The organism is Dactylosporangium sp. NPDC000244, from assembly GCF_040300725.1.
Classification (GTDB): domain Bacteria; phylum Actinomycetota; class Actinomycetes; order Mycobacteriales; family Micromonosporaceae; genus Dactylosporangium.
Genome location: NZ_JBEPEH010000002.1, coordinates 113,785 through 171,455 on the forward strand (window position 1 = coordinate 113,785; position 57,671 = coordinate 171,455).

The window sequence follows — 57,671 nt, forward strand, 5'->3', positions numbered from 1 at the left end:
CAGGTCTCGGTGACCTCGCGCAGGGCGGGCTCGCGCAGGGCGGCGAGATACAGCTCATAGGCGACCGCCCAGTCCGACGCGTCCGCGCCGGCGTCGCCTTCGATGAGGTCGGTGACCGCTTCGACCAGGGCTTCACGGGTGTGTACGGCCCGGAAGTGCGCCTCGTAGATGACCGACATGCGCTCGGCGTGGCGCCGGAACGCCTGGCAGCGCAGGTCCTCGAGGCTCGTGAAGTGGTACGTCAGCGACCCCAGCGGCACGTCGGCCGCCTTGGCGATGAGCCGGTGGGTCGTGCCCGCGACCCCGTGCTCGGCGATGACCGCGATGGCCGCGTCGATGATGCGGTCCTTGCGGTCGGGGTCGTGGCGCCGGACGGACATCTCAGATCTCGCGGATGACCCGGGCCGGGTTGCCGACGGCGACGACGTTGGCGGGCAGGTCCTTGACCACGACCGCACCCGCGCCGACGACGGTGTTCGCGCCGATGGTGACCCCCGGGCAGACGATGACCCCGCCGCCGAGCCAGACGTTGTCGCCGATGGTGATCGGCGAGGCGGCCTCCCACTTGGCGCGCCGCGCCTCGGGCTCCACCGGGTGCCAGGCGGTGAGCAGCTGCACGTTCGAGGCGATCTGCACGTCGTCGCCGATCGTGACCCGGGCCACGTCGAGGCAGACGAGGCCGAAGTTGACGAAGGTCCGCGCGCCGAAGAAGGTCTGGAAGCCGTAGTCGAACCGCACCGGCGTGCGGAGATCGGTGTCCTCGCCGAGCGCACCGAGGAGCTCGGTGAGCAGCTCGCGCCTGGTCGCGCCCTCGGCGGCGGGCAGCGCGTTGATGCGGTGGGTCAGGTCCTGCGCGCGCAGGTAGTCCCGCGCGATCTCCCCGTCCGATATGTACAGCTCCCCGTCCAGCATGCGCTGGCGCATGGACTTCTCGGTCATGTGTACAAACGTACGCGAGTTGTGTACGTCTGTACACAAGCCTCGGTCCGACCGGACATGCCGCCCGACGGGGTATAAATCCGAAAAGTCGTGGCGCGGAGCGCCCGACTTTTCGATCAAGCGTCCGTGAACGTCTCGGTGCCGAGGACTCGCAGCAGTTCCAGGCGCTCCCGGGCGTCGGCGTTCGCCGGGGTCAGGACCAGCAGCTGCTGCCCCAGGTCCGGGGTCACCAGCGTCTCGCAGTCCAGCGTGATCGGGCCCACCCGCGGGTTGACCAGCGTCTTGCGGTCGGCCCGGCGCACCGCCACCGCGTGCTCCTCCCACAGCGCGCGGAAGTCCTCGCTCTCGGACCGCAGCCGCTCCACGAGCTCGGTCACGTCCGCGTCGCCCGCCCGGCGGCCGGCCACGGCGCGCAGGTCGGCGACGTGCTGGCGGGACTGGCGGTCCGCGTCGTCCTCCAGGTGGACGGCCCGGGCCTCGGGATCGGTGAACCAGCGGTAGACGGTGTAGCGGCGCAGGCCGGTGAAGCGGGTCAGGTCGCCGGAGAGCAGCAGCGCGGCCCGGTTCTGGGCCAGGATCTCCCCCAGGTCGGACATGACCAGCGCGGGGGTGTCGGCCAGCAGGTCCAGCATGCGCAGGAGGCCGGCCCGGGCCAGCCTCGCCACGCCCTCGGCCGGCGGCGGGCGGTGACCGGCGAGGTGGAAGAGGTGGGTGCGCTCGTCGTCGGTGAGGCGCAGGGCCCGCGCGAGGGCGGCCAGCAGCTGCGTCGAGGGCTGGCTGGAGCGGGCCTGCTCGAGGCGCACCACGTAGTCGACGGACATGCCGGCGAGCATCGCGACCTCCTCGCGGCGCAGGCCGGCGGTGCGGCGGCGGGGGCCGTCGGCCAGGCCCACGTCGGCCGGGTGGATGGCCTCGCGGCGCCGGCGCAGGAAGTCGGCGAGCTGCTCACGCTGCATGTGCTCCATGGTGCTCCTCCTCGCGGGCGAAGCCAGGGAGCGTCGCTCCCACGATGCACGCTCCGCTGCCGAGCGGGCGGGATCGGGGGCATCGTCGGGACCATGCAGACACGACAGTTGGGAACGGCCGGGCCGGTGGTCTCGGCGCTCGGGCTCGGGGCGATGGGGCTGTCCGGCGAGGCGTACGGGGCCAGCGATCGCGGCGAGAGCATCGCCACGGTGCACGCGGCGCTCGACGCCGGCATCACGCTCGTCGACACCGGGGACTTCTACGGGATGGGCGCCAACGAGCTGCTGCTCGCCGAGGCGCTGCGCGGGCGGCCGCGGGACAGCTATGTGCTCAGCGTGAAGTTCGGGCAGCTGCGCGGGCCCGGGCCGGTGTTCGGGCCGCAGGACAACCGGCCCGAGGCGGTGAAGAACTTCCTCGCGTACTCCCTCAACCGCCTCGGCGTCGAGTACGTCGACGTATACCGCCCCGCGCGGCTCGATCCCGCGGTGCCGATCGAGGACACCGTGGGCGCGATCAAGGAGATGGTCGAGGCCGGGTACGTGCGGCACCTCGGGCTCTCCGAGGTCGGGGCCGAGACCATCCGCCGCGCGCACGCGGTGCACCCCGTCGCCGACCTGCAGATCGAGTACTCCCTGCTGTCCCGCGCGGTCGAGGCCGAGGTGCTGCCGGTCCTGCGCGAGCTCGGGATCGGGATGACGGCGTACGGCGTGCTGGCCCGCGGGCTCATCTCCGGCCACTGGAGCGCGCAGCGCCCCGCGGAGCCCGGGGACTTCCGCGTCCACACCCCGCGCTTCGCGCCCGGCAACGTCGAGCACAACCTCGGGCTCGTCGAGGCGCTGCGCCGGGTCGCCGCGGCCAAGGGGTGCACGGTCGCCCAGCTCGCCATCGCCTGGGTCGCCGCGCAGGGGCCGGACATCGTGCCGCTGGTCGGCGCCCGCACCCGCGAGCGCCTGTCGGAGGCGCTGGCCGACGTGTCGTTGTCCGACGCCGACCTCGCCGAGATCGAAGAGGCCGTCCCGGCCGGCTCGGCCCGCGGCGACCGGTATCCGACGGCGTTCATGGACAGCCTGGGAGTCGGCAACTGATCCTGCCACCCCGCGGGGGCCAGGATTTCTGGCGGGAGCGACGGTCAGATACTGACGCGGCCCGAGCCATGAGGCTCTTCGGCTTGTGTCTCATGTGGACGGTTCTTGAGTGCCCACTCGACCGTCGGGGGCATGGCCGCACCGGCGAGCGCGAAGGCGACGGCGAGCAGGAGCCAGCCCGGGTCGCCCCAGCCGAGGGCGAGCGTCGTGACGACGAACGGGGCCAGCATCTGGCCGAGCTGCATGCCGATGGCGTACGCACCCTGGTACTGCCCGTGCTTGTCCGACGGCGACAGCCCGAACGAGATGCCCCAGCCCGACGCCGAGTGCCACAGCTCGCCCACCACGTGGACCAGCGCGCCCGCCACCAGCAGGGCGATCGTGACCGCGTGGTGGGCGTGGCCCGACAGGGCGTAGAGGCCACACGCGACCAGCAGGGTCAGCCCGGCTCGGCGGGCGGCCCGGGCGGCGCCCCGCGGCTCGTCGGTGCCGCGGGCGGCCCGCACCTGCAGGAGCACGACCGCCGTGGTGTTGGTCAGGTACACCACCGCGACCAGCCACTCCGGGGCGTCCGTGCGATGCGCGATCCACAGCGGCAGCCCGACCTCGAACAGCCCGAAGTGCGTCGACAGCAGGCCGTCGAGCAGGACGAACACGAGGAACGGCCGGTCGCGCAGGGCGACCAGGCGCGGGGCGCCGGGGGTGTGGACCTGGCGCGGGATGTGCTCGAGGCGGCTCGCCAGGGCCGCGGCGACCAGGTAGGTGAGCGCGTCGCCGAGGATGAGCACGACGTAGGCCGCGCGGGTGTCCATCGCCAGGGCTACGCCGGCCAGGGCCGAGCCGAGCGCGATGCCTACGTTGGTGACGGAGCGCAGGTACGCACGGGTGCGTACGCGCTGCTCGGGCGGGACCGCGCCGCCGATCACGGCCCCCTTGGCGGCGCGCTGGGCGGCGTCGGCGACCGCGAGCGGGACGCCGATCAGCAGGTACACCCACACGCTGTGCACCAGCGCGAACGCGGCGGTGCCGAGCGCCTGGGCGAGCAGGCCGGCGACGAAGACCTCCCGCGCGCCGAGCCGGTCGGCGATGTAGCCCATCGGGGCGCTCGCCACCATGCACACCAGGCCGGTCGCGGTCAGGGCCAGGCCCGTCTGCGCGATCGACAGGCCGGCGAACCGGGTCAGGTACAGCGCGCTCGACACCATCCACAGGCCGCTGCCGGTGGTGTTGACGAGCGAGATGAGCGAGAGCAACCGCAGCGGTGGCATGGCGACACTCTAACAAGACGTACGTACGGTTTGCTATACCCGTCAATCTCAACACGTCCTTAACAGATCGTTGGGTCTTGTTGGTGTCCGTTGACACGCGTTCGCGCTGCCCCGGAAGCTGAGAGCGCTCTCACGATCCAACCTAGGAGTTCCCGTGCGATTGAGGACGAAGCTGCTCGGCGCCGCGGCCGTGGTCGCCGCCGCGATACCCGTGGCCATCGCCGCCCTGCCCTCGGCCCAGGCGGCCGGACCATCGCTCCTGCCGTTCACCGTCACGAACTCGACCGGGCGCGGGGACGCGGTCTACCTGTACGTGCTCGGCACCAACCTCAGCACCGGCAAGCTCGGGTACGTCTCCGCCAACGGGACGTTCACCCAGTGGTCCTCCGGCACCAACCCGCCCATGCCCGCCCCGGACGTGTCGATCCCCGGCCCGGCCAACGGCGGCAGCAAGACCATCCAGCTGCCGAAGAACCTCTCCGGCCGCGTCTACATGTCGCTGGGCGAGCGGCTCAAGTTCTTCCTGACCCCCGACGGGCTGGTCCAGCCGGCGCCGTGGGCCTCGGGCGACCCGAACCACAACATCCTGTTCGACTGGAGCGAGTTCACGTACAACGACGCCGGGCTGTGGCTCAACAGCTCGCAGGTCGACATGTTCGCGGTGCCGCACGCGGTCAGCGTCACCGGCGCGAACGGCGCGAAGTCGACGACCGGCGCGCTCAAGGCCGACGGGCGCCAGAACGTCATCAACCAGATCAAGGCCCAGGCCGGCTGGGGCAACACCGTGGTGACCCGCTCGGACGGCACGGTGCTGCGGGTGCTCTCGCCCGGCAAGGCGGCCGACGCCGGGCTGTTCAGCGCGACGTACCTCGACCCGTACATCGCCAACGCCTGGAACGCGTACACCACCAAGACGCTCACCGTGGTGCCCTTCACCGACCAGCCGAACGTCAAGTACTTCGGCCGCACCAGCGGCACCGTGATGACGTTCACGAACGCCTCCGGCCAGAAGGTCGCCACGTTCAACCGGCCCTCCACCGCCAACGTGTGGGGCTGCGACGGGGCCCTCGGCGCACCCAACGACCAGGTCGTCGGGCCGATCGCGCGCACCCTCTGCGCGGCGCTGCACCGCAGCACGCTCGGCACCATCGACACCCAGCCGGGCGGGACCGCGGCCGACTTCTACAAGAGCGCGCTCACGAACCACTACTCGCGGATCGTGCACGCGAACATGGCCGACGGCCGGGCGTACGGCTTCGCCTTCGACGACGTGCAGAACCAGGAGTCGCTCGTGCACGACGGCGACCCGCGCGCGGCCGGCATCACGCTCTCACCCTTCACCGGCGGTGGCAACACCGGCGGCGGGAACACCGGCGGTGGCGGTGGCACCACCACCCCGCCGCCCACCGGCGGGGGCAACAGCTCGGTGAAGTCGATCGCCAGCAACTGGAACAACAAGTGCATCGACGTGCCGAACTGGAACTTCTCGGACGGGCAGCGCCTGATCGTGTGGAACTGCACGGGCGGCACCAACCAGAAGTGGAACTTCGTCGACGGCACGCTGCGCACCGAGAACGGCAAGTGCATGGACGTCGCCTGGGGCGCCTCGGCCAACGGCACCGCGATCCAGATCGCGAACTGCTCCGGCAACGCGGCCCAGAAGTTCGTGCTCAGCGCCGCCGGCGACCTGGTGAACCCGCAGGCGAACAAGTGCGTCGACATCAAGGACTGGAACCCGAACAACGACGCGCTGCTGCAGCTGTGGGACTGTGCCGGCTCGGCGAACCAGAAGTGGCACACGGTCTAATACCCATGTGACCCACGTCGAGATTTACACGGACGGCGCCTGCAGCGGAAACCCGGGACCGGGGGGCTGGGGCGCCGTCCTGCGCTACGGCACCGTCGAGAAGGAGCTGTGCGGCGGGGAGGCGACGGCGACCACGAACAACCGCATGGAGCTCACCGCGCCGATCCGCGCGCTGGAGAGCCTGACCCGGCCCGTGGTCGTGCACCTCTACACCGACAGCTCCTACGTGCGCAACGGCATCACCGCCTGGGTGGCCCGCTGGAAGCGCAACGGCTGGCAGACGAGCGACAAGCAGCCGGTCAAGAACGTCGACCTGTGGCAGGAGCTCGACGCGCTCGCCGCCAAGCACCAGGTCGAGTGGCACTGGGTCAAGGGCCACAACGGGCACCCGGAGAACGAGCGGGCCGACCGCCTGGCCGCCAAGGGTCTGCGTCTGGCCACCGGTCGTCCTGCTCAGTAGCGCCGCGTTCACGCTCGGTGCGATTGCCCGCATCTGGGTGGCCTGGCAACAGGTTGCACCGCTGCGACGGATTCCGCCCGGAAGCGCGGCACGGTACGGTCTACGGGTGAAGGTCGAGCGGCACTGGTGGAACGGCGTCCACGGTCCGCGTGGTCGCCGCGACGTGTATCTGAGCACCGACGGGACCCAGTGGGAGGTCCTGGCGCAGACCGGCGGCGCCTCCGGCCCGTCGAAGACCCACCACTGCCCGAGCCGGGCGGCGGCGGAGATCCTCGCCAACGCCTGGATGGGCGGCCGCCCGGAGTGGCGCGAGCTCGCGGCCTGAGCGGTCCGTCGAGCCCGAGCGGCTACAGGGAGTCCACGAACCGGCCCATGCGTTTGACGGCCTCCTCCAGCAGCGGGAGCGCCGTCGCGTAGCTGCACCGCACGTGGCCCTCGCCGCCCGGGCCGAAGACGCTACCCGGGACCACCGCCACCCGTTCCGCCTGCAGCAGGCGCTCCGCGAACGTCTCCGAGTCCAGGCCCGTCGAGCGGATGGACGGGAAGGCGTAGAAGGCGCCCTGCGGCTCGTGGCACGTCAGGCCGATCGAGTTCAGGCCCTTCACGAACAGGCGGCGCCGGCGGTCGTAGTCGGACACCATCTCCGCCACCTGGGCGTCGCCCGAGCGCAGGCCCTCCAGGGCCGCGGCCTGGGAGACGTGCGGGGCGCACAGCATCGTGTACTGGTGGATGCGTCCCGCCAGGTCCAGGATGAACGCCGGGGCGCACACGAAACCGACCCGCCAGCCCGTCATCGCGTGGGCCTTGGAGAAGCCGCCCAGGACGATCGACCGGGACGGGGCCAGGGACGCCATGCACGTGTGCGGCGCGTCATAGCTCAGGCGCTCGTAGATCTCGTCCGAGACCAGGTACAGGTCGTGGCGCTCCGCCAGGTCGGCCAGGGCCTCCAGGACCGCGCGCGGCTGGATCGCGCCCGTCGGGTTGGACGGCGACGAGACCAGGATCGCCTTCGTGCGCGGCGTGATCGCCCGCTCGATCTCGTCGATCAGGATCTCGAAGGCCGGGGACGACGGGACGTACACGGGCGTGCCGCCGGCGAAGGTCACGCACGGGCCGTACGCCACGTAGCACGGCTCGGGGATGATCACCTCGTCGCCGACGTCGAGCAGGGTGCGCATCACCAGGTCCAGGCCCTGCGACACTCCGGACGTGATCAAGCACTCGGAGACGGCGTCGAAGGTCACGGAGTATCGGCGGGAGAGATCGTCGACGATGGCCGAGCGCAGCTCCAGCAGGCCCGCGTTCGAGGTGTACGTCGTGAAGCCCTGCTCCAGCGCGTAGATCCCGGCCTCGCGCACGTGCCAGGGCGTCACGTAGTCAGGCTCGCCCACGCCCAGGGAGATGACGTTGTCCATGGTCGCCGCGATGTCGAAGAACCGCCGGATCCCCGACGGCGGGCACGCGGCGACGATCGGGTTGAGCGGCTTCACGGCGTGACCGGGAGGCGTCGGTCGACCTCGGCGGTCGCGTAGAGCTCGTCGTCTTCCTTGTAGGTCTTCATCACGAAGTGCGTGGCCGTGGCCGTCACCCGCTCGATCGTCGAGAGCTTCTGGGCCACGAAGTCGGCGATGTCGTGCATGCTGCGGCCCGTGACCACGCAGCGCAGGTCCTGGGCGCCGGACACGAGGTACACCGACCGCACCTCGGGGAAGCGGGAGATCCGCAGCGCGACGTCGTCGAAGCCCAGGCCGCGGGCGGGCATCACGGCGACGTCGATGAACGCGGTGATCACCTGCTCGCCGCTGAGCTCGCGCAGCCGGTCGGCGTCGACGACGGCCTTGTACCGCCGGATCACGCCCTGCTGCTCCCAGGCCGTGATCTGCGCCCGGACGCGCTCGACGTCGATTCCGGTCAAATCCGAGATGCGCTCCGGGGTCGCGTGGGCATCCTTCCGGAGGATCTCCATGATCTCCAACACCGGGCAATCTTACTGTCCGTGCAGCGGCGCACTCCAGACTACTATTCGCCGAATGGACCCAGTCTCGGTCGCCGAGGTGGCGTCGATCGTCGGCGGAACGGTGCACTTCCCCGGGGAAGAGCGCGCGGTCGGCAGCGTCGCCATTCACTCGGACCGGTTGCAGGCCGACAGTCTCTTCTTCGCTCTCCAGGGTGTCACGGACGGTCACCGGTTCGTGGCGCGGGCGCTCGCCAACGGGGCCATCGCCGCGGTCGTGGACCGGCGCCGGCTGGCCGAGTTCCCCGGGCAGACTGTGATCGCCGTCGAGGATCCGCTCGCCGCGCTGCAGGAGATGGCGGTGTGGTGGCGGCGCCAGCTCGGCTCGACGACGTTCGTGGCGGTCGTCGGCAGCAACGGCAAGACGCTCACCAAGGACGCGCTCGTCGGGCTGCTGGCGGGGCATCGCACGACGTACGGCAGCCCGGGCAGCTACAACAGCCAGCTCGGCGTGGCCCTGTCGGTGCTGCAGTGCCCGGCCGACGTGCCGGTCGCCGTGATCGAGGCGGCCGCGACCGAGCCCGGCGAGATGGCCCGCCTCGCACGGATGGTCGACCCGCGCGCGGTCGTGTTCACCAACCTCGGCCGCAGCGGGCAGAGCTTCGGCAGCCGCGAGGAGCACGCCCGCGAGCTGCTGAGCATGGCGGCCGGGTTGCCCGAGGACGGGTGGCTGCTCATGGGCGAGGAAGACGCTTCGGTACACCAGATGGCCCGGCAGATCTCGAAGGCGCGACTGCTGCTGGCCGGAGACCCCGCGCTGCCCCGGCTGACCAGGCTGCGACACGTCGAGCGCTCCTCGCTGGTCCGCGCCGCGCTGCCCGGCGGCACGGAGGAGGACCTGCTGGTCGCGACCCCGTCGCCGGAGGTGCTCAGCGACCTCGAGCTCGCGATGGGCGCCGCGACCCTGCTCGGGATCGGGCCGGCCGACCTGCTCACGGCGGTCGCCGACTACACGCCGCCGTCCACGCGCATGCAGATGTGGCGGCGCCCCGACGGCGCGACGGTCGTCGGTGAGCTGGCCAACACCGACCCGCTCGCGCTGAGCAGCGCCCTGCGCACGGCCCGGTCCCTCATGGGGGCCCAGGGCCGCACCCTCATGATCATCGGTGATCCGCTGACCGGTCTGACCGCCGAGGGCGCCGACGCGATGGCCCGGTGCCTGCGGGCCGAGAACGTGCGGCTGGTCTGCGGCCTGGACGACGAGGCGCACGGCCTGATCGAGGCCGCGCTCGCGGGCAGCGAGGTGCCCGTGCACCGCTTCCCGGACGAGGACCGCATGCGCGCGTTCGTCGCGACCGAGCTCCGCCCCGACGACGTGGCGCTGGTGCACGTGCCGCGGGACACCATGGTCACCGACTCCTGGATGCACCTCGTGGAGGCCGCGGCCGCGACCCGGCTCTACGTGGACCTCGCGGCCGTCCGGGACAACGTCGCCGCCTTCCGCAAGCTCGTGGGCCCGCACACGCGGCTCATGGGGGTCGTGAAGGCGGAGGCGTACGGCACCAATCCCGTCACCGTCGCGCACACCCTGCGGGAGGCGGGCGTCGACTGGCTCGGCGTGGCCACCGCGGACGAGGGCGTCGCGCTGCGCCGGGCGGGCGTGCAGATGCCGATCCTGGTCTTCCTCGCCGTGCCCGGCGACCTCGAGCGGCTGGTCCGGCACCGGTTGACGCCGTCGCTGTACTCCGTGGAGATGTACGACGCCGCCTGCCGGGCCGCCGCCGTGAGCGGCCGCCGGCTGGACGTGCACGTCGAGGTGGACTCGGGGATGCACCGCAGCGGGCTGTACCCGGAGGCCGCGATCGAGCTGCTGGGCAAGCTCAAGGGCAGCGAGCACCTGCGCCTGGCCGGGCTCATGAGCCACCTCGGCTGCCCCGACGACCCCGCCGAGGACGACCTGACCCGGGAGCAGCTCAAGCGCTTCGGCTCGGTGTGCGCGGCGGCGGACGAGATGGGGTTCGAGGATGTCGTACGGCACACCGCCGCCACGGCCGCCACGATCCGCTTCCCGGAGGCGCGCTACGACATGGTGCGCCTCGGCATCGGCCTCTACGGCCTGCAGCCCTCGACCGCGACCAGCAGCCTGATCACGCTCACGCCCGGCGTCGGCCTGGTGTCACGGATCGTCGAGATCCACGACATGGCGCCCGGGGAGCGGGTCGGCTACGGCGGCCTGTTCCGCGCCCAGTCCCCGGACACGCGGATCGCGCTCATCGCCGCGGGCTACTACGACGCCGTCCCGCGCGCCTTCCGCAAGGTCGGCTACGTGCTGGTCAACGGCCGGCGCTGCGAGATCGCCGGCACGATCTCGATGGACTCGATGGCGATCGACATCACCGGCCACCCGGACGCGGAGGTGGGCTCGGACGTGCTCATCTTCGGCCAGTACGCGGGCTTCTCGACCCCGATCGAGCAGGCCGCCGCGGCCATGGACACCGTCTCGCACGAGGTGCTGACCCAGGTCGGCCCCCGCGTCCAGCGCATCTTCACCCAGCACTGAGGTATTCGCGCACGGCCGCGGCGAAGGCGCCCGCGGGCAGCGTGAAGTTCCCGCCGGCCGGCTCGCCGGTGCCGCGCAGGGCCGGCGGGACCACCTCGGCCCAGGCGAACAGGCCGCGGCGGTGCCAGCGCTCGGCGATCGCGCGCCCCGCCTCGGTGTGCCAGTAGCGATCGGCCGCGGGGTCGGCCCCGATCAGCCCGGCCGCGACGAGCCGCGGCACGGCCCGGACGAACTCGTCCTCGGTCAGGATCGCGTGGTTGATGCCGTCGGCCGCGCCGATGATCCGCGCGAGCGTCGCGCCGTCGTCGGGGCCGGACCCGAAGACGGCCGCGAAGACCCACGCGTCGGCGATCTCCCACTCGGCGCCCATGTCTTTACGAGTGGGTGGCGAGGTCCAGGATGCGCTCGAGGATCTGGCGCGGGGGAACCGGCGGCTCCTCGGCCAGGCCCTGGTGGTAGAAGACCGTCGCCGGGGTCAGGCCCGGCAGGGAGTTGGCCTCGATGATGATGACCTCGCCCGTCTTGCGGTGCATGAAGGCGTCGATCCGGCCGTACCCCTCCATGCCCAGCACGTTCGCCGTCCGTGCGATGCGTGCGCGCACGGCGTCGACCGCGCCGGGCTCGACGCGGCCCAGCGGGGAGCCGGGCGGGGGCGTGATGTTGATGCCGGTGCCGCCCATGAACTTCTCCTCGAGCGACAGGATGCCCGCGCTCGCGACGGTGATCGACGGGTTCATGGCGACCATCGCGCCGCGCGGGCCGATCACGCCGACGGTCACCTCGATCCAGCCGGTGTCGCGCTCGCGGCCCCAGAGCAGCTCGGCGTCGCCCGAGTGGTCCTCGACCCGCACGTCGTCGGTGTCGATGTAGTCCTCGAAGAGCAGGTGGTGAGGGCGGCTCGTCGGCATCTCGACCAGCTGGTCGGGGCTGAGCAGGGAGAACCCGGCGCCCTTGATGCGCCTCGCGCCGGCGTTGATCAGCTCCAGGTAGCGCTGCAGGTCCGCGGCGTTGCCCAGCGGGAGGATGCCGGCCGAGCAGCCGTCGTCCAGGGGCTTGACGACCACCCGGGTGTCGGTGACCTCGGTGATGATGTCGTGCCAGAGGGTCTCGATCACCGACTCCTCGACCGACGCGGGGACGTCGACGCGGACGCGGCGGGCGGTGTGGATGCCCTCGCTCTCCAGGGTCGCGACGACCTTGCCGGTCTCGTACTTGTCGGCGCACAGGCGGGACGCGGCCGGGCCGGAGCCGTTGTACCGGATGTTGTGCGCGTCCAGCAGCTCCTGCAGGGTGCCGTTCTCGCCCGCGCCGCCGTGCAGGGCGATGAAGACGAGCTCGTGACGGTCGAGGAACTCCTCCATCGACAGCTGCACCGGCGGCGCGACGGAGGTGCTGCGGGCCTCGGCGGGCAGCCGGAGGCGCTCGATGATCTGCTCGGCCAGGCGGCTGCGGCGCTCCTCGAGGCGCAGGCCGTCGCGGCAGGCGTACACGATCTCCTCGACGGAGTGGCGCAGGGCCGACGAGTACGACACCTGCCAGACGGATCCGTCGGGCGACAGCAGGTAGGGAACCGGCGCGTACTTCTGCGAACGGGCCAGCTTCAGCCACACGTTGGTCCCGCTCAGCACCGACACCTGGCGTTCGGCCGTGGCGCCGCCGAAGAGCACGGCCACCGGCTCGCCGGTCTGGATCGTGGTGTCGTAGGGCGCGGCGAACTCGAGGCCGTTGCGCAGCGACGCGGCGCGCAGGACCTCGCGCAGGACGTCGGCGTGGGTCATGCCGAGCTGCGCGGCCTGGACGAACAGGAAGCTGTTCTGCTCCATGCCGCTGATCACGTTGACGTCGGAGACGAGCACCGTGCCGTCTTCTTCGAGCCACGCGTCGATGCGGGCGAAGTCGCGCAGGCCGAGGGTCTTGAACACGGCCTCGGCGGTGGCCTGGATGCGCGCGATCGTCTCGTCGTCCCGGGGCGGCGGGCAGTGGTAGTGCGAGTCGTTGCTGGCCAGATACTTGCGGCGGTAGTCGAAGATCTCGTCCTCGGTCGCCTGGTTCTGCAGCTCGATCTCGACCGGGATGAGCGCGACCGGCCCGTCGGGCCCGTCGAGCACGATGGTGGTCACCTCGACGCCGTGCATCCGCGGCTGGATGACGATCCGGTCGTGGCGGGTGCGCAGGGTGCGCAGGATGTCGACGGCCGCGGCGCGGTCCCGGGCGACGAAGACGTCGATGCTGGAGCCGCCGGTGGCCGGCTTCAGCACCAGCTTGGCGACGTCCGGAAAGGCTTCGGTGACGACCCGCTCGGCCTCGGCGTCGGACATGGCGGCGTCGACGATCGCCGAGGGCACCGCGCCGATGCCGACGGCGTCGAGGGCCTGCTTGGCCTTGTACTTGTCGAAGGCGGTCGCGCACGCCTGCGCCCCGGTGCCGACGAAGGGCACCCCGGCCTTCTCCAGCAACGCCTGGACCTGCCCGTCCTCGCCGAACTCGCCGTGCATGCAGGGGAAGACCAGCCCGGCCGTGCGCAGGCGGGCGATGAGCTCGTCCTCGGTGAGCGGCCGGCCCTCGTGCGCGAGCTTGAAGTCGAAGTCGCTCGGGGTGTTGCAGTAGAGCAGGCCACGGGGGATCGAGTAGGGCCGCACCTGGCGGTCGAAGAAGATGATCTCGGTCAGGTTGACGACCGCGCCCTCGAGGTGGTCCGCTACGGAGCGTGCGGAGTTGAGCGAGATCCCGCGCTCCTCGGACGGGCCGCCCAGCAGCAGCGCAACGTCGACCATCGTTTCCTCTTCATTTGGGCCACTTCGACGGGGCTACATTACACCGGGGCCTGATCACGCACTGTCGGCAAAGCGAAGCGCTCTCGCGACCGGGCGGCGAATCACGATCACCGCCACCCCGGGCAGGACGGCACGAGCGACGTCGATGACCCGGGTTGCCGCGGAACGGCCCGGCGAACCTAACCTGGACGTCGTCGCCCCGGCGGTGCCGGGTCCACCTGGAGATCTGAGGACGATTACGCTCATGCGCGGCAGGTCGTAGTGCAGAGGTCGTCACGCCACCTTGCGAAGTTGGAGGACGCCGGTTCGAATCCGGCCGATCTGCCCTTCCTGGCTCGTGAGCTGCCGCTCTGGCGCAAGATCCGGGCCGAGATGCCACCGCCCGCGCTCGTCGCGGCGGCGGCCTCGGCCCGGTCGGCCGGCGACTGGCGGGCCGCCGCGAGCCTACTGCCGGTCACGATCGACGTCGACCTGGCCGCGGTCCGCGCCCGGTTCGGCACCGCCTCCGCCGACCGGCTGGAGGACGACCTGCGCCACCTCTGTCTCGACCTGCTGTGGTGGCACCTCCCCCGGCACCGCGGCGGCCGGTCCACCCTGCAGGCCCAGGTGAGCGCCGTCCTCGCCCCCCGCTCCGGCGCCGCCACCGAACCGCTGGTGCGCCTGCGGCTGCCGAAGTCCCCGGCCGGCCCGCAGCGCGTCCACCTGAGCGTGACGACGCTGGCCGACCTCGAGCACGAGCGCTGGTACTACGCCCCGCGCCCCACCTGGGACGTCCGCGAGGCTTCTTCGCTGGCGCGGCTGTGGGACGCACCGCCGGTCTTCGCGCTGCTGGAGTCCGGCGACTACCGCGAGGCCTGGCAGCAGTGCGGCATCACGCTGGACTTCGACGACCTCAGCTGCCTGCAGTCCCCCTCGATGTCCCCGACGAGCCCTGTCGGCGTCGCGGAGCTGGCCACGGAGGCGGGCGCCGCCTTCGGCGTGGATCAGGTCGCGACCCTGCTCGGCGCCTACGTGACGATCAACCTGCCGTCACTGCGGGCCGAGGCGTCGGACCCGAGCGATTACCTCGAGGTTCCCGTCCGGATTCCCACGTCGTCGGTACCTCCTGATCTCGCGCTCATCGCCGCGGGTCTCCTGTCGCCGGACGCCTTGCACCCGCTCATGCTGCCGGCGGCCTCACGCGCGGGCTTCGCCAGCCCCGGCGCCGACTCGGACGACGCTGCCGCTGCGACAGCTGTTGCCACTGCCGCTGCCGCTGCCGCCACCACTGCCACTGCCGCCGCCCCTCACACTGCTGCCGCCGCCACTCCCACTTCCGCTATCCCTCCCACTTCGGCTGCCGCCACTGCCACTGCCACTGGCGCTGCGACTGCTGCTGACGCTGCCACGAAAAGTCCGACACTTCGTGATCGGACTTTTCGGACATTTACCCCGACGGGAGATATGTCGGGTGCGCCAGGTTTCGCCCGGCAAGATCCGCGGCTCGGGTCGCGGCTCGGGTCGTGGGCGAGCGGGGAACTGACGCGGGGCGACCACGCGACGTTCCGCGTTCGTTGCGGCGGCGACTGGCACCGGCTCGGCATCGCCGGCGGCGCGCTCACCCTGCACGACCACGACGAGCAGGAACAGATGCGCGAATCCGCACTCCGCGCCCTCGGCGGCGACAGCCACGGCTGTTTCGGCGTCGAACAGGCCTGGCAGCAGGGCGGCGGACGGCTGCCGCGGGCGCTGCACGAGCACCGGCGCGCGCTCATGCACCGCCTGCAGTTCGGCGACACGGAGCACCTCCTGCGCGGATTGGGCGACGGCACCGTCGATCCGCGCATGCGCGCGCACAACGGATGGTCGCTCATGCACATGGCGATCTGGCTCGACCACGAGCGGGTCCTCCCGGTTCTGCTCGACGCGGGCGTGCCCGTCGACGGCGCGGACCGGATCGGCCGGACACCGCTGTACGAGGCGGTCATGCAGGGTGGTGACCCCGCTTTCGTCCGCGACCTGCTGGCGGCGGGCGCGGACCCGAAGGCCGAGACCGTGCACGGAACGACCCCGGCCCACGTCGCGCGCTACTACCACGCCGGCCGCGACCTGGAGTTCCTAGCGAGCCTGTGACCCGGCGGCCACCGGACTGCGCGAACGATCAGGACCGCCACCGGACTGCGCGAGTGGACACCCCGCCGCCGACGGAGTGCGCGAATGAGCAGCGCCGCCGCCAGACTGCGCGAGCCTGCGCGAATGGACACCCACCGCCGACGGAGTGCGCGAATGAGCAGCGCCGCCGCCAGACTGCGCGAGTGGACACCCCGCCGCCGACGGAGTGCGCGAATGAGCAGCGCCGCCGCCAGACTGCGCGAGCCCGCGCGAATGGACACCCCAACCGTCGGCGGAGTGCGCGAGCCTGCGCGAATAGGCAGCGTGGACGCCGGGCTGCACTAATCTGCGCGGCATGGCGGACGTGTTCGAAATTCTGGTGACGCTCAACCTGAGCGCCGAGATCCCCGGCGACGAGCTGGCGGAACTGCGCTGGCACCTCGGGCTACTGCGCTGGCACCTCGGGCTCCGCGAGCGACCCGAGGCGCTGCCGCTGACCGGGCCGTTCGACCCGGAGCCGGTGCTCGCCGCGCGCGGAGCCGCGTGGAAGGTAGGCGGAGCCGTAGTCGGCGAGCTGGTCGAACGCGGGGAAGGGTGGGCGTTGACCGTTTTGCAGGAGGTACATCCGGATGAACTTCCGACCCTGCACGCCCTGCTGACCGGCGTCGCCCGGCACGCAGATCAGGTCGGGTTCGCGGGGTTCGTGCGGTTCTATGAGGACGATGCGCCGGAGTCGTTCACGGTGAGCGGCGGGCAGCTCGCACTGCCCGCCGCCGTGACCGACTACTTGTAGGTGATGTCCGAGGACTTGAAGTTGCAGTGGCCGTCGCCCATTCCGTCACCGAGGTACTTCGGCTCGCTGCCCTTCGCCACGCCCGTGTACTCGGCGCAGACGTGGATGCCCGACGAGTTCGTGACGGTCACCCGGGTCAGCGTGGCGGTGTCGCCCCAGTTGGTGTTGATCCCGACGACGTACTTCGTCTTGTTCAGCAGCACGTTGTCCACTGTCACGTGGCGCTCGTAGTGGTTCGTGCAGTTGCCGCAGCCCCGGTAGAGCTTGCCGATGTCGCTGGCATAGAAACCGCTGATGTGCACGGTGCCGTTGCCGTTGTGCTGGAACACCTTGTCGGTCGCCGACTTGGCGCCGCCGCCGATGACGTAGGAGTCGCCGCCGCTGGTGCCCAGGAACGTGGCCGCGTCCTCGCCCACGTCCTCCCACCACACGTTCTGGATGGTGCAGCGGCCGAGGCAGTGCACGCCGTCACCCGCGGGCGAGCCGATGATGACGTTCTTGAGCGTCGCCCCGTCGGCGAGCTCGAACATCGGGTCCTGGCTCTCGCTCTGGCCGCCGTCGCCGATGCAGCAGTAGCGCTTCATCCCGCCGTCGAGCGAGCTGCTCACCTTGATGGTGCCGCTCACCGAGACCGAGCCGGTGCTGCTCGGCCACGAGCCAGTCGGGGTGCTGCCGCCGCCCGACGTCGGGGTGCTGCCGCCGCCGCCCGAGCCGAGCTTGACCAGCTGCCACTGCTGGTTGGCGCCGTCGAGGTTCTGGTAGCCGTCGAGCTTGGCGCCGTCGGCGGTCGACCACTCCCAGGTCTCGATGACCTTGTTGCTGTGGCGGTTGACGAAGCGGACGTACCCGTTCGCCGAATCCTGCAGGCGGAAGTGCTGGGTCGTCGAGCCGCTGTCGGCGTTCTGCACGAGCTGCAGGCCGTCGGTGGCGTTGGGCAGGTCGAGGACCTTGCCGCTCATGACCGACTTGATCTTGTAGTAGCCGGAGCCGGCGTCGACGAACTTCCACTGCTGGACGGTCAGATCGTTGCGCGACCACTGGTTGATCGGCGCGCCGTCGTTCGTGGCCCAGTTGTAGACGTCGATGACCTTGCCGCTGTTGCGGTTGACGAAGACGTACGTCGCGCTGGTGTCGACGGTCGCCGCGGACGCCGAGTTCGTGGCGACCAGCGTCACCCCCGCCACCGCGACGACGCCGGACGCGGCCGCGAGTGCGAGCCGCACCCGCCGCCGCGTGGGACTGGATTGCATCTGCTCCTCCATTCAGGGGAAAGCGCTTTCCTGAACGGGACCGTAGACGGGTTTCGAAATGCGCGTCAACGGCCTGCAACAAGCCTGCAACGCGCCCACGGAATGTGACGTAACATCGGCGATGGTCGCTGTAAATTACACCTCGTGCTGACCGTCGGCGTGGACCTCGCGGCCGCCGACGAGCGGACCGCGCTCGCGGTGCTGGAGTGGGACGCCGGCCGGGCCACCGTGCGTGAGCTGCACTTCGGCGTCGACGACGGCGCGATCGTGGACGCGGTGGCGGCGTCGGACAAGGCCGGGATCGACTGCGCGCTCGGCTGGCCGGAGCCGTTCACGCGCATGATCGTGGCGCACGGGGAGGGGCGGCCGGTCGCCGGATCCGGGGCCGCCTGGCGCCGAACAATGGTGTACCGCACCACGGACGAGGTCATTCGCGCGACCATTCCCGGGCTCATTCCGCTGAGCGTGTCGGCGGATCGGCTGGCGCACGCGGCGATGCGGTGCGCGGCGCTGCTGTCATCCCTCGCGGCGCGGGACGTGGACGTGGACCGCTCCGGCGCCGGGCGGATCGTCGAGGCCTACCCGTCGGCGTCGCTCTTCCGGTGGGGGTTGACGCATCGGGGGTACAAGGGAAAGAACTCCGTGCCGGTGGACGCCCTGCTGGCCGCCGCACCGTGGCTCGGCCTCGGCGCGTCCGAGCCGCTGATGCGCGAGAGCCACGACGCGTTCGACTCGGTGATCGCCGCGCTGACGGCCCGCGCGGCGGCGCTCGGGCTCGTGACGCGACCGGCGCCGGAGCAGCTGCGGCTCGCGCGGGTCGAGGGCTGGATCGCCCTGCCGACGGCGCCCCTTCGCGATCTACCCTGAACGCCGCCGCTACACGTTGCCGACGTCGGCCAGGATTTCGGCCAGCACCAGAGGGTTGAGGTAGTCGCGGTACGAGACGACCAGGCCGTCCCTGATCCGCAGGACGGCAATGACCGTCTGGTGCAGCGGCGCGCCGGTGGGGATCACGGTGCCGTGAGCCTCGTACTCGACGATCACCACCTGCGGGTCAATGGTCTCGTGGATCACCGTGTTGCGGTATTCGTCGAACTCGACGAGGCCGTTGGCCTGCATGGTGAGGAACTCGCGAAGCTGGTCGCGGCCCTCCACGCGGCCCGGGACGCCCGCCGGCCGGAATGGCCACTCGATGTAGCCGTCGGGCGCGAACAGTCCGACGAACGTCTCGGTGTCCCGCTCGCGACTCGCGCGAAGGAGCCGCTCGACAACTTCGCGTGACATGGCGGTCATGACCACTCCCATTCATTCAACGCTTGTTGATTGAACGAGCGTAGAACGCACGGAGGCGCCGGTCAACAGCCGTAGAACGAACTCCTCTAGGTGAGGTCCAGGCGGGCCAGCTGTGTGCGGCTGGTGACACCGAGCTTCGGGAACGCGCGGTACAGGTGGTAGGCGACCGTCTTCGGGCTGATGAACAGCATCGTGGCGATCTCGCGGTTCGTCCGGCCCGCCGCGACCAGCCGTACGATCTGCAGCTCCTGCGGCGACAGCGCGGCCAGCGCGTCGTCGGCCGGGGCGGGGCCGGACACCCGCTCCCCCGCCGCGCGCAGCTCGAAGCGCGCCCGCGCCGACCACGGGGCGGCGCCCAGGCGGTCGAAGAGCTCGGCGGCCGCCCGCAGGTGCGTGCGGGCCTCGGTCTTGCGGCGCTCGCGACGCAGGCGCTCGCCGATCGCCAACCGGGTGCGGGCGGCCTCCCACGGGAAACCGCCGGGCACGTCCAGCGAGTCCGTCAGCAGCGCCCGGCACCGGGTCAGGGCCGCATCCGCCCACGGCGACGTGCCGGTGGCGGCCCACGCCTCGAGCCGCGCGCAGGCCGCCTCGGCCCGCTCCCGCCGACCCGCCCGCACGGCCGCCTCGACGCGGTCGGGGGTGGCGAAGACCGAGCGGCACTCCTCCAGGCGATCGGAGGCCTCGGCGGCCCGGCCCCGGCCCAGATCGGCAAGCGCGAGGGCCCACTCCGTCCACGCCGGCTCGGCCGCCCGGCCCCGGCCCAGACCGGCGAACCCCGGGGCCGGCACCGTCCCGGCCGCCTCGGCCGAGTCCTCCCCCCGCACGGCGGCCAGCCAGGCCAGCATGCCCTCGACCGGCCCGCCCAGCGGCCGGGCCTCGAAGGCGGCGACGGCCGCGTCGCGGAACAGACCCAGGTGCAGCTCGGCCGCGGCCAGCGTGGCCAGGGCCCGCGGCAGGCGGCCGGGCGCGCCGTCGGCCCTGGCCCGGGCCACCACCGCCGTGGCGATCGTGCGGGTCGTCGCGAAGTCGCCGAGCAGCCCGGCAACGAAGGCCGCGTCGAGCTCCTGTCCGGCCGCGCGCAGCTCGGCCACTGCGTCGGGGTCGGCCTGCCGGGTCGTGCTGCCCTCGGGCGTCGCCCGGGCCGCGTCCAGACCGGCGGCCACCAGCTCGGCCATCGCGTCCAGGCCCGCGCGTGGGGGCGTGGTGCCCTCGACGATGGCCAGGGCGGCGTCGAGGCCGGCGGCCGCGGGGGCGCCGCGCGCGTGCAGGAGTCGTGACACCTCGGCCAGCCGCGCCCGGTCGCCCAGCTGCCAGGCGTTGCGGGCGGCGGTGAACAGCATCGGGCCGGTGCCGCCGGCGAGCAGCAGGTCGTGCGCGGCGGCCGCGTCGCCCTCGTCGAAGGCGAGCTTCGCGCGCAGCGCGACCGCCGCGCCGGGCGGGAGGCGGTCCAGCAGCGCCCGGGCCCGGTCCGGCTGCCCGGCGGTGTCCGCGGCCTCGGCGGCGGCCTCCAGGCGCGCGGCGCGCCGGGCGGGGTCCACGCTCAGGTCGGCGGCGCGCTGGAGGGCGGCGGCGGTGGCCGCGAAGCCGTTACGGCCGCGGGCCCGCTCGGCCGCCTGCTCCAGCGCCGTCGCGGCCTCCTCGTCGGCGCCGGCCGCGGCGGCGGCCAGGTGCCAGGCGCGGCGGTCCGGGTCGCCGACGGCGGCGGCGAGAGCGCGGTGCGCGGCCAGGCGGCGGTCGAAGGTCGGGTGCCGGTAGGCGGCGGCGCGCAGGAGCGGGTGCGTGAAGACGACCCGGCCGTCGGCGACCTCGATCAGGCGGGCGCGCTCGGCCTGCGCGAGCGCGTCCACGTGCGCACCCGCGCGCAGGAGGGTGGCGAGGTCGGCCTCGTCGTCGGCGGCGGCCAGGAGCAGGGCGTCGGGCGGCAGCGCGTCGAGCCGGGCGGCGAAGGCCTGCTGGATGCGGTCGGGCAACGGCAGCGGGCGACGGTCGTCGTCCGGCGGGCTCACGCCTGCGGCCGCGGCGGCCGAGTGGGGCAGCTCGAGCAGGGCGAGGGGGTTGCCGGCGGCCTCGGCGAGGACCCGGGCGCGCACGGTCGCGGGGAGGGCCGCGACCAGGTGCTCAGCCGCGTCCGCGCCCAGCGGCGGCAGGACGTGCGTGGGCAGGTCGGACGCGAAGACGTCGCGCGTGGCGACAAGCAGGGCCACCGACTCGGCCTCCAGGCGGCGCGCGGCGAAGCGCAGGGCCTGCGCGGAGGCGTGGTCGAGCCAGTGTGCGTCGTCGACGAGGCAGGCGACGGGGCGCCGCTCGGCCAGGTTGGCCAGGACGGTCAGCAGCGCGACGCCGATCAGGAGCTGGTCGCCGCCGGTGGACGGGCCGAGGCCGAGGGCCGCCCGCAGCGCCGGCGGCGGGTCGGCCTCGGGCAGGACGGGCCTGAGGAGCTGGTGGAGGGCGGCGAACGGTACCTCCGCCTCGGTCTGAACCCCCGTGCAGCGCAGGACCGTCATGCCCGTCGCCGCCGCCGCGGCCTGGCGCAGGAGCGCGGTCTTGCCGATGCCGGGGTCGCCGCGCAGGACCAGAACGGCGCTGTGCCCGGCGCGGGCCCGGGCGAGCAGCCCGGCGACCAGCGCCTGATCGGCCTCCCGCCCCCAAAGCATGACCACCGACCCTACCGCCACTAGGGGCACGACTGGTCATGTGTCCGGTACCGGCTCGGACCCGGCCGTTCCTACCTTTTCGGGCATGGGAGTGCGGTTGGAAGCGGTTTGCAGACGGTACGACAACGGGGTCACGGCGCTGGACGACGTCTCGGTGGACCTCGAACGGGGCGCGTTCACCGCGATCATGGGGCCGTCGGGCTCGGGGAAGTCGACGCTGCTGCAGTGCGCGGCCGGCCTGGACCGGCCGACGAGCGGGCGGGTGGTGCTCGACGGGCAGGACCTCACGGGGCTCAGCGAGCGGCGGCTGACCCTGCTGCGGAGGCGGCGGATCGGGTTCGTGTTCCAGGGGTTCAACCTGCTCCCGGCGCTCACGGCGCGGCAGAACGTCGGCCTGCCCCTGCGCCTGGCCGGCCGGCGCGCCGACCCCGACGGGATCCAGCGGAGCCTGGCGGAGGTCGGGCTCGGCGAGCGCGGCGGGCACCGGCCCCACGAGCTCTCCGGCGGGCAGCAGCAGCGGGTCGCGATCGCCCGGGCTCTCGTCGCGAGACCCGCGGTGCTGTTCGCGGACGAGCCGACCGGGGCGCTGGACTCCGCGAGCGGGCAGGATGTGCTGCGGCTGCTGCGCGGGCTGGTCGACGAGCACGGGCAGACGATCGTGATGGTGACCCACGATCCGGGTGCCGCGTCGTACGCGGACCGCATCGTCACCATGCGCGACGGGCGGGTAGCGGCGTGATCCGCATCGCCGCGGAGACGATCCGGCTGCGCCGGCTGTCGTTCGCGGGCACCTTCGTCGCGCTCGCGCTCGGCTCGGCCCTGATGGCCGCGCTCGGGCTGGTCCTGGACGCGACGGTCACCGCGCCGGGGAGGCCTCCGCAGCGGTACTCCGCGGTGCCCGTCGTCGTCGCGGCCGACCGGACGCTCACCGTGGCGACGCCGCGGGGCGGGGCGAGCGCGCCGCTGGCCGTGCCGCGGGGCGTGCCGGCGGACGTGGTCGCCGCGCTGCCGGACGCGGTCGTGGACCGGGTGTTCCGGGTGGATTCCACCGCAGACACGATCGGGCGGCCGTGGTCGGCGCTCGCGCTGGCCGGGCAGACACTCCACAGTGGACGGCCGCCGGCCACGGACGACGAGATCGCGGTCGAGGACGGCACGCTCGGCGATCGGCTGCTCGGGCAGTACACCATCGTCGGCATCGTCAGCCGTGGACCGCAGCCGGCCGTCTTCTTCACCGACGCCCGCGCCGCGGCCCTCTCACCCCGCGTCGACGCGCTCGCCCTGACGCGGCCGGCCGAGGAGGTGCGGGCCGTCGTCGGCGACCGCGCACTCGTGCTCACCGGCGACCAGCGCGCCCGCCTCGACGCCAACCGTGAGCCCGACGCCCGCGCCCGCAACAACGCCGCCACCATCGTGGGCATCGCGCTCGGGTTCGCCGCGTTCGTGGCCGTCTTCGTCGTCGCGTCCACCTTCGCCTTCGCCGTGGCCCAGCGCCGGCCCGAGTTCGCCCTCCTGCGGGCCACGGGGGCGACACCGGGCCAGATCAGGCGGATGGTGTACGCCGAATCGCTGCTCGTCGCCGTCGCCGCCTCGGCCACAGGGGTCGCCGCGGGCCCGTTCCTGGCCGGAAAGGTCCAGCCGCACCTGGTCCCGGGCTGGATCTCGGCCACGAGCTCCGCCCACTGGCCATTGTGGACCGCATTCGGTACCGGCGTGGCGGTCGCATTCCTCGGCGCGCTCACGGCGGCCTGGCGGGCCGGCCGGGTGCGTCCGGGCGAGGCGCTGCGCGAGTCGGTGGTCGAGCCGCGGGTCATGCCGGTCACCCGGTGGGTGCTCGGGCTCGGGGTGCTGGGCACGGCGCTGGTCACCATGGCGGTCACGGCGATCGGGGACCCGGGTTCGGCCACCAACCGCAAGACCTTCATGCCGGTCGTCATGCTCCTCGTCGCCGCGGCCGGGCTCCTTGCGCCCGCGCTGGTCCGGCCGGCGGCCCGGGTGCTGACGGCGCCCCTGGACCGGCTGCCCGGCGCGTCCGGGCTCGTCGCGTCGGCCTCGGCGCGGGCGTCGGCCCGGCGCACGGCGGCGATCGCGGCGCCGGTGCTCGTGACCGTCGGGCTGGCGGCCGCCCTGCTCACCGCGTCGGCGCTGACCGACACCGCGAAGTCCGCACTCGACCGTCAGGTCGCCCGGCCCGCCGTGCCGACCACGGTGTACACCCTGGAGGGCGGCACGGCGCTCATCCGGCGTCAGGCGGCGGCGGTCGCGTGGGTGCCCGACGACGCCATCATGGTCACCCGCGACCTGCAACTGCCGGTCGGCTCGACCGCGCACGTGTGGCTCGCCGACGGGACGCCGGCCGCGCTGCGCGTGATCGGGGAGCTGCCGGTCGGCAGTCCGTCCGATGCGCTGGTGGGTGCGGGAAATGCTATTTCGGATATATCCGTACCGCCACCGCCGTCCAACGCCAGCCGCACCGGACTGTTCATCGTGCTCGGGATCGTGCTCGGCTACACCGCGCTGAGCCTCGTGAACACGCTGCTCATGGCCGCTCCCGACCGTGCCGGGGAGCGCCGCGCCCTGCGACTGCTCGGCGCCCTGCGCTCGCAGGTCCGGCGCATCGCGCTGCTGGAGGTGCTCGTGGCGGTGGCCGTCGGGGTCGCCCTCGCCGCGCTGTGTGCGCTGGTCGCGGTGGGTGGGCTGTGGCTCACGCTGCTGCGGGTGACGGGCCCCCTGCCGATCGCAGTCCCGTGGGCGGAGCTCGGTGCGATCACGGCCGGCACGATCACCTTGGCTGCACTGTGTAGCCTAGCCGACACTAAGAGATAGATCTACATGTTTCTATCTCTGCCATGATGAGACTGCTGGCCCGTGGGGCCACACTCCTGATGGCGCTCTCCGCCGGCGCCCTGGCCTGGAGCGCACCCGCCAGTGCGGCCATGCCCGACCGCTTCGCCTTCGTGCTGTGGAACGGCTCCGCCACCGTCGCCACCGGCACGACCCCCTCCGCGACGACCGTCGTGACCGGCCCGCCCGGGCGCTACCGCATCCTGTTCCCGGGCGCGGCCGCCGCGCGGGGCGTGGTACACGCGACGGCGATCAACGACATCCCGCACTGGTGCCAGGCGAACACGTGGGGCCCGTCCGGCGTGGACGAGATCGTGTACGTCGACTGCTACAAGGCCGGCGGCACGCCCGACTTCACGCCGTTCACCGCGTTCTTCGAGAGCAGCTCGCCGCCGTCCGCCGCGATCTCGGGCCACTTCGGCTACGTGGACGCCCAGCCGACCGGCGCCCTGGTGAGCTCGTTCAACTCCGCGGGCGCGCTCAACACCGTCACCCCGGGCGTGCCCGGCCAGTGGCTCGTGAAGTTCCCGGGCCTCGCGACTCCGGGCCCGGTCGACGGCAGCCTGCAGGCGACGGCCGTCTCGGCGACCGCGGCCCGGTGCAAGGTCTTCAAGTGGAGCTCAGGCGCGGCGGGGCAGACCGTCCTCGTCGGCTGCTTCGACGCGTCCGGGGCGCCCGTCAACACGCGGTTCACCCTGACGTACCAGTGGCAGACCTCCCTCTACGGCGCGAAGATCCCGCCGAAGTACTTCGGCTACCTGTGGAACGCGCCGCCGCTCGGCCCCGCCGCGACGAACTTCAACTCGGTGCTGGGCGCGGGCGCGAACACCATCGGTTCCGCAGGTCTGGGCCTGTCCCTGCTGAAGTTCCCGCAGCTGGCCATCACGCCGGACACCGTGCAGGTGACGGCGGCCGGCCCGACGTCGGACTTCTGCGGCCTGAACACGGCGTGGTTCCACTTCCCGCCGGACACCGTGGTCCGCGACGTGAACTGCTTCACCAACGCCGGCGCGCCGGTCAACACCGGCTTCCTGATCAGCGTGAACTCGCAGTTCTGAGCACCCACCGTTCGCGGCGGCCGGCCCCCGCCAGTGGGCCGGCCGTCGCTCAGCGCTCACCCGCCGGACTCCCACCTCCGGCGGCGGCGCACGACATGGCACGGGCATCGCGGCCACGGTCTCGACCTCGGCGGCGGCACTCAGCGCTCGTCGGCGGCCGGGTGCTCGCGCCGCCGGTGCCGCCGGACGGGCACCTCGGCGTCCCGTTCGAGCCGCTTGACGGCGTCGTCTTCACGCTCCGGCGATTTGCCGGCGGACTCTTCGCGCCGCGTCACATCGTCGCTCATGACGCCCTCCTCAACGGAGCCGATCGGGGAGCCGGTCAGTAATTCTATCATCACCTTATGCAACCTTATCCATGATCCGGGCCCGGGTCTCGTCCGGTTTCCGGGCCGCGACGATGAGGCGGGACCATGCCTCGAAGTACGGGTCGGACTGCCAAGCGTCGGTGAAGAACTGCGCGCTTTCGAGCTGCTCCAGGTAGACGACGTCGAGCAGCTTCGCGTTGCGCAGCCGCAGGATCGAGAACGAGGTGCCGGTGCCCGCCCGACCGGCGGCGCTGTCGGGGAGCACCTGGATGCGGATGTACGGGCGCGCGCTGTCCCGCACGAGCGACTCGATCTGCTCCCGCATGACGTCCGGGCCGCCGATCCGCTTGCGCAGCGCCGCCTCCTCGACGACCGCCCAGACGCGGGTCGAGCCCTGCTCGTGCAGGATGCGCCGGCGCTCCATGCGCACCTCGACCCGGCGCTGGACCTCGGCCTCGTCGGTGTACCGGGTGCGCATGACGGCCTCGGCGTACGCCCGGGTCTGCAGCAACCCGGGCACGAACTGCACCTCGTAGGTGCGGATGAAGGCGGCGGCGGATTCGAGCAGCAGGTAGGAGCAGAACCAGTCGGCGAGCACGTCGCGGTGCCGGTACCACCACTGGCGATCGCTCGCCCGGCGCGTGAGGTCCACGATTGCCTGCCGCTCGTCCGCGTCCGTGATCCGGTACAGGTCGAGCAGCCGCTCCAGATCGTCTTCCTTGACCTTCACGCGCCCGCATTCGAGCCGGCTGATCTTCGAACGGTCGGCGCCGAGGTGCTCGCCGGCGTCGTCGCTGCTGATGCCGCGGGCGATGCGGAAGTCCCGCAGCTGGCGGCCGATCATCTCCCAGACGGCCTGCGGACGGGCCGTGATCTGAGTCATCACGGACTGTATGGTGCCGAGCGGTGGAACGAAAACGCAAGGGCATCTGCACGCGTGCATGCACGTGCAGATGCCCTCGGGCGGCGGGGTGGCCGCGGGTCAGCCCATGGACTTCTGGCCGTCGATGGACTCGCGGATGATGTCGGCATGGCCGGCGTGCTGGGCCGTCTCGGCGATGATGTGCGTGAACGCACGGCGGGCCGAGCGACGGGCGCCCGGCGTGAACCAGGGCGCCGGCGGGAGCTCGTGCGACGCGTCGAGGTCACACGTGCGCACGAGGTCGTCGGTCTGGGCGGCGATCTCCTCGTACCGCTGCAGCAGCCCCGAAAGCGTCTCGCCCTCGAGCATCTTGAAGCCGTTGGCCCACTCCGCGTAGCCGTCCTCGCTCCCGGGCGGGGCCACGGCCGCCGGGCCCTCGGTGACGAAGCGGGCCCAGCCGTGCTCGATGTCGCTCACGTGCTTGATCAGGCCGCCGAGGGTCAGCTCGCTCGCCGTCGGGCGCAGCCGCGCCTGCTCGTCGGTCAGGCCGCGGGCGGTGTTGCGGAGGAAGAAACGGGCCACACCCAGGGACTCCAGCAGGTCGGAGCGCTCGGCGGTGAGAGTCATCGTGGTCATCCCTTGTTCGTAGAACTCGACGGGGATGACGTTACGCAGAGATGCGGTCAGGTTCTGGCCGCTTCCGCAGGACCCACAGGGCGGATCCGTAAAGTCCGATTCCCAGCAGGATGAACGCGATCGCCACGACGGAGTTCCACGGGCCGGGCAGGTAGGTGGCCAGGAACCACGACATGTCCGTCCGCCCCGCGAGCACGAAGCCCAGCGCCACGATGCCCTGCGGGAAGAGCGGAATGGCGCCGAGGCCGAAGCCCACGCCGGCGACGTTCTTCTGCACCGCCGACAGCTCCTCGAAGCGGCGCATCGACGTGGCCGTCACGGGCTTGCGGCCGGTCCGCATGATGTCCAGCAGCTCGGGGCCGTGGGTGCGCAGCCGGTCCTCGGCCAGGCGCCCGAAGAGCCAGTAGCACAGGGCGCCCGTGGCCAGGCCGATCGGCACGCCCACCCAGCCGAGCCAGTGGGCGGCGAGGCCCGCGGGCACGCCGGTCACGAGGACGAGGGCCAGCATGAGGTACGCCAGGCCGGTCAGCCCGCCCTCGTCCTCGCTGGTGCGCAGCGGGTTGCCCGAGCGGCGGTGCGGGTCCGTGGCCGGGACGAGCGCGTAGACCGAGACCAGCGGCACGAGGCCGGCCGCGCCGCCGAGCAGGGCCGGCAGCAGGGCGAGGACCAGCGGCCAGGGACCGCCGACGATCGCGGTGCACACGACGGTCAGCACGATCGCGATGGCGCCCTGGGTGGCGACCCAGGCGAGCTGGCGGCCGCGGACGTCGGTCGCGCCCGGGCTCATCATCGTGAGCCACAGCGCGGTGCCGTCGGTGCCGTACAGGTTCGAGGCCATCCCGGCCGCCATGACGATGAAGATCGGGCCGGCGTACGGCAGCATCCCGTTCCAGCCGATGACGAGCGGGCTCGCGGCGAACCACAGGCCGTAGGCGAGCGAGAAGGCCAGCTGGTGGTTGCGGACCAGATCGCGCGACCAGGTGCGCAGCTCCTTGGCGACCACGGCCCCGGCCGCGGTGGACGCGGCGATCGGGCGCCGGCCGCGACCGGAGACCCGGGGGCGACCGGCCCGGCGGCCGAGCAGCGCCGCCCACAGGCCGAGCAGGAGCAGTACCAGGGCGGCCAGCGCGGCCAGGGCCCACCACTGGCCCCGGACGGCGAGCAGGCCCCAGGCCGAGGGGAGGTACCACACCACCGCCGGCGTGCCCGACACGCCGAACGCGATCATGAACACCCAGATCTGGCCGAGCGAGCTGAGGATGACGCCGTTGATCACGCCCGCGGCGATCGCGCCGATCCGGCTGCGCAGGGCGACGCCGACCACGGCCACCGAGATCTTCGACAGCAGCACGAAGACCGCGAGTTGCAGCAGCATCGCCGGTACCGCCACCAGCGTGTTGACCACCCCCACGCGCGTCCCGGCGACGATCAGCCCCGCGAGCGCGGCCAGCGACACCAGCGGCGCGACGCCGACGAAGGACGCGGTGAGCAGGCCGGCCGCGAGGCGCCGGGGCGAGATGCCGAGCATCGCGAAGTACTCGGGGCGCAGCGTCTCGTCGCCCCCGCCCATGAACACCGGGCCGAGCATCCAGCCGAGCAGCCACACGGCGAGCCCGGCGGCGAGGTAGTCGGGGCTGAGGTAGCCGAGGTACGCGGTCCCGGCCGCGAGCACGACCCCGATGGTCGCGCCGGTGCCGGCGGTCTGGGCGCGCTGGCCGCGGTACGCGTGGCGCATGACCGCGAGCTTCATCTGCGCCATGGTCAGTTCGACAGCCACGACAGCTCCTTGCCCATCCCGGCCCGCTCCCCGCCGACCAGCCCGACGAACGTCTCCTCCAGCGTCCGCGCGCCGCGCACCGCGTCGAGCGGGCCGGCCGCGACGACCTTGCCGTCATCGACCACGCCGACGTGGTCGCACAGCTGCTCGACCAGCGCCATCACGTGACTGGAGAGCACAATGGACCCGCCCGCGGCGACGAACCCGCGCAGGATGGTCTTGATGGTCGCGGCCGACACCGGATCGACGGCCTCGAACGGCTCGTCGAGCATCAGCAGCCGCGGCGCGTGCAACAACGCCGTGGCGAGCCCGATCTTCTTGCGCATGCCCGTGCTGTACTCGATCACGAGCGTGCGTTCGGCACTGTCCAGTTCGAGCACCGCCAGCAGCTCCTCCGCCCGCTGGTCGACGACGTCGCGCGGCATCCCGCGCAGCAGGCCGAGATACGTCAGGACCTCGCGCCCGGTCAGCCGCTCGGGCATCGCGAGCCCGTCGGGCAGCACGCCGACGAGCGCCTTGGCCTTGGCCGGCTCCGCCCAGACGTCCCGGCCGAAGATGCGCGCGGACCCGCCGTCGGGGCGCAGCAGCCCGACCGCCATCGAGAGGGTCGTCGTCTTGCCGGCCCCGTTCTGCCCGACGAGCCCGAAGAACGAGCCCTTGGGCACGGCGAGGTCGATCGCGTCGACGGCGACCTTGTCCCCGAAGCGCTTGGTCAGCCCGGCGATCTCGAGCGCCGGCCCCGTTTCCTGTGACATGCATTCACGGTAAGAGATCTATGTGACGACCGGATTGAGGCTGGTTCCCCGAGTAGGGGTGGAGTTATCTGCACCCCTCGCGGGCCGCCCCCGGTCAGCGGCGAGCGCGCTCGATGACCTCCTCGGGAGACAGCGGCGCCTTCGGGTGGTGCGTCAGGCACAGCGGCGTCCGGACCTTCACGAACGAGAAGCCCTCCCCCGCCGCATAGAACTGCCCGCTGCCGAGCAACCCGATGTCCGGCAGCTTCCCGCCCTTGGCCTGCGCCAGCTCCTTGGCGGCGTCGATCTGCGCCGGGGCATTGAGCAGCCCGAAGAACTGCGTGGTGGCGTTGCCCGAGATCTGGTTGTGCAGCCCCTTGGGCGCCTGGGTGGCAAAGACGAGCCCGAGCCCGTACTTGCGCGCCTGCGACGCGAGCGTGATCGTGCTCGCGGTCGAAGCGGTCGTGCCCGTAGCCGGCGCCAGCGTCTGCGCCTCGTCCATGATGAACAGCCCGCCAAGCGGCCGATCTCCGGCCGGATTGCGCTTGAGCCAGGTGAACAGCGCCATCTGCAGCTGGTTGACGAAGCCCTGCTTCTCCTCGTCGGACATCAGCCCGATGAAGCTGATCACGGACACGCGAGCGCGCTTGCCTTCGGGAGGGGTCAGCAGTACCGCCGGATCCGCCGACGCGCCCCGCCCGCCGAACAGCGGATCGTTGACCATCGCCGCCTTGAGCGTTTCGGCGAGGTCATTGGCGAGCTTGCCGGCCCTGGCCATCCGGCTCACGTCGTCCGGCAGATCCGCCAGGAAGTCCGTGAAGCCCTCGAGGCCGACCTTGTTGCCGCGCGCGTACGCCCGCAGCGCCTCATTGAGCACCGCCTTGCCCTGCTGAGCGGCTTTCGTGGTGCCCCCGACGCCGGCCCGCGGCGCGAGCGCCTCCACCGCCGCGCGGACCGCCTGGTTGAACTCGTCCGGCGAGTCCCGCACCGGCGTGAAGTCCGGCAACGGCTGGAAACTCAAGGGCCGGCCCCCGCTGACGGCGGGCGTCCACACCGTGACGTCGGTGTGCTCGAGGTAGTCTTGTGCTCGCTCCTCATCGCCAGGCCCCCAGCCGGCGGGCGGCTCGGGCCACGGGTCCCCCAGCCGGGCCAGATCGTTGTTGGGGTCGAGCACGATCGAGGACACACCCTGCCGTGCGCACTCTTCCACGAGCCGCCGGATGAGCACGGTCTTGCCGGAGCCGGAACCCGCGAACACGACGGTGTGCCGGCGCAGCGACTCCAGGTCGACGACGAACGGCGCCTCGTCCTCGATCACCTTGCCGAGCCGAATCGTCCGGCCGTCCGGCGGCGGCTCCTGCTGCTGCTGCGGTACCGCGGGGGACGAAGGCGCAGACGCGGGCTGGTGCTCACCGAACAGCGCGGCGAAGAGCTCCGTCCTGCTCGCGGGGCGCCGGGAGACCAGCCACTCGCCGAACAGCGCATTCGGAACGGCCTGCATGCGCCGCAGCGCGTCGAACACCTTGAGATCGGCGTCGTCGATACGGTGCCAGATGCCCCCGGCCGCGATGAACTTGTCGATCGTCTCCTTGGTCCGCGCACCGGTCGGCCACTCGCCCCGCCGCAGCAGCACGAGCCGCCGCTGCGGCACGGCGAGATCGAGCCCGGACATGACGCACGCGTTCTTGATGCGCGTGGTCACCGCGCGGGCGTTGGGATGCGCGATGGCCCGGATGGCCCAGTGCGCCTCGTTCTCGATCGTCTCGTCGAGCACCTGGATGAGCCGCCCGTGCAGCGCGGGCTTGGCCCCCGGCTGCGGATCCTGCTTGAACACCGCGCCGGTCGGCGCCTGCTCGCCGATCCACGCGTTGATCCCGGCCGCGAGCAGCTGCGGCATCTCGATGTCCTCGGTGAGATAGTCGAGCGCCGCATGGACGTCCGCGGAGGCGACCAGCTCCCGGAACATCGCATCGAGCGGCGCCAGGTCGCCGGTGACCGGCGGCGGCAGCGGCGGCAGGTCTTCGTCGAAGCGGCTCAGCTCGACGATCTCGTCCTCGACCAGGCAGCGGTGCAGGTGCTCCTCGACCCGGCGCAGGAGCGCCCGCGGGGTGTAGTCGCGCGCGTCGTCGAAGGCCTCGGGCCGGATGGGCCACGTGGGATATGGGCTCGGCACGTGGTACTCGGCGTACGTCTTCGTCAGCCGCTTCTCGACGATGGCCCGGGCGATCTCGGCGCTGTCGATGCGGTCGTGCAGGACCGTCGCCCGGAAGCGCTGGGTCACCGGGCCGGCCGTGCTGCGCTCGAACAGCGCCCAGGTGTCGGGCAGGCACGACATCACCACGAGGGTGCGCTGGGTGATGTCGCGCAACGTCAGGAGCCCGTCCGCGATCGGACCGACCACGGCGTGCAGCTCCTCGTCCAGTCCCTGATCGCGCTTGAAGAAGGTGTTGCTGGTCTGCGCGAACAAGGTGTCGAGCTGGTCGATCGCAATCACGCTCGGGCTCAGCGTCAGCGCGATGAGCCGGGAGATGTCGGCCACCACCTCGGCCGGCTTCCGCGTGGCGGTCGTGAATCCCCAGTCGGTGCGATCCGACGGCTCCGGGGGCTCCGAGATGAGGTGGGCCTGACCGATGTCCTGGTGCTCGAAGTCGGGCGAGTTGAACAGCACGAGCGCCCGGGCGGTGTCCTGACACTCGCGCCCGGTGACGGCGTCGAACCGCCGGAGGCCGGCGATGAAGGCGTCCAGCTGCGGGCGGGTCACGGGCGTCTGCCCCGCGATCGCGTCCCGGACCTCCGGCGTGAGGCCGAGCTGCGGGGTCAGCCGGCGCAGGAACGTCTTGAGCTGCGTGCCCCATCCGAAGGCATCCCGGCTGAGCCCACTGATGATGCCCTGGACGGTGCTCTCCCAGAAGTTCCGGCCGCTGATCATGTTGACCAGGAAGAAGTACCCGCCGCCGTCGGCCCGCTGGATCGTCTCCCGCACGGCGCCGAGCAGGTGCGTCTTGCCCGAGCCGGCGCGCCCCTGCAGCGCCACGGCGAGCGGGGTCGTGGTGTCGCTGCGCCGGGCTCGCTGGACGCCGCTGAGGATCTCGCGAACCGACTTCTCGTGCAGCTCCGGCACGTCGTACGGCGACGAGTGCCAGATGTCGTCCGGCGTCGGGGCGGGGTTGAAGTGCAGTGCCTCGAGCGCCGCCCGCGCGGCCGGGCTGATCACGGCCGGCCGATCGACAGGGCGTGGCTGTCCTCACCGCCGATACTCAGGGCGGCGGCGCGGTCACGTGGCTCGAGCGCCTTCGTGTTGGCGACGGGGATGATGCGGACACCGTCCTGGCGCAGGAGCGACCGCAGCGCCTCGTCGACAGCGTCCCGGCTCAGCTCGGTGAGCTGGTCGCGCAGGTCGGCCAGCCCGACCCACTCCCCCGGCCGCCCCGCAAGCTGGGCATAGGCCGTGCGCACACGGGCTTCGACATCGGCATCGAGCGGCTCGACGTCGCCCTCGCTTGCGTGCGCAAGAGGGCGGAAGAACTCCCCTTCAGTGATCTTCACGCTGTGGCTGGTCTGCAACTGCTCCAGCCCGCGGCGGATGTTGCCGAGCAGGGTGATGAGGGTGCGGGTGGCGCTCTTGCTCGCCTTCGGCGGCTCCATCGTGTGCAGCTCGCGCACGACTCGCCAGCCGCGGTCGGTGAGCGAGTGCGAGAACGGACGGTGACTGCGGTCCGTCGCCACCAGGCCGAGCTTCGACTCCAGCTTGGTGTTGTCGGTTCCGGTCAGGGAGAAGCCGGCCAGCTCCTTGAGCTCGTTGTTGTTCAGCTCGCGGGCCTCCGACATGAGGACGACCAGCGCGAGGATCTGGTTCGGGGTGAGGCTCGGGACGTCGTCGGCGGGCATGGGGCCTCATTTCTGGGTGAGAGGGGTACGGCGAAGCAGCAGCAGGCGTTGGATCGTCAGCGCCGCGGCCGACGGATCCGCGAGAACCTGCTCGTTGGTGAAGCGCAGAACGTCGTGCCCGAGCAGCTGGAGCCGGGCGTCGCGCAGGCGGTCGTCGGCGTACTTCCAGCGGCCGCGATGGTCATCCCCGTCGACCTCGACCACGAGTCCGTCGTCGGGCCAGAACAGGTCCAGGCGGTACGACTTGCCGAGCACGTGCCAGGAGAGCTCCTCGTTCCAGCGGCGCCCGCGGGCCCAGTCGTGCGGGGCGAGTGCCCGCTCCAGCGCCTGCTCGGCCGGGCTGTCGGCGCGGGGCCGGCCAGCCAGCGGCGGATATGTCAGCAGCGGCGGCCGGGGCTCCTCGCCGTCGGCCTCGCCCGGCGGAAGGCGGGTCAGCTCGGACGGCAGGGTGATCCGGATCGTCCGGATCCGGTCCACGCCGCCGAGCGTGCCGCCGGCCAGCCAGACGCCGAAGCGCCCGTGCTCGGCCAGCCACTCCGCGGCGGCGACGAGCGCGTTCACGCCCGGCCCGGCCGGCACGTCGAGCAGGATCGCGACGGACGATCGCCGATACGCGTCGGCCAGGATGAGCCCGAGCCCACGGGCGCGGACCTCGGCCGGGAAATGCGGCGAGCCGGCCCCTCCGCCGCGCAGGGAGCGCTCGGCCGCGGCCATGAGAAACGGCCCGAAGTGATCCGACTGCGCCGAGACGCGGGCCGCGATCGCGCGAGCGGCCGCGATGCCGAGCGCCGACGGACCGTCCAGGCGCTCGGCGCCGGGCAGCCACGCCGGGAAAAGACTGTCCGCGGCACGGTCCAACGCGTCGAGGAAGGTGGCGATGTACTGCCCGACGCCCAGCCTCGGTGGCGGGCAGAACCGGACGATCGCCGGAGCGTCGGCGGGCAGGGGATCGAGCCCGACGCTCAGCAACGACGGATCGACGTCAGCCAGGAAACAGACCTGGCCGGACGGCGGCTCGGCCCACCACCCGACCCCCGATGTCACAGTTTCCGACCGTACGCGGGGGGCCTGATCGACCGCAGTCATCTCTTCACCCGACCCATTCCGGGACCTCGAGCGCGGCGAGCTGCACCCGCGAGACGATGTCGAGCTTCTTGAAGATCCGGCGCAGGTGATGGTTCACGGTGTGCGACGTGATGCCGAGCCGGCGAGCGATCTGCTGGTTGGTCAGGCCCTTGCGCACGAGCCCGGCCACCTCGCGCTCCCGCTTGCTCAGCACCGGCCGGCCGGTCTGGTCGGGCTGTCCGGCCGGCATGACGGCAACGATCACGATCTCGCGATCGCCGGCCACGCCGGCCAGGGCTCCTCGCAGTACCGCCTCCAGTGCGGCGATGTCGTGCATCTCGACCCCCCTCGGTCCGGAAACCGGACGCCTGGCGATTGCTGGAACTTACTGGAAGATACTGGAGGCGTGCAACACCGTTTCTGGGCGCGAGTGGGGATTGCTGGAAATTACTGGAGGGCGTACGGTCGATGGCATGCCGGATGACGCCGAGGAGATCGAGCAGCGGCTCGCGGCGCTCCGAGCCGAGGTCAGGCAGGCGCGCGTCGCCGGTGACCGGCCGCGTGAGCGGGCGCTCCGCGCACAGCAGCGCGCACTCGAAGAGGCGTGGGAGGAGGCGCTCGCCCCGGAGCCGGCCGACATGCTCGCGCCGCGCGAGGTCGGGTCGCTGCTGCCCCTGCGCGAACAGGTGCACGGGGCGCTCACCCTGCTCACCGTGCCCGCGGCACCGAAGCTCATCGCGCAGGTCTACAACGCCTGCTTCGGCGGGGACATCAACAGCGCGAAGCTCACGAGCCTGCGCCGCGACGAGGAGCGGTCGTTCCGGGCGGCCGCGTTCTCCCGGCCGTACTATCTCTGCGCCGCCCTCACCGCCGACCGCCTCGCCCCGGTCCGCGGCCTGCTCGCGATCTCCACGTGGCCGCTCGAGCAGCGCGTCATCGGCGCGCTCAGCCCGCGGGTCGACTTCCTCAAAGCCGCGGTCAGGATCGCGGAACACGTCGATCGTCTGCCTGATACCGATCGGGGCGCCGCGCGCCTATTGTGGCTGTTCGCCGAGAACATCCCGGGCGCCGCGGACGGCGTCGGCTCGGCGAAACCGCAGGTCGTCATCCGCGCCGCCGAGGCCGAGCTGGCGACGCACGAACCGGTCGACCGGTCGCACCGCGAAGCGGCCGCCGCCCGGGCCCGGGCCCAGCTCGACGACGCCGGCCAGCTGTTCGGCGCCAGCCTGAGGGCGGTGCCCGAAACCGGCACGTGAACCACCGCGAAGGAAGTGCCAGCGTGAACAGCATCGAAGACCGGCTCGCCGAGATCCGCGGTCCGGTACCGCCCGTGGCCCACAACGCCCGCACGATCGCCGCGCTCACCACCAACCCCGGCTGCGCGCGCCGCGCAATCATGGACGCCGCAGGCGTCGACAAACGCGCAATCGCCGCGCGGGCCGGACACGCTCCGCCCTACGGCCAGTCCCCGTTCGCCATCACGCGCACCCGCTCGTTCGTGTCGCAGGTGAAGGCGAACGGCTGCGCGGAACTGCTGCGCCTGCTGCGCGAAACGCTGCGCCTGGACATCAAGGAAGTCGCATACCAGGACCTCGAGGACGCGGCCGGCAACGAGAGCCAGGAGGTGCGCCACCAGCTGGCCCGCCAGGTCCTCGGCACCGCCGCCGCGCACTCGGACGAGGCCGGCACCCTGTTCGACCACCCGCTGCTCAAGCTCCCGGTCGGCGGCCGCCAGGTGTTTCTCGAGCCGGACCTGATCGCGTTTCAGTACCGCGGCGTCTTCCACATCATCGAGATCAAGTCCTTCGCCGTGATCGACGGCCAGGCCGACGGCGGCAAGGTGGCCGCGGCGGCGGTGCAGTCCGCGGTGTACGTCGTGGCGCTGCGACACCTCCTGCAAGAACTCGGACACGATCCGGCGGCCGTTTCCGATCGAGTCGTGCTCGTCTGCCCCGAGAACTTCTCCAACCACGCGGTCGCCACGCCGCTGGACGTACGACGGCAGCTGACGGTGCTGAAGCGACAGCTGGGCAACATGGAACGCATCGACCAGCGCCTGTCCCATGTGGACGATGGCATCACGTTCGATCTCGCTCCCGACCGTGACGGGCGCCCGACACGCGCGATCGGCGAGCTGTGCGACGCGATCGAGCACATTCCCGCGCGTTACTCCCCCGAGTGCCTGTCGACGTGCGAGATGTCGTACTTCTGCCGCAACGAGGCCCGCGGCAGCACGCACGCGCTCGGCAAGTCGGTGAGCGAGGAGCTGGGCAGCGTGGAGACCGTCGACACCGCGCTGCGCCTCGCCGCGGGCGAGCTCGAGCCGTCCCCGGAGCAGCAGGAGGCGGCGGCGGTACTGCGCACCGCCCTCCGCCTGCGCGAGGAGTGCCTGGCGTGAGCTCGCTGACCGCACTTGCACGAGCGCTGGCCGTTCGCGCGCAAGCCGCCCAGCCCATCACCACGGTGCGACACGTTCACGTGTCCGATCGACCACTCGTCCTCATCCCGCTCGCCCTGGCCGGCGAGGCGAACGCGCCGCTGGCCGCGATGGTGGGATCCACTGTGGACGAGCCGCGCCTGCTGCTCGTCCCGCAGCCGCGCAACCGAGACCAGCGCTTCCAGTTCGCGGCCGAGCTCGGGCGCGTCATCGTGTCCTATGTGGACGGATTCGCGCGGCACCAGGAGGACGTGCGCGGGCGGCGGCGCTTCGCGGAGGCGCCGCAGCTGCTGGTACCGAATCCGGGCGGCGTGGATTTCGTCCGGCTCTTCGGCCGCTCGACCAGGCTCCGCCGCACGTACGGCGAGCACGCCGTCAAGCCCGTCGTCCCCCTGCTGGGCCGGTGGCTGACGTTCTTCGCCGAGCGCGCCGAGCACCCCGGCTCGTCGCTGATGCTCGCGATGACCTCGGCGCTGAGCCAGCACTGGGCCACGGGTCAGAGCGCGATGGAGGACGCCAACCTCGCGGCCCTGCTGGCCTGGTTCGGCGAGGACCCCTTCGAGGGCGCGCTGGCCGCCGAGGATCCGGAGATCTGGCCGCCGGCGGGCCCGGCGACCGACCCGACGTTCGACTCGGCCACGCTGATGCCGGCGATCGAGCGGTACGCGAAAACGGACGCCGACTCGAGCGCGCGCAAGATGGCACTCGAACGCCTGAGTGTCGCTTTGCGCAGTCAACTCGAACCAACCTGGCAGTTGATGTGGCGCGGCGTTGCACAACTGCGCAGTCTGCAGCCGGGCGCGACCGTCGTGGAGCGCTGGGCCGAAGACCGCGACGCGTTCACGAACCACGTCGAGTACCTGGGCAGCGCCGGCTCCCTGCCCCAGGCGCGCCGCGACAGCGCCGTGGCCGCGGCGCGCCGTTTGAACCGACTCGAACGCGCGCAGGCGCTGTTCGACGCGCAGCGGGCGCTGGACGACCCGCTGGTGATGGCCGAGTTCCGCCTGACCGGCGAGGCTTTCGCGGGCGAGGTCGTCGCGGCGGAGCCGAATCGCCTCGACGCCTCGGGCCCGCGCCGCAAGCTCCGCCCACATGTGACGGTGCGCACGGCGGATCCGTTGCGTCTTGGCATCGGTACCGATGTGCAATGCCCTTCCCGCCGCTCCCAGACCGGCCGGATCGTCGCCATCGACGGCCCCGATGTCGTGCTGGAGCTCACGGGCGGCATGGGCCGGGCGCTCACGCCGGCACCGGGCAGCGTGCCCGAGGTGGGCGAGCACGTCACGTACGGCACCGTGTCGACGAGCTTCCAGCCCGGCGGCAACTTCCCGCCCGTCGAGGACACGCCGTGGACGCACGGCGGCCCGCCCCCACCCCCGGAACCGACCGAAGAGGACGCCGTGGAGGCCTGGTCATGAACGACGTCTTCCCGGCCGTGATGGAGGACCTCCAGTTCTCGCACGCGCGCGGCGTGGTGGTCGACTCCCCGCCGGGCGCGGGAAAGTCCACATTGGTCGTTCGCGCCGCGCGGCACATCGCCGAGACCGGCGAGCCGCTGGCCATCGTGGCGCAGACCAACGAGCAGGTCGACGACCTGATCGCCAACCTGGCCCGGTCCTCCCCCACGCTGCCGATCGGCCGCCTGTCGGCCCAGAACTACGTCCCGGTTCCGCGCATCGCGACCCACAACAACGTGACCGTGGACAACGCGATCGCCGGCCTGGCGGGCTCCGCCGTGGTCATCGGCACCGCGGCCAAGTGGTCGACCCTGACCCAGGGCGACTGGCCGTGGGCCATCGTCGACGAGGCGTACCAGATGCGCTCGGACGCCTTGCTCCAGATCGCGGGCCGCTTCGACCGCACCCTGTTCGTCGGCGACCCGGGCCAGCTGGACCCGTTCTCGACGGTCGAAACGGAGCGCTGGGCGGGCCTGTCCTGGGACCCACAGCTGAGCGCGGTGGCGGTGCTGTTGCGCCACAACCCCGAGATCGAGCCCCACCGCCTGCCGGTCTCCTGGCGCCTTCCAGCCACGGCCGCCCCGGTCGTGTCGGAGGCCTTCTATCCGTTCACGGGCTTCACCGCGGGCACGTCGCTGTCCGACCGCTCACTGTCGTTCTCGACGCACGCCTTCGGAGCGTCCCCTGTGGACAGAACGCTCGAGACGGCCGCGGCGACGGGCTGGGCCCTGCACGAACTGCCGGCGCGGCACAGCATGCGCACGGACGCCGAGATCGCCCGGGCCTGCGCGGACGTCGCCCTGCGCCTGCTGGCCCGCGGCCCCATCGCCGTCTCGGAGCGCGCCCGCACCGGCGCGCCCGTGACGGCGGACCGAATCGCGATCGGGACGGCGCATCGCGACCAGGCGGCGGCGGTACGGCAGTTCCTGCCCCCGGACTCGGGCATCACCGTGGACACGGCGAATCGCCTGCAGGGCCGCGAGTACGACGTGACGGTGGTGTGGCACCCGCTGTCGGGCCGGCGCGACGCGACCGCTTTCCACCTGGAGGCGGGCCGCTTGTGCGTGCTGACGTCGCGCCATCGGCACGCCTGCATCGCGGTGGCGCGAGCCGGCATCACGGAACTGCTGAACGCCCACCCGTCGACGGGCCGCGTCTACCTGAACGAGATCGTCAAGTTCCCGGACGGCTGGGAAGCCAACCAGGCTGTGATGTCCCACCTCGAACAACACCGCGTACCGGCGTAAGGACCTCCACATGGCGCTGTCCAACATCGAAGAGTCCGCCGTCGAGACGGCGCTGAAGGAATTTGATGAGCTCGGCCGGCAGGACTTCCTCAGTAAGTACGGATTCGGCGTCGCCACGACCTACCTGCTCCGTCATCGCGGCCGCTTCTACGATCCCAAGGCAATCGTCGGCGTTGCCAACCAGTACACCGTCGACGGCAAGCCCCTGAAGCCAAACGAGTTCGACGCGACGAGCGCGATCGCTCGCCTTGGGGCCCTCGGGTATGAGGTTGTTCCGTTCAACGGACTGTGGTGGGTCAATCAGAGCAAGACCTACAAGGCGGAGCGCGACGGCGGTTTCGTCTGGGCACCCCAAACGATGAAGAACGGGCAGCCGTCGGTCTTCCACACCAACGTCATGAAGCTCACGGTGGGACAACGGGTAATCCACTATGCAAACCGTAGGATTTTCGCGATAGGCACGGTCGCCGAGGCCCCTTATGCGGCTCGTAAGCCGGCCGATATCAGTTCCGACGTGTGGCAGGATCTTGGCTACCTTTGCCCGGTTGACTACTACGAGCTTCCAACGCCGATCCCGCGGGACGACGTTCCCGACCGGCACGAAGGAGTCGGGCCTTTCACAAAGGACGGGACCGTCCATCAACGGTATCTCGTACCGATTGAACACCCGCATGTCTGCACCATGCTGCAGTTCCTGAACGAGCGGATTCCCGATTTGTTCGACAGTCCGGTCACCCATCCCCACGCGAGCAGCGCCCCGTCTGCGGTAGTGCAGCCGGGCGGCCCCGCCGATCCTGTGCTCGAGGCACTCCTGGCGTTCAAGAACGTGGTGCTCGAGGGCGTGCCCGGTACGGGGAAGACGTACGCCGTTCAGCGGCTCGCCGCAATGTGGCAGTCCCGCACCAAACGCGAGCTGCTGCCGTTCGACGGACGGCCGTACGCCGCGGTGGTGCTGCATCCGAGCAGCTCGTATGAGGACTTTGTCGAAGGCCTTCGGCCCGGTTCAACATCGACCGGGTCGCATGCCGGCCTGTTCGATCGCCCCGCTTCAGTCGATGGCGGCTTCAGCATCCGCGACGGGTTTTTCCTCAAGGTCTGCGCAGCGGCGGCGGCGGAGCCGCACAAGGATGTCCTCGTACTGCTTGACGAGCTCAACCGGTGCAACGTGCCGAGCGTCTTCGGCGATCTTCTGCTCACCCTCGAGGCGTCGCGGCGAGCCAAGTACGTTAGGCGCAGCAGCCCGGCCAGTGCCGAGCATTGGGAGGTGGCGACACCGGCTCAACTGACCTATTCGAGCCGCACATTTTTCGTGCCGGACAACGTGTACGTGATCGCGACCATGAACACGACGGATCGTTCGGTGGCACCGTTGGATGCCGCGCTGCGTCGCCGCTTCGCATTCCATCGCCTCGAGCCGAGGATGCCCGAGGCAGACGCCCTGCCGGCCTCCGTAGCAACTCCGGCCAGGGACCTGTTCTTGCAGTCCGCGAAGGTGCTGCGCGATCTCAACGACCATGCGCTGCGACCATGTCTCGGGCCTGACGCGATGCTTGGACAGTCCTACCTGCACGCCGTGGCCGAGTCGCTGACGCAGGCGTCCACGCTGGAGTCGGCGATGCGGCTACTCGAGCTGCAATGGCGGTACGCAATCTTGCCGCAGCTCATTGACATCGCCCGCGGACTAGGTGCCGATGATCTGCTTGGCACCAACACGCGGAGCGCCTGGTTCACCCAGCACCCGGAGCTTGAACAGGTCCGTAAGTCCGCGACACCAGCACTCGCCGGGCTCGACAGCTTCCTTCAGCAGTCCCTGGAATTACAGATCGTCGTTGACGGCACCGGGCTCGCCCGCGGCGCGCGCATCACCACCTACCGCCAGATCGCTACGGTGGCCGCGCCAAACTCCACCGACCTGGTGGACAGCGAGGAAGTCCTCGAGGACTGGGGGGCCGACGACGCAGACGGCCTGGACGAAGACGCATGAGCTTGACGCTCGCGGCGGCGCCCCGCGGGGCTCGAATCGGATTTACGGCGGCCGGCAATGCGGATCACCAAGTCGTGCTGACGGTGCTGCCCAAGCCGTGGCGGCCGCCTGGCACCCCGCGAACCGTGTGGGTACCGCAGTGGCCGGACCGGCGGCATCACGAGATCATGCTGTACGAACTCGATCGGCTGCATGTGACCGCCACGGAGTCCTCGATGGAGGATCTGCTAGAGCGCTGCCTCGAGGTGTCCCGCCAGGCAGACAACGGTGCCGTTCGCTGGGACAGCAGTTTGCTTGCCCCTGACGTACGACCGCGAAACCTTGGGGCCGGGAGGGTTCGCGAGCTGAGCACCAACCCGCACGGCGCGACTGCCGACCTGCTGCAGTTGCTCGATCGGCTCGAACTGCTCACGCCTCCTCCGGAGGCGATGCATGCGATGCCGCGCCGGTCTCCGCTGCATCGGCCGCTGCTCTGCCGTCGCTTCCTGAATGAGGTGCTGGCCCGGATACACGCCGTCCGCCGCGGATACCGCCCGGTCGTCGTCACCCGGTCAGCGATTCGCGGTCGGATCGATGCGGCGAGCGCCGTGCGATACGTCAACACCGGCGACCCGCGCCTCGTCTGCCGCTACGAGGAACTCACCGAGTCGACGCAGCTGCTCGGCATCATCTGCGCGGCCCTGGAGCGCATCGCCGACGGCCTCGGCGTGCGGCCGCTCTTCCGCGGCAAGTTCAGCGACCGCCAGCTGCGCCACGACGCGGTAACACTGCGGCGCGCGTTCGCCGGCGTGACCACGGTGCCGGCCTCGACCGCACTGCGAGTCGGCCCGCGGCTGCACCTCAACCGGCTCGACCGGCCGTGGGCGGATGCACTCCGGCTTGCGGTGGCAGTGCTTGCCGACTGGGCGTACGCCGCCGAGGAGTCTGGCCGTCCGTTCGCCGACGCCGTCGAGCTCTCGATTCCGACCGACAAGCTCTGGGAGGAAGTCGTGCATCAGGTGCTGGCGCGCAGCCGTTTCACGCGCGTGCTGGCCCAGCGGTCGCTGCCGACCAACCTCGTCGAGGACCCGTGGGTCGAGGATCCACCGAAGCCGAGCCAGAGCCGGCCGGACAACGTGGCGTGGCGCGGCACCGCGATCTGGATCGCCGACGCGAAGTACAAGAGCCTCGACTGGAAATCGCCGCCGGACCGGGGCGATCAGTATCAGATGTTCTCGTACACCCATTTGTTCTCGGACGCCGACAGCATCGTCGAGCGCGCCCTGCTCATCTACCCCGGCGAGGACGCGATTCGTGAATGGCGCCGTGGCCGCGACGGACCGCAGGCTCCGGCGCGGCTCGCCACGGTCCGGTTCCCGTTTCCACAACCGACGGACGCGCAGAGCCCGGCAGCGTGGGATGCCTACCTCGACCAGACCGCGGACCGGTTCGTCACGGCGATGCGGCTCTGACGCCGGTACCGCGCCGTCCACGAAACTATTGCGAAACTTCTATGCGATTCGTAGTGGCGTCGTGATTCTGGCGCCATGCGTCTCAAACGATCGCGGCTGTACCCCGTCCTGGCAGGGCTCGCCGTGCTGCTGGGATGGAGCGCGTACGCCGCCATGCCCGCCGCGCAGGCCGCCGCCGCGCCGCTCGTCTCGCTCAAGTTTCTGATGATCATCAAGCCCGTCTCGCAGGTGCCGGGGCTCGCCGCCACGCTCAACCAGGGGCAGATCGACGCCGCCCGCAGCGCTTTCCTCACCACGTTCCCGCGCATGGTCGAGGATCTGACGGCCGGGCAGGTCGACATGAACACGCAGGTCGTGGTGTCGTCGAGGCCGCTCACCTCGATCGGGTACCAAGGCCTGATGGTGGAACCGTCCAACGTTCCGGACGACGTCAACCAGTATGTGCACCCGCAGGAGTGGGACGGCGTGTTCGTCTACAACGCCTTCCGCCCGCACGCGTACTTCTCCAGCGGCTCGCCCGGCCCGTTCAACACCGGCTGGACGAGCGTGAACGCCCGCGACGACCTCGGATACAACCAGGACGCGCTCGCCGGCTGGGTGCACGAGATGCTCCACCAGCTCGGCGAGCAGTACTACTTCCAGCAGGCGCACGTGCCCGGCGAGGTCGGCGTGCACGACGGCGAGGCGAAGGGCTACAACCAGAACAGCAATGGCCTGCCGTACTGGCTGGGCTGGTACAAGGACTATCTGAACGGCACCATCCCCGGCAACCTGGGCCTGGGCGCGAAGGCCTGGACGCGCGGCAACCGCCGCGGCGTGAACGACCTGCCGACGGGTCAGATGATCGTCGGCACGGGCTCGAGCCGCTGCGTCGACGTGTCCGGGGGCCGCGACGCCGACGGCACGAAGGTCCAGCTGTGGGACTGCCACGGTGGCCCGGAGGTCCGCTGGCGCTGGAACGGCAGCGCGCTGGTCAACACCAAGACGAACAAATGCCTGGATGTCTCCGGCGGTCGTACGGCGTCAGGCACCATCGTCCAGTTGTGGACGTGCCTCGGCAATACCGCGCAGCAATGGCAGCTCGTGAACGGCAACCTGCGCAACCCGAACTCGGGCAAGTGCCTGGACGCCGACGGCTGGGGCACCGCCAACGGCACCCAGCTCATCATCTGGGACTGCGGCAACGCCCAGTCGAACCAGACCTGGCGCTTCCAGCAGTAGGCATCAATCGCGCCCTGACCGCCACTCGGAGGCAGTCAGGGCGTACTGCACCTCATCGTCGCCCTCGCGATCGAACGTGGCCACGTGCCGCAGCCCCGACTTCTCCATCACCCGGCGCGAGCCGGCGTTGACGGCCATGGTCTCGGCGAAGACCCGGTCCACGCCCACGACGTCGAAGCCGCGCGCGATCAGGGCACGGCTCGCCTCGGTCGCGTAGCCCTCGCCCCACGCTTCACGCCGCAGCCGATACCCCACCTCGATGCCCGAGCGGTCGACGTCGGCGGGCGGCCCGTCATGCCGGTACGGCCGGAAGAAGATCCACCCGAGGAACCGCCCGTCGGCCTCGACGGCCCAGTAGCCGAGGTCGTCGCCCCGCTCGTAGTGGGCCAGGATGAACGGCATCATGCCGCGGATCGTGTCCCGCGGGGTCGGATGGCCGCCGTTGAGGTACCGCATGACCTCCGGATCACTGTCCAGCTCGACGAGGTTGTCCAGGTCGTCCTCGGTCAGTTGCCGCAGCCTCAACCGCTCAGTCTCCAGGTGCACCCGCATGCCGTCGATCATCCCAGGAAGATCCGCTCAAACGGTTCAGATATGCGACACCGCGGACGACCAGAACGGTCCTGCGGCGCTCCGAGATGTGGTGCTACAGCAGGGTGCCCTGGACCGGGAAGGTCAGGCGGGCTGTGGTGATGCCCTCCAGGATCTGGTCCTCGTTCAGCTCGCGCTCCATCACGCGCGCGTAGTTGCGGCCCCGGTTGTGCGTGTTGCGCATGCGCACCACGTTCGGGAAGCGGCCCACCGCGCGCATGTCGCCCAGGCCCGACAGGAAGATCAACTGTATGCCGTTCGCGGCGGCCACTCGGCGTTGCAGGTCCAGGAAGGCGACGTAGTTCGCGGTGCCGAGGGGGTTGTCCATCGGCAGGACGCCCAGGCCTGGCACGTCGCCGCCGCGGTTGGCCGCGCGCAGGCGGGCGAGCATGCAGAACAGCAAGAGGCTGATCGTCACCTTCTCGCCGCCGCTCCACTTGCTCATCAGCTCGACCGGCTGGCGGTCGTCGGTCAGCTCGGTCGACGGCTTCAGCACGCGCGCGACGAAGTTGCCGCGGCCCACCACCGCCGCGATCGCCTCCCAGGCCAGGGTCAGGCCGTCCGGGATCGGGTCCTTGCCCGCGACGAGCTTGTCCACCAAGCGTTCCACGCGGCTGCGCAGGGTCGCGTCGCTGGTGTCCACACTGGAGCGTGGGCCGACGTCGAGGAAGCGCCGGTTGCGCAGGTGGTCCGCGAGCCCGGCGGGAAGCTGAGCGTGGTGCTGAGCCCGTTGCAGGGTCTTCAATCCCTCTCGTACCTCCGCACACAGCGCCGTCACCACCAGGTGCTTGTCCTTCTCGACGGCGTCGAGCTCGCCGGCGAGGCCGTGGCGGTACGTCGAGAGCTGCTCGCCCAGCAGCTCGGTCCCGTCGAAGTCGAGGCGGCCGAGCTGGAAGCGGTCGCGCACCTCGGGGCTCACGGTGGCGAAGCGCTCCTCGGACGCCCAGCGGTCCACCCGGTGTGCCTCGGCGTTGAGCCGGTTGCGGGCCGCGGTCACGGCTCGGTCGGCGGCCTGCAGCGCCCGGCGCGCGGCCCGGGCCGACTCGCGGGCCGCGTCCACGTCGCCCGCGAACGGGGCCGACTCCGTGGGCTCGGTGTCCTCGGTCAGGTCCGTGACGAGCTGCTGGAAGTCGTCCGCGCGGCGGCGCGCCGAGGCGGCCTCGGACTCGGCCCTCGCCGCGCGGTCGCGGGAGGCCTGCTCCTCCCGGCGCGAGTCCGCGAGCCGGCGCGCGGCCGCGTCGGCCAGGCGCGTCGCCTCGTCAGCGTCGGCGACGGCGTCGGCGGCCGGGGGCGTGAGTGTCGATTGTGGACACGCGTCCAGGTTCCGGCGCGCGTTCGCGAGCGCGGCGCCGGCCAGGGTGGCGTCGCGCTGGGCGTCCAGGAAGGCGCGCTCGGCCTGCGCGATTTCATGTCGTACCGTCACCGGATCCGAAGCATCCAGCAGACGTTGCGCGGTCGCGCGCTCGTCTGCGGCGAACTGCTGGATCTCCTCGTCGAGCCCGGCCAGCCGGCTGGTGATCTCGGCGATCGTCGCCTCCAGCGCGGAGCCCGACGTCTGCCGGAGGTAGGCGTCGTGCGCGGCCTGGTAGGCGTTCGTGGCCTCAACCAGGCTCGGCAGCGCACCGGGCACCTCGTCCGCGGCGACGCGCTGAAGGTCCTCGCACCGGACCCGGTGCTCGCGCACGGTGGCGGCATCGCGATCCGCCTCGGCGGCGTGGGCGTGGGCGGCGGTCGACGCCGTGCGCTCCTCGGCCTCGGCCGAGGCCAGCTCCGCGTGCAGCGATGCGCGCACCGACGGCAGTTCGGACAGCTCGCCGCGCATTCGCGCGGCCTCCGGGGCGCGGCGAGCGAGATCGGACAGCGCGGCGAGGCGAATCGTCAACCGGCGGCGGCGCTCGGCCAGGTCGCGGCGCATGTGCTCGAGCAGGGCCGCGCGCTCGTCGAGCACGAGGCGGGTCTCCTGCAGCTCGGCGAGGCGCTGCTCGGACTCGCGCAGCGAGCGGCCGAGCCTCGCCGAGACCGCCTCGAGGTGCTCGAGGTGCCCGGCCGGGCAGCGCTCGGCCAGCGCGAGCAGCTGACCCCGCAGCTGCAGGTCGCGGTCGCGGGACTCGATCAGCTCGTGGACGCGCTGGTTGCGCTCGTCGCGGCCCCGGTTGCGCCGGTCGGTCTCGGAGGCGGCGGCGGTGCGGTCGTACATCGCGGGCGCCGGCGGCAGCACGAAGCCGACGGGCTTGGCCGGGTCCGAGTCCACAATGGACCGCAGGTCGCCGATCGCGGCGACCTGGACGGCCGAGGTCGGGAACAGGCGCGCCTCGTCGAGCGCGGTGCGGGCCCGGTCCAGGTCGGCGGGGTCGTGCACGAGCAGCCCGCCCACCAGGTGGGGCGCGTCGGCGATGGCGGCCGGCCAGGCGGCGGACGGTACCGAATCCGCCAGATGGTGCCAGCCCGTCGTCGCCGGGATCCGCTCCGCGGCCAGGACGTCCGCGGCCCGGGCGAGGTCCAGCGCGGCCGGGAGCAGCCCGCGCGCGGAGGCGAGCGCCTGCACCGCGCGGCCGTCCTCGGCGTCGGCGACGGCGAGCTGGATGCGGTGCCGGTCGGCGGTGATGACGGCCTCGGTGAGCAGGTCGGTGAGCGCGCGCTGCGAGTCGATCGGGTCGACGCGGTCCCGCTCGGCGAGCGCGGTCAGCCTCGGGTCCGTGGCCAGGGCCTCGATCTCGGCGAACAGCGGGCCGCGCTCGGCGTCGAGCACGGCCTTGTCTCGGGACAGCTCGGTGAGCGCTGTCTGCGCGTCCGCGCGATCGCGTTCGTATGCGGCGCGGTCCGCGTCGAGGCGCGCGGCCTCGGCCGGCAGTTCGTGCTCGATTCGCTGCGCGGCCTCGGTTTCGGCCGATCGGGCGAGCTCGAGGGCGCGATCGAGCTCGTCGCCGTCGAGATGGTCGGCCGCGGCGGCCAGGTCGCGGTCGTAGACGGCCAGCTGCGACTCGATCGTGCGCTGCTGCCCGTCGAGGCTGCCGAGCCGGCCCCGCAGCGAGTCGGCCAGGGTGCGCGCGGTGGCCTGACGCTCACGAGCGGATGACGCTTCGTGCGAGGCGGTCTCGATGCGCGCGCTCAGTTCGTCGGCGGCGTTGCGCAACACGGCCAGGAGCACCGCGGCCGCGGCGGCCCGGGAGCGGCGCAACGGGGCCGCGCCCGCCTCGGCCTGTTCCTGCTGGCGGCGGGCGACCTCGAGGCGCTGGGCCTGCTCGACGTGGCGGATGAGGGCCGGCACGAGCTGCCAGGACCGGTGCAGGTGGCGGCGCTCGGCGACCAGCGCGTCGGCCGACAGCGCGGCCGCGGCGGCGTGCTCGTGGGTCAGGTCGGCGGCCCGGTATCGATAATGCCGTACGTGCTCGTCCAAAGTCGCGGACTCGGCGGCTGCGCGCTGTACCGCCGCATGAGCCTCCTCGGCGTGGGCGTCATGGCGCTCGGCGGCGGTCGCGGCGGACTGCACCGCGGCGCTCAGCGCGCCCGCCAGACCGGCGGCGTCGAGGCGGGCCGCCCGCGCCGCGAGCTCGGCGTCGACGAGCGTGTCCCGGGCCGTGGCCAGGTCGGTGAGCAGCGTCGTGGCCTCGTCGCAGAAGGCGACCTCGGCGCGCAGCCGCGGCTGGCGGGCGAGGCGGTCGCGGGTGGTGCGCAGGATGGCGGCGACCTTGCCGGCCGAGGTGGGCTCCGTGACCAGCGTCAGCAGGTACTGCACAAACTCGTCGGCGGTCTTGAACCGGAAGTGATGCTCGATCCCGCCCTCGGTCGCGTTGATCTTCAGGATGGCGGTGAACAGGCCCGGGTCGAGCCCGCGGTCCTGCAGCGCCTGGGCCCAGCGCTCCTGCTTGGTGGTGACGATCGGCTCGGTCTCGTACGCCAGCCCCTCGACCGCCTTCGCGAAGTCCTTGAGCTCGGCCGAGTCGTACGGCAGCTGCTCGAGCTCGACGCCGGCGGCGGGCGTGAACGCGTACCAGGTCTGGCGCAGCCGCTCGTGCGAACCGTTCGGGTCCGAGGGCTGTGCGCGGTCGGCCCACTCGTAGACGCCGCCGGTGACCAGCCGCTGCCCCGCCGGGTCGATCCACTCGACGACGACGTGCGCGGTGTCGGAGCCGAGGATGCAGTCCTCGAGGTGGCGCCCGGTCGTGCCGGTGGCGAGGAAGTCGCGCCGGTCCGGGCGGATCAGCGCGCACAGCAGCGCGATCAGGGTCGACTTGCCGCCGCCGTTGCGCATCCACAGGATGGTGTCGAGCGGGGCGCCGTCGCGTCCCGTCAAATCCAGCCACACCTCGCGAAAACGCGCGGCGGGCGAGCCGATCCGGTCAAGGTAGATCCGCCGGATTCTCCAGAGTCTCGCGGGAGCTGCCATCAGTGCTGTACCGACCTCATCGCCTCGAGGGCCTCGCCACCCGCCACATCAGCGACCAGCAAACGGAAGCGGTCCGTGAGCTGGAACGTGCTCGGCCCGAGCTGCGGCATCGGCCGCGCGGCGCCGCGCTCCACGAGCCAGCCGAGCACCTCGGCGACCGCGAACTGCGTGCACCCCTTGGCCGGGCCGGGCTGGCGGTCCTTGGGGCGGAACGCGGCCGTGCGCCGGTAGACCTCGGCCGCCTGCCGCGCCTGACCGTCCACCGTGTCGTCGTCGCCGGGTATCGCGAGCACCCGGTCGATCGTGTCGCGGATGAACTTGTCCAGCGCCGCGACCTCGACCGTCTTGACCTCGGTGCTGTCGAGGTCGACCTCCTGCGGGAACGCGTACGCCGCCACGCCGAGCACGATCAGTCCGGCGAGGAGCTTCTCGTCCGCGGACATGCCGGTGCTGCGCAGATCGCCCATCCGGACCGCGAAAACGCTCCCCGGGTAGGTGCTGAGCACGAGCCCGGTGCGCGGCGGCGCGCCGAGCACGACCAGCCCGAGCCCGCTCGCGAGCGTGTCCACCGTGTCACGGAACAGGGTCTGGGTGCGGTACCGCTCCAGCAGCTTCCCGTACGGGTTGCCGTCCGTCGGACGCGCGCCCGTGCGCAGGCCCAGCGCGACCAGCTCCGCCGCGGCCCGGACGTCCTCGATGGGTACGGTCACGCTTCCTGCTCCTCCTCGGTGTACTGCACGCGAAGGTCGTCGCCCCACACCAACGGGTGGTCGAGCCGGGTGCCCGTCCGCTCGGTCTGCAGCGCGCTCAGGTCCTTGTGCTGCTCGCCGGGCTCGACGACGTCGGGCGCGTAGGCCCACAGCGCGGACAGCAGCACCAGCTCCGTGGTCTGGTCGTCCTTGGCGTCCTTCAGCAGCTCGGAGAGCAGCACCGGCTCCCGCTCGGCGCGCTTCAGGATGCGCGTCACCTCGGCGACCACAGTGGACGGATAGGCCTGGAGCTCGACGCCCTCGGTCTCCCCCGGGTCCTCGCTGTCCTCCTCGTCGCCGGCGACCGGCCGCGGCGGCGCGAGCAGCATGTCGACGAGGTTGTCCAGCTGCAGCAGGCGCGGGATCTGCAGCCCGACGACGCGGTCCCCGAACGCCTCGACGACCTCGGTCGCCGCCTCCCGGTGCAGCTTCAGCACGGGTTGGAGCAGTTCTCGCTCGACATGCAACAGCCGCAGGTGTACCCGACGGGCGAACACCTGCTGCAGCTGCGCCTGGAGGAAGATCGTCCGGGCGTCGCTGACGCGTTCGGCCAGGTCCAGATGCACCTGCCGAATGCGCCGCAGCGTGTCGACAAGGTCCCCGGAAGCCCGCCTGACCTCGGGATCCGTCTCGGTGTCGATGCCGGCCGCGACGTGGTTGAGCACCTCGGCATCGGCGGCGATGCGCGCTTCGACATGCTCGCGTGCGCGTTGGAGTCGCTGCGGCACGTCGTTCACCCAGTCGATGGAACGCACATCCCGCTGTGTCGCATCGAGGATGTCCGCGAGCGAGGCGGACATCGCGACGGACACGCGCTCGGCCTGCATCGCGGTGCGCCCGGCGGCCTCGAACCGCCGGTCGCGCAGCTGCCGCTGGAGCACGACGGAGAACGCGGCCTCGGCGTCGTCGACGTCGAGATCGAGCCCGTTGAGGTAGAGCATGACGGCCTGCGGCGAGGCGAGCACCAGGGCGCCGTCGGGGCCGTCCTGCAGCTGCAGGAGCCGGAAGGCGTACTCCTCGGTGTTGTCGAAGACGTACACGAACGCGCGCTGGTTGTCGGTGTCGTTGAGCAGTCCCCGGACCACCCACCGCGCGGCGTCCTCGTGCGCGCCGGTGTCGCCCGGCCGCATCCGCGCGGCGAGCTCGGCGATCGACTCGATCAGCTCGGCGAGCGTGAGCGCCCGCGCGAAACCGAGCGAGGCGACCGCGAGGTCGATCGCCGCGAGCGCGAGTTGCCGCAGGTCATAGGCCTCGTGGATGTCCGCGTGGACGGCGTTGCGCACGAGCCGCGCGACCGGGTCGGTGAGGATGAGCGCCCGCCACCGGGCGCGCATCGAGGCATGCCCCACCGGCGAGGCCACGAAGGGCTCGGTCACCCGCTGCCCTCCCCCGCCTCGCCGACACGTCCGCCTACCGTAGCAACCACGCTCGGCGGATCCGGAACAGCGAAAGCGGGTGTGACGTGCGACCGAGCCGCGACCACTCCTTCGTGACCCCTGCCCGCGGCGTTCGGGACGCCGCGGGCAGGGAGCAGGCTGGGATCAGCTGGGGTCGGCTCAGAAGAGCTTCTTGGCCGATCCCAGACGCAGGAAGACCGTCTCGCCGGTGGCGTCCTGGACGCCGTCGTTGTCGGTGATCGCGTACACCTGGCCGTCGCCGGCGATCGTCAGGCCCTCCAGCTTCTCCTGCGTCCAGCCGTTGTCGGCACGCAGGGAGGGCAGCACGTCGACGGCCAGGCGCTTCTTCAGCACCGGGAACGTGTCGGTGTCGGGGAGCTTGACCGTGTACACCCGCTTGATCTTGGCGTTCGGGCCGTTCAGCTTGTCGCGCTCGATCACCGCGAGGGTGTTCTCGTCGACGGCGACAACCTCGGACAGCCCGATCCAGTCGCCCGGCGTCGTGGTGGTCTCCAGCTGGTACCCGTACCACCGCCACGTCTTGTTCGTGAGGTCATAGCGCCCGATGCGCGCAATGCCCTTGGGGTCGGTGCTGAGCTCGCGCTGAAGGGCCACGAACAGATAGTTGCCCGCGCCCGTCACGCCCTCGATGCCCCATTTCGAAAGGCCCGCGGCGATGTCCTGCGGCAGCGACACGGTCTCGACCGTCCGCCCGTTCGCGTCGAGCCGGACGAGCTTGTTGCCGTCGCCCGTCGCGCCCTCGACACCGAGCCAGAAACCGCCCTGCGGCCGCGCGTAAATGCCCTCGGCGTCGTATCCGACCGGCGCGCCGGCCGCGTCCGTCACGGTCAGGTCGGTCGTGATCTCGGCCGGCTTCCGCGCCGCGTCGATCGTCAGGATTCGGGTCGGCGAGTAGGCCGCGTCGGTCACGGAGTACAGCTTCGAGGGCTTTCCGGGAACGGCGGACAATGCGCCGAGCGCGCCCCAGCCGATGAGGTCGCGGCTCACGATGCTCGGGAATCCGGGCTCGTCCCGGCCCAGCTCGAACAGGCCGACGCTCGAGCGCACATTCACCGAGGCGTCATCGACCTCGCTGGAAACGGCGAGCATGTCCCGCGAGGGAATGGGGAGCAGTCCTTCGGGCCCGTTCGTCGTGGGCAGGATCTGCTTGAAGACCGGCTTCGCGGGGTTGTCGATGTCGTACACCGCGACGAAGTTGCTGCGCTCCGACCCGACGAACGCGTAACGCGTGCCGTGGAACGTGGCGATCGCGAGACCCTCGGGCTCGGTGCCCTTCTTGCCGGCCCGCCCCTCGTTGTGCAGCCCATAGGTGACCGCGAGGTTTTCGAAGCTGTTTCCGGCGTCCCAGACGACCCGGCCGGTGTACGTGTCGAAAACGGTCCAGCCGCGGGTCCCGCCCTTCCAGTCGCCCTCGTTCGCGGTGGCGACATACCGGTCATCCACCCAGGCGATCGAATCGGGTTCGCGCGGCACGTCGGTGATCTGCCCGGTGAGGTCGAGCTTGCCGTCGTTCTTGACGTCGATGCCCTTGACGGTGGCGGTACCGGCGGAGAATGCCTTCTCCACCTGTCCCGTCCGCAGGTCGATGACGACGATGCCGTTGTTCTCCTGCAGCGTGACAACGGCCTTGTCGCGCGCGTTGATCGAGACGTATTCGGGCTCGGCGTCCCCGGGCGCGGTGAGCCCCTGGAGCTTCTCCGCGGGCAGCTCGACCTTGCGCACTCCCCAGCGCGCCGGATTGTCCGACGGGAAGTCGACGATCTGCACGAATCCGGCCGGCGCCTGCGGCAGATCCCCGCCGTTCACGCTTTCGTCGCGCTGATTCTCGATGGCGATGGCGGCGTAGCGCTTGCTCTTGCCGATCGCGATCGAGTCCGGCTGCCCGCCGAGGTCGATGGTGCGCACAATCCGGCGGTCCTTGATGCGGACGACCAGCAGCACACCGGACGGGTTCGTGAAGCTCGCGCTGGTGTCGACGACAACGAGCGCGTATTCGCCCCGGACGGTGACCGAGGTCGGCTCCCCGTCGACCCCGAGCGTGCCGAGCCCCTGCGGCTTCTTCGCGTTGCGGATGTCGAGGAACCCGACGCGCTTGCCGAGCGCGTCGGTGTAGATCAGCGTCTTGCCGTCCTCGGTGACCGCGGAGATCTCGGCGGCCGTCGGGGCGGCGGCGTCCTGCCCGGCGGGCCGGTTCTGGAAGACGGGATAGGTGGCCTGACGATCCCAATAAACGGGGCGATTACCGTGCGCGCTGGCGGCCGTGCCGGGAACAAGCCCGGCCGAGGTGACCGCGAGCGTCACGAGCGCGAGAGAAATCTTGCGACGGGACATGCGCCATGATCTTGGCAGGGGACGTTGCCCGTCGGGTGCCAATCGGCTGAACGGCGAGCAACGAGGCCGTGACGGCTCTCCTATTCCCAATAGGAGATTTGTACTGTCGGGCAGACCCATCCCGTCTGAGCACGCTTGCGGAGGTGCTTCATGGCGTCCACGCTGTCCTGGCTGGATAGCTCTCGGGCCGATCAGCAGCGGATGCGTGAGCTGCTCAACCTCTTCAGCAACACGGAGAGCCGCGACGAGCTCGGCATCGGCCAGGTGCGCGACGCGTTCAGCGACATGCTCTTCCCGGGCATATCGACCCTGCACACGCGCGCCCGTTACCTGCTCATCGTCCCCTGGTGCTTCCAGGACGCCCAGAGCCACCGGCTTCGTGGCAACGCGTCAACCGCCAAAGTCGCCCGCAATGAGCGCACGGTCATTTCAGCGCTCATACGAGCGGGCCGTCCCGCGGGCATGATCGGCCGCCGCACGGGCGTGAAGGTCCGAACACTGCCGTCGACCATCTACGCGACGGCGCTCACGACGTTCGGCATTCGGACCGGCGCCTCCGCGGCCGGACCCTGGCCGTCGAGCGAGACGGAAGAACTCGCGGAGCTGCGAACTGGAATGTGGCACTCAACGCTGCCGGACCCGCCCGCGGGCTTCCCGAACGAGCTGGACAACGCCCTTACGTTGGGCGCTGACGAGGCCCGCTGGTTGCGGGAGCGAATGCTGGCGATGGTGCCGAACACGCTTCTGGCGCATCTACTCGCGCCGGAGCGGCGAATGGCGCTCGAGGAGACCTACCCGTGGAATGACGCGGTGCTGGCAGCCGCCGCGCCGGAACTCGTGTCGGGAGTACGGCATGCGGCCCACTTCTCGCTCGCCATTCACGGGGCCGCGCTCCTGTACAACCTACTGGTCGCCGAGCGGTATGAGCGGGCTGGACTGACCGGGGTTGAGTCGCCGGTTGACTTCTACCGCGAATCGATAGCCAAGTGGACCGACCAGATTTCCGACCTCCATGAGTGGAATAGAGCTGAGATGTGGAGCCGGGTGATCGAGATCAATAAGGCCATCGCGGCCAACAAGAACGCCCGCCGGTTCATCGAACGATGGCTCGACGCCGCGACCAAAGGCGGGACCTACGAAATATGGAAAGAACCGTCACTACGCATGCTCATTGAGGAACGCGAACGCTCGATCAAGAAGGCCCAGTCGCGGCTGGTGAACGACAAGCTGCTGCGCCGATGGAGCGGGGCGTCCGGAAGCGGTCGGCTGGTGTATCGCTGGCCACAGGCGGCCCGTCTGCTCGCCGACATCCACGACGGCTGCGCCGGCGAGTTGGAGACCGACCTTGCTGGCACCTGATACTCGTACGCTGCTGCTCGACGCGCTGCGCCCGCCGACCGGCTCGCAGCTCACCCGGGCCGTCGCGCTGACCTTCACCCTCGATCTCGAGAGTCTGCTGGTCGCGCCGCTGGCGTTTGCTGCGCACAACCTCCGGGAGTCGGTCGACCCGGTGGTCATCATGGAAAGCGTCCGCCGGTGCGCCGATCGCATCGACGTCTTCTGCCAGTCGGGGCAGGTGGCGGTGCCCCCGGGAGAATCCGCGCTGCTCGCGTTCCTCGAGCCGATGGTGCACGCGGTCGGCCGGCCCAGGCCGGGTCGGCTGTTCCACCCCAAGCTTTGGGTGCTGCGGTTCCTGGACGAGGTCACCAGCGAGGTTTCGCTCCGGCTAGTGGTGCTGAGCCGGAACCTCACCAAGGACCGCAGCTGGGACGTGTGCCTGCGGCTGGACGGCGTGTGCGGTTCGCGACCGGCCGCCAGCAACAAACCCCTGGCCGACTTGCTCCGGCATACGCTGAAGCTCGCCGTCGGGCCCATCCCGGCGCCGCGGCTAGAGGCCATCGAGGCGCTCATCGAGGATCTACGCCGAGCTGCGTGGACCACACCGGATGGCGTTCGCGAGGTGCGTTTTCATCCGTTGGGTGTACCCGGAAATTCGGCCCCGTCCTTCGAGGGTTCCCGCCACCTCGTCATCTCACCGTTCTGCACGGAGGACGGTCTGCTGCTGTGCGCACCGGGTGATCGCCGAATCGTGGTCGGGCGTCAGGAGGAACTCGACCGGCTTCCCCTTGAGGCACTCGACGGCGCGGAGTGCTACGTCGTCAGCGAGCTGGCCGGGCTGCCCGACGAGGAGGCCCCGAACGAGACGGAGATCCTCAGCGGCCTGCACGCCAAGGTGTACGTCGTGGAGCAGGGCGCCGAAGCACGGCTCTTCGTCGGCTCCGCGAACGCCACAAGCGCGGCGTTCAGTGGCAACGTCGAGGTGCTCGTCGAGCTCGTCGGCAAGCGCGGCGATCTCGGCATCGACGGGATGGTCGGGCCGGAGGCGAACCTGCGCGAGGTACTCGAGCCGTACGAGCGCGGCGAACCGGTGGAGCTCAACGAGGACGCCGAGCTGCTGATCGACCTCGTCCGCGACATCGCCGAGGTGCCGCTGGTCGCCACTGTGCGGGCGGACGCGGGGCAGTACAGCATCCATCTGACGTCCGAAGGTCCGCTCCCGGAGGCAAAAGGCGTGCGGCTCACCGCCGAACTGCACACCCGCCGTGCCGAGGCTGTCGCGCTGGTTCCCGGGCAACCGGTAAAGGCCACGTTTGCGGGTCTGACACTGACCGACATCACCCCGTTCGTGATCATCACGGCCGAGCTGCGTGACGTCCGCGAGCGCACAGTCGTGCTCGCGACCCTCCTGGGCGACCCCGCCGATCGGCTCGACCACGTCCTCGCGGAGCAGATCGACACCTTCGAGAAGTTCCAAAGGTTCCTCCTGCTGATGCTCGGACTCGGTGCCGAGGCAGCCCCGGTAGCCGCGACGGTGGGCGACGAGAGCGGCTCGACTCGCTGGCGCTCGGGCTACCTCGGCATGTTCGAACTCCTGCTCAACGCCCTCGCCGAGCACCCCGAGCGGCTCGGCGATCTCGCGAACCTCATCGCTCGGATCGAGGCCCGCGGCGCCAAGCTGTGGCCCGACGGATTCAGCGAACTCTGGGCGCTGGTGGAACAGGCGCGGCAGGCCGAGCTTGAGGTGGCGCGCGAATGAAACGGTACGACGCGCAGGACGTGATCGCGGGCCTCAAGGACTTCCAGCGCGCGACGGTCGATCATGTCATCGAGCGGTACTTCGGTGCCGACCCTACCCGCCGGTTCCTCGTCGCCGACGAGACCGGGCTCGGCAAGAGCGTGGTCGCGCGAGGAGTAATCGCCAAGACACTCGAACGGCTGCAGGACGACCCCAGCGTGAAGCGGGTCGACGTGGTGTACGTCTGCTCGAACCA

46 protein-coding genes and 1 tRNA gene (2 of these 47 only partly in view) are annotated in these 57,671 nt (G+C 71.3%); 22 read left to right on the forward strand and 25 right to left on the reverse strand.

The window, feature by feature from the left end; translation table 11 throughout:
- The 3 genes from ABT369_RS03020 to ABT369_RS03030 all read right to left on the reverse strand — a co-directional run.
- Positions 1 to 380 carry the 5' portion of a TetR/AcrR family transcriptional regulator gene (locus tag ABT369_RS03020; RefSeq protein ID WP_350610001.1) on the reverse strand. Its footprint begins 166 nt before the window's first position, so 380 of the gene's 546 nt are visible here — the first part of the coding sequence; the start codon lies at positions 378 to 380; its stop codon lies off the left edge, out of view.
- A 1-nt stretch (position 381) separates the two neighbouring features.
- Positions 382 to 939: a sugar O-acetyltransferase gene (locus tag ABT369_RS03025; RefSeq protein ID WP_350610002.1), complete on the reverse strand. Its 558-nt coding sequence runs from the start codon at positions 937 to 939 to the stop codon at positions 382 to 384.
- Between the two features lie 116 nt (positions 940 to 1,055).
- Positions 1,056 to 1,895 carry a helix-turn-helix transcriptional regulator gene (locus tag ABT369_RS03030; RefSeq protein WP_350610003.1) on the reverse strand — a complete coding sequence of 280 codons (840 nt, stop codon included), beginning with the start codon at positions 1,893 to 1,895 and terminating at the stop codon, positions 1,056 to 1,058.
- A gap of 102 nt (positions 1,896 to 1,997) precedes the next feature.
- Here ABT369_RS03030 and ABT369_RS03035 point away from each other — a divergent pair, with 102 nt between their 5' ends.
- On the forward strand, positions 1,998 to 2,990 hold the full coding sequence (locus ABT369_RS03035; protein ID WP_350610004.1) for an aldo/keto reductase: 993 nt from the start codon (positions 1,998 to 2,000) through the stop codon (positions 2,988 to 2,990).
- A gap of 44 nt (positions 2,991 to 3,034) precedes the next feature.
- Here the strand turns inward: ABT369_RS03035 and ABT369_RS03040 are convergent, their stop codons facing one another.
- Positions 3,035 to 4,258, reverse strand: coding sequence for an MFS transporter (locus ABT369_RS03040; protein WP_350610005.1), 1,224 nt, complete (start codon positions 4,256 to 4,258; stop codon positions 3,035 to 3,037).
- Between the two features lie 154 nt (positions 4,259 to 4,412).
- Here ABT369_RS03040 and ABT369_RS03045 point away from each other — a divergent pair, with 154 nt between their 5' ends.
- From ABT369_RS03045 to ABT369_RS03055, 3 genes are all read left to right on the forward strand, one after another.
- Positions 4,413 to 6,065 carry a glycoside hydrolase family 64 protein gene (locus ABT369_RS03045; protein WP_350610006.1) on the forward strand — a complete coding sequence of 551 codons (1,653 nt, stop codon included), beginning with the start codon at positions 4,413 to 4,415 and terminating at the stop codon, positions 6,063 to 6,065.
- Between the two features lie 7 nt (positions 6,066 to 6,072).
- A complete protein-coding gene (gene rnhA / locus ABT369_RS03050; protein WP_350610007.1) occupies positions 6,073 to 6,525 on the forward strand; it encodes a ribonuclease HI in 453 nt (150 codons plus the stop codon).
- A gap of 106 nt (positions 6,526 to 6,631) precedes the next feature.
- The gene (locus ABT369_RS03055) at positions 6,632 to 6,850 is read left to right on the forward strand and encodes a hypothetical protein (protein ID WP_350610008.1); all 219 of its coding nucleotides are present in this window, start codon (positions 6,632 to 6,634) and stop codon (positions 6,848 to 6,850) included.
- A 22-nt stretch (positions 6,851 to 6,872) separates the two neighbouring features.
- On the opposite strand, the gene ABT369_RS03060 is transcribed toward ABT369_RS03055, so the two are convergent.
- Together ABT369_RS03060 and ABT369_RS03065 are read right to left on the reverse strand one after the other, a co-directional pair.
- Entirely contained in the window at positions 6,873 to 8,015 is a 1,143-nt protein-coding gene (locus ABT369_RS03060) for an aminotransferase class I/II-fold pyridoxal phosphate-dependent enzyme (protein WP_350610009.1), read from the reverse strand.
- Entirely contained in the window at positions 8,012 to 8,503 is a 492-nt protein-coding gene (locus tag ABT369_RS03065) for an Lrp/AsnC family transcriptional regulator (protein ID WP_350610010.1), read from the reverse strand. The genes ABT369_RS03060 and ABT369_RS03065 overlap by 4 nt, the downstream gene beginning before the upstream one ends.
- Positions 8,504 to 8,555: 52 nt before the next feature.
- On the opposite strand from ABT369_RS03065, the gene alr reads away from it, so the two are divergent.
- Positions 8,556 to 11,039, forward strand: a complete 2,484-nt coding sequence (alr, locus tag ABT369_RS03070) for an alanine racemase (RefSeq protein ID WP_350610011.1) — start codon at positions 8,556 to 8,558, stop codon at positions 11,037 to 11,039.
- Here the strand turns inward: alr and ABT369_RS03075 are convergent.
- Complete coding sequence (locus ABT369_RS03075; RefSeq protein ID WP_350610012.1) at positions 11,026 to 11,409, reverse strand: hypothetical protein; 384 nt, start codon at positions 11,407 to 11,409, stop codon at positions 11,026 to 11,028. The two genes, alr and ABT369_RS03075, sit on opposite strands and share 14 nt — an antisense overlap.
- Positions 11,410 to 11,413: 4 nt before the next feature.
- Positions 11,414 to 13,813 carry a D-alanine--D-alanine ligase family protein gene (locus ABT369_RS03080; RefSeq protein WP_350610013.1) on the reverse strand — a complete coding sequence of 800 codons (2,400 nt, stop codon included), beginning with the start codon at positions 13,811 to 13,813 and terminating at the stop codon, positions 11,414 to 11,416.
- 251 nt (positions 13,814 to 14,064) lie between these two features.
- Between ABT369_RS03080 and ABT369_RS03085 the strand changes: the two genes are divergently transcribed.
- The 3 genes from ABT369_RS03085 to ABT369_RS03095 all read left to right on the forward strand — a co-directional run bounded on the left by ABT369_RS03085 (position 14,065) and on the right by ABT369_RS03095 (position 16,697).
- A tRNA-Arg gene (locus tag ABT369_RS03085) sits at positions 14,065 to 14,139 on the forward strand.
- A complete protein-coding gene (locus ABT369_RS03090; protein WP_350610014.1) occupies positions 14,105 to 15,925 on the forward strand; it encodes an ankyrin repeat domain-containing protein in 1,821 nt (606 codons plus the stop codon). The genes ABT369_RS03085 and ABT369_RS03090 overlap by 35 nt, the downstream gene beginning before the upstream one ends.
- 334 nt (positions 15,926 to 16,259) lie before the next feature.
- Entirely contained in the window at positions 16,260 to 16,697 is a 438-nt protein-coding gene (locus ABT369_RS03095) for a hypothetical protein (RefSeq protein WP_350610015.1), read from the forward strand.
- Here ABT369_RS03095 and ABT369_RS03100 read toward each other — a convergent pair.
- A complete protein-coding gene (locus ABT369_RS03100; RefSeq protein ID WP_350610016.1) occupies positions 16,688 to 17,947 on the reverse strand; it encodes a pectate lyase in 1,260 nt (419 codons plus the stop codon). The genes ABT369_RS03095 and ABT369_RS03100 overlap by 10 nt on opposite strands.
- A gap of 144 nt (positions 17,948 to 18,091) precedes the next feature.
- Between ABT369_RS03100 and ABT369_RS03105 the strand changes: the two genes are divergently transcribed.
- Positions 18,092 to 18,814 carry a DUF429 domain-containing protein gene (locus ABT369_RS03105; protein ID WP_350610017.1) on the forward strand — a complete coding sequence of 241 codons (723 nt, stop codon included), beginning with the start codon at positions 18,092 to 18,094 and terminating at the stop codon, positions 18,812 to 18,814.
- A 9-nt stretch (positions 18,815 to 18,823) separates the two neighbouring features.
- Here the strand turns inward: ABT369_RS03105 and ABT369_RS03110 are convergent, their stop codons facing one another.
- Both ABT369_RS03110 and ABT369_RS03115 read right to left on the reverse strand, forming a co-directional pair.
- Positions 18,824 to 19,240 carry a nuclear transport factor 2 family protein gene (locus ABT369_RS03110; RefSeq protein ID WP_350610018.1) on the reverse strand — a complete coding sequence of 139 codons (417 nt, stop codon included), beginning with the start codon at positions 19,238 to 19,240 and terminating at the stop codon, positions 18,824 to 18,826.
- A gap of 86 nt (positions 19,241 to 19,326) precedes the next feature.
- Positions 19,327 to 21,894: a helix-turn-helix transcriptional regulator gene (locus ABT369_RS03115; RefSeq protein WP_350610019.1), complete on the reverse strand. Its 2,568-nt coding sequence runs from the start codon at positions 21,892 to 21,894 to the stop codon at positions 19,327 to 19,329.
- An 85-nt stretch (positions 21,895 to 21,979) separates the two neighbouring features.
- On the opposite strand from ABT369_RS03115, the gene ABT369_RS03120 reads away from it, so the two are divergent.
- The 3 genes from ABT369_RS03120 to ABT369_RS03130 are packed head-to-tail and all read left to right on the forward strand — an operon-like array spanning position 21,980 to position 25,796.
- Positions 21,980 to 22,633 (forward strand): ABC transporter ATP-binding protein, encoded by a 654-nt coding sequence (locus ABT369_RS03120; protein ID WP_350610020.1) that lies wholly within the window; start codon positions 21,980 to 21,982, stop codon positions 22,631 to 22,633.
- A complete protein-coding gene (locus ABT369_RS03125; protein WP_350610021.1) occupies positions 22,630 to 24,720 on the forward strand; it encodes an ABC transporter permease in 2,091 nt (696 codons plus the stop codon). Before ABT369_RS03120 ends, ABT369_RS03125 begins: the two co-directional genes overlap by 4 nt.
- Positions 24,721 to 24,743: 23 nt before the next feature.
- Complete coding sequence (locus tag ABT369_RS03130; protein WP_350610022.1) at positions 24,744 to 25,796, forward strand: hypothetical protein; 1,053 nt, start codon at positions 24,744 to 24,746, stop codon at positions 25,794 to 25,796.
- Positions 25,797 to 25,936: 140 nt separating this feature from the next.
- Here the strand turns inward: ABT369_RS03130 and ABT369_RS03135 are convergent, their stop codons facing one another.
- The 9 genes from ABT369_RS03135 to ABT369_RS03175 form a co-directional block, all read right to left on the reverse strand.
- Positions 25,937 to 26,083, reverse strand: a complete 147-nt coding sequence (locus ABT369_RS03135) for a hypothetical protein (RefSeq protein WP_350610023.1) — start codon at positions 26,081 to 26,083, stop codon at positions 25,937 to 25,939.
- 55 nt (positions 26,084 to 26,138) lie between these two features.
- Positions 26,139 to 26,987, reverse strand: a complete 849-nt coding sequence (locus tag ABT369_RS03140) for a helix-turn-helix domain-containing protein (protein ID WP_350610320.1) — start codon at positions 26,985 to 26,987, stop codon at positions 26,139 to 26,141.
- Positions 26,988 to 27,086: 99 nt separating this feature from the next.
- Positions 27,087 to 27,602, reverse strand: a complete 516-nt coding sequence (locus ABT369_RS03145) for a DinB family protein (RefSeq protein ID WP_350610024.1) — start codon at positions 27,600 to 27,602, stop codon at positions 27,087 to 27,089.
- A gap of 31 nt (positions 27,603 to 27,633) precedes the next feature.
- Complete coding sequence (locus ABT369_RS03150) at positions 27,634 to 29,379, reverse strand: hypothetical protein (RefSeq protein ID WP_350610025.1); 1,746 nt, start codon at positions 29,377 to 29,379, stop codon at positions 27,634 to 27,636.
- Positions 29,364 to 30,134, reverse strand: a complete 771-nt coding sequence (locus ABT369_RS03155) for an ABC transporter ATP-binding protein (RefSeq protein WP_350610026.1) — start codon at positions 30,132 to 30,134, stop codon at positions 29,364 to 29,366. Before ABT369_RS03155 ends, ABT369_RS03150 begins: the two co-directional genes overlap by 16 nt.
- Before the next feature lie 94 nt (positions 30,135 to 30,228).
- The gene (locus ABT369_RS03160; protein ID WP_350610027.1) at positions 30,229 to 33,327 is read right to left on the reverse strand and encodes an ATP-binding protein; all 3,099 of its coding nucleotides are present in this window, start codon (positions 33,325 to 33,327) and stop codon (positions 30,229 to 30,231) included.
- Positions 33,324 to 34,001 carry a hypothetical protein gene (locus tag ABT369_RS03165; protein ID WP_350610028.1) on the reverse strand — a complete coding sequence of 226 codons (678 nt, stop codon included), beginning with the start codon at positions 33,999 to 34,001 and terminating at the stop codon, positions 33,324 to 33,326. Before ABT369_RS03165 ends, ABT369_RS03160 begins: the two co-directional genes overlap by 4 nt.
- A 6-nt stretch (positions 34,002 to 34,007) precedes the next feature.
- Positions 34,008 to 35,045 (reverse strand): DUF559 domain-containing protein, encoded by a 1,038-nt coding sequence (locus ABT369_RS03170; RefSeq protein ID WP_350610029.1) that lies wholly within the window; start codon positions 35,043 to 35,045, stop codon positions 34,008 to 34,010.
- Between the two features lie 46 nt (positions 35,046 to 35,091).
- Positions 35,092 to 35,403, reverse strand: a complete 312-nt coding sequence (locus tag ABT369_RS03175; RefSeq protein WP_350610030.1) for a LuxR C-terminal-related transcriptional regulator — start codon at positions 35,401 to 35,403, stop codon at positions 35,092 to 35,094.
- Between ABT369_RS03175 and ABT369_RS03180 the strand changes: the two genes are divergently transcribed.
- From ABT369_RS03180 to ABT369_RS03210, 7 genes are all read left to right on the forward strand, one after another.
- Entirely contained in the window at positions 35,393 to 36,322 is a 930-nt protein-coding gene (locus tag ABT369_RS03180; protein WP_350610031.1) for a hypothetical protein, read from the forward strand. The genes ABT369_RS03175 and ABT369_RS03180 overlap by 11 nt on opposite strands.
- Before the next feature lie 23 nt (positions 36,323 to 36,345).
- Entirely contained in the window at positions 36,346 to 37,464 is a 1,119-nt protein-coding gene (locus tag ABT369_RS03185) for a hypothetical protein (protein ID WP_350610032.1), read from the forward strand.
- A gap of 80 nt (positions 37,465 to 37,544) precedes the next feature.
- On the forward strand, positions 37,545 to 38,921 hold the full coding sequence (locus ABT369_RS03190) for a hypothetical protein (protein WP_502891689.1): 1,377 nt from the start codon (positions 37,545 to 37,547) through the stop codon (positions 38,919 to 38,921).
- On the forward strand, positions 38,918 to 40,207 hold the full coding sequence (locus ABT369_RS03195; RefSeq protein WP_350610034.1) for an AAA family ATPase: 1,290 nt from the start codon (positions 38,918 to 38,920) through the stop codon (positions 40,205 to 40,207). The genes ABT369_RS03190 and ABT369_RS03195 overlap by 4 nt, the downstream gene beginning before the upstream one ends.
- 10 nt (positions 40,208 to 40,217) lie before the next feature.
- Positions 40,218 to 42,191 (forward strand): McrB family protein, encoded by a 1,974-nt coding sequence (locus ABT369_RS03200; RefSeq protein WP_350610035.1) that lies wholly within the window; start codon positions 40,218 to 40,220, stop codon positions 42,189 to 42,191.
- Positions 42,188 to 43,642 carry a 5-methylcytosine restriction system specificity protein McrC gene (locus ABT369_RS03205; RefSeq protein ID WP_350610036.1) on the forward strand — a complete coding sequence of 485 codons (1,455 nt, stop codon included), beginning with the start codon at positions 42,188 to 42,190 and terminating at the stop codon, positions 43,640 to 43,642. The genes ABT369_RS03200 and ABT369_RS03205 overlap by 4 nt, the downstream gene beginning before the upstream one ends.
- 75 nt (positions 43,643 to 43,717) lie before the next feature.
- Positions 43,718 to 44,863 carry an RICIN domain-containing protein gene (locus ABT369_RS03210; protein WP_350610037.1) on the forward strand — a complete coding sequence of 382 codons (1,146 nt, stop codon included), beginning with the start codon at positions 43,718 to 43,720 and terminating at the stop codon, positions 44,861 to 44,863.
- A 3-nt stretch (positions 44,864 to 44,866) separates the two neighbouring features.
- Here the strand turns inward: ABT369_RS03210 and ABT369_RS03215 are convergent, their stop codons facing one another.
- From ABT369_RS03215 to ABT369_RS03235, 5 genes are all read right to left on the reverse strand, one after another.
- Positions 44,867 to 45,427 (reverse strand): GNAT family N-acetyltransferase, encoded by a 561-nt coding sequence (locus ABT369_RS03215; RefSeq protein WP_350610038.1) that lies wholly within the window; start codon positions 45,425 to 45,427, stop codon positions 44,867 to 44,869.
- 82 nt (positions 45,428 to 45,509) lie between these two features.
- The gene (locus ABT369_RS03220; protein ID WP_350610039.1) at positions 45,510 to 49,748 is read right to left on the reverse strand and encodes a hypothetical protein; all 4,239 of its coding nucleotides are present in this window, start codon (positions 49,746 to 49,748) and stop codon (positions 45,510 to 45,512) included.
- Between the two features lie 92 nt (positions 49,749 to 49,840).
- A complete protein-coding gene (locus tag ABT369_RS03225) occupies positions 49,841 to 50,551 on the reverse strand; it encodes a hypothetical protein (RefSeq protein ID WP_350610040.1) in 711 nt (236 codons plus the stop codon).
- Positions 50,548 to 51,966, reverse strand: coding sequence for a hypothetical protein (locus ABT369_RS03230; RefSeq protein ID WP_350610041.1), 1,419 nt, complete (start codon positions 51,964 to 51,966; stop codon positions 50,548 to 50,550). Before ABT369_RS03230 ends, ABT369_RS03225 begins: the two co-directional genes overlap by 4 nt.
- A 180-nt stretch (positions 51,967 to 52,146) precedes the next feature.
- Positions 52,147 to 54,339: an esterase-like activity of phytase family protein gene (locus ABT369_RS03235; protein WP_350610042.1), complete on the reverse strand. Its 2,193-nt coding sequence runs from the start codon at positions 54,337 to 54,339 to the stop codon at positions 52,147 to 52,149.
- 150 nt (positions 54,340 to 54,489) lie between these two features.
- Between ABT369_RS03235 and ABT369_RS03240 the strand changes: the two genes are divergently transcribed.
- The 3 genes in view from ABT369_RS03240 to ABT369_RS03250 are tightly spaced (each overlapping or abutting the next) and all read left to right on the forward strand, a layout consistent with a single transcriptional unit that may run on beyond the window.
- Entirely contained in the window at positions 54,490 to 55,698 is a 1,209-nt protein-coding gene (locus ABT369_RS03240) for a DUF6361 family protein (RefSeq protein ID WP_350610043.1), read from the forward strand.
- Entirely contained in the window at positions 55,685 to 57,436 is a 1,752-nt protein-coding gene (locus tag ABT369_RS03245) for a phospholipase D family protein (protein ID WP_350610044.1), read from the forward strand. The genes ABT369_RS03240 and ABT369_RS03245 overlap by 14 nt, the downstream gene beginning before the upstream one ends.
- Positions 57,433 to 57,671, forward strand: partial view of a helicase-related protein gene (locus ABT369_RS03250; protein WP_350610045.1) — the beginning only. The gene runs 2,890 nt beyond the window's last position; the window shows 239 of its 3,129 coding nt (coding positions 1–239); it begins with the start codon at positions 57,433 to 57,435; the stop codon falls past the right edge of the window. The genes ABT369_RS03245 and ABT369_RS03250 overlap by 4 nt, the downstream gene beginning before the upstream one ends.

What these genes read in the sequence shown, in the direction of transcription:
- ABT369_RS03025 (WP_350610002.1), bottom strand. Translation starts at nt 939, where the DNA reads ATGACCGAGAAGTCCATGCGCCAGCGCATGCTGGACGGGGAGCTGTAC.
- ABT369_RS03030 (WP_350610003.1), bottom strand. Translation starts at nt 1,895, where the DNA reads ATGCAGCGTGAGCAGCTCGCCGACTTCCTGCGCCGGCGCCGCGAGGCC.
- ABT369_RS03035 (WP_350610004.1), top strand. Translation starts at nt 1,998, where the DNA reads ATGCAGACACGACAGTTGGGAACGGCCGGGCCGGTGGTCTCGGCGCTC.
- ABT369_RS03040 (WP_350610005.1), bottom strand. Translation starts at nt 4,258, where the DNA reads ATGCCACCGCTGCGGTTGCTCTCGCTCATCTCGCTCGTCAACACCACC.
- alr (WP_350610011.1), top strand. Translation starts at nt 8,556, where the DNA reads ATGGACCCAGTCTCGGTCGCCGAGGTGGCGTCGATCGTCGGCGGAACG.
- ABT369_RS03075 (WP_350610012.1), bottom strand. Translation starts at nt 11,409, where the DNA reads ATGGGCGCCGAGTGGGAGATCGCCGACGCGTGGGTCTTCGCGGCCGTC.
- ABT369_RS03080 (WP_350610013.1), bottom strand. Translation starts at nt 13,813, where the DNA reads ATGGTCGACGTTGCGCTGCTGCTGGGCGGCCCGTCCGAGGAGCGCGGG.
- ABT369_RS03095 (WP_350610015.1), top strand. Translation starts at nt 16,260, where the DNA reads ATGGCGGACGTGTTCGAAATTCTGGTGACGCTCAACCTGAGCGCCGAG.
- ABT369_RS03100 (WP_350610016.1), bottom strand. Translation starts at nt 17,947, where the DNA reads ATGCAATCCAGTCCCACGCGGCGGCGGGTGCGGCTCGCACTCGCGGCC.
- ABT369_RS03110 (WP_350610018.1), bottom strand. Translation starts at nt 19,240, where the DNA reads ATGACCGCCATGTCACGCGAAGTTGTCGAGCGGCTCCTTCGCGCGAGT.
- ABT369_RS03115 (WP_350610019.1), bottom strand. Translation starts at nt 21,894, where the DNA reads ATGCTTTGGGGGCGGGAGGCCGATCAGGCGCTGGTCGCCGGGCTGCTC.
- ABT369_RS03120 (WP_350610020.1), top strand. Translation starts at nt 21,980, where the DNA reads ATGGGAGTGCGGTTGGAAGCGGTTTGCAGACGGTACGACAACGGGGTC.
- ABT369_RS03130 (WP_350610022.1), top strand. Translation starts at nt 24,744, where the DNA reads ATGATGAGACTGCTGGCCCGTGGGGCCACACTCCTGATGGCGCTCTCC.
- ABT369_RS03135 (WP_350610023.1), bottom strand. Translation starts at nt 26,083, where the DNA reads ATGAGCGACGATGTGACGCGGCGCGAAGAGTCCGCCGGCAAATCGCCG.
- ABT369_RS03140 (WP_350610320.1), bottom strand. Translation starts at nt 26,987, where the DNA reads ATGACTCAGATCACGGCCCGTCCGCAGGCCGTCTGGGAGATGATCGGC.
- ABT369_RS03145 (WP_350610024.1), bottom strand. Translation starts at nt 27,602, where the DNA reads ATGACCACGATGACTCTCACCGCCGAGCGCTCCGACCTGCTGGAGTCC.
- ABT369_RS03155 (WP_350610026.1), bottom strand. Translation starts at nt 30,134, where the DNA reads ATGTCACAGGAAACGGGGCCGGCGCTCGAGATCGCCGGGCTGACCAAG.
- ABT369_RS03165 (WP_350610028.1), bottom strand. Translation starts at nt 34,001, where the DNA reads ATGCCCGCCGACGACGTCCCGAGCCTCACCCCGAACCAGATCCTCGCG.
- ABT369_RS03180 (WP_350610031.1), top strand. Translation starts at nt 35,393, where the DNA reads ATGTCGTGCATCTCGACCCCCCTCGGTCCGGAAACCGGACGCCTGGCG.
- ABT369_RS03175 (WP_350610030.1), bottom strand. Translation starts at nt 35,403, where the DNA reads ATGCACGACATCGCCGCACTGGAGGCGGTACTGCGAGGAGCCCTGGCC.
- ABT369_RS03195 (WP_350610034.1), top strand. Translation starts at nt 38,918, where the DNA reads ATGAACGACGTCTTCCCGGCCGTGATGGAGGACCTCCAGTTCTCGCAC.
- ABT369_RS03200 (WP_350610035.1), top strand. Translation starts at nt 40,218, where the DNA reads ATGGCGCTGTCCAACATCGAAGAGTCCGCCGTCGAGACGGCGCTGAAG.
- ABT369_RS03205 (WP_350610036.1), top strand. Translation starts at nt 42,188, where the DNA reads ATGAGCTTGACGCTCGCGGCGGCGCCCCGCGGGGCTCGAATCGGATTT.
- ABT369_RS03210 (WP_350610037.1), top strand. Translation starts at nt 43,718, where the DNA reads ATGCGTCTCAAACGATCGCGGCTGTACCCCGTCCTGGCAGGGCTCGCC.
- ABT369_RS03215 (WP_350610038.1), bottom strand. Translation starts at nt 45,427, where the DNA reads ATGATCGACGGCATGCGGGTGCACCTGGAGACTGAGCGGTTGAGGCTG.
- ABT369_RS03235 (WP_350610042.1), bottom strand. Translation starts at nt 54,339, where the DNA reads ATGTCCCGTCGCAAGATTTCTCTCGCGCTCGTGACGCTCGCGGTCACC.
- ABT369_RS03240 (WP_350610043.1), top strand. Translation starts at nt 54,490, where the DNA reads ATGGCGTCCACGCTGTCCTGGCTGGATAGCTCTCGGGCCGATCAGCAG.